The sequence below is a fragment of the Candidatus Magnetominusculus xianensis genome (assembly GCA_001541255.1).
Lineage (GTDB): Bacteria > Nitrospirota > Thermodesulfovibrionia > Thermodesulfovibrionales > Magnetobacteriaceae > Magnetominusculus > Magnetominusculus xianensis.
Genome location: LNQR01000070.1, coordinates 1 through 57,671, shown reverse-complemented (window position 1 = coordinate 57,671; position 57,671 = coordinate 1). Strand labels below are relative to the sequence as shown.

57 protein-coding genes (1 of these 57 running past the window's edge) are annotated in these 57,671 nt (G+C 45.3%); 22 read left to right on the top strand and 35 right to left on the bottom strand.

All coding sequences use genetic code 11. From position 1 onward, the window contains the following. The 9 genes from ASN18_RS10055 to ASN18_RS10015 form a co-directional block, all read left to right on the top strand. Positions 1-514, top strand: the 3' portion of a protein-coding gene (locus tag ASN18_RS10055; protein WP_085052618.1) for a MinD/ParA family protein. Its footprint begins 326 nt before the window's first position; the window shows 514 of its 840 coding nt (coding positions 327-840); the start codon falls outside the window, past its left edge; the stop codon is at positions 512-514. Positions 515-520: 6 nt separating this feature from the next. Beyond that, positions 521-1,264, top strand: a complete 744-nt coding sequence (locus ASN18_RS10050) for a FliA/WhiG family RNA polymerase sigma factor (RefSeq protein WP_085052617.1) — start codon at positions 521-523, stop codon at positions 1,262-1,264. A gap of 86 nt (positions 1,265-1,350) precedes the next feature. Further along, positions 1,351-3,240 (top strand): HEAT repeat domain-containing protein, encoded by a 1,890-nt coding sequence (locus tag ASN18_RS10045; protein ID WP_085052616.1) that lies wholly within the window; start codon positions 1,351-1,353, stop codon positions 3,238-3,240. Then, positions 3,237-4,058, top strand: coding sequence for a CheR family methyltransferase (locus ASN18_RS10040; protein ID WP_085052615.1), 822 nt, complete (start codon positions 3,237-3,239; stop codon positions 4,056-4,058). The genes ASN18_RS10045 and ASN18_RS10040 overlap by 4 nt, the downstream gene beginning before the upstream one ends. A 44-nt stretch (positions 4,059-4,102) precedes the next feature. Continuing rightward, positions 4,103-4,486 (top strand): response regulator, encoded by a 384-nt coding sequence (locus tag ASN18_RS10035; protein WP_236861657.1) that lies wholly within the window; start codon positions 4,103-4,105, stop codon positions 4,484-4,486. A gap of 19 nt (positions 4,487-4,505) precedes the next feature. Then, positions 4,506-4,871 carry a chemotaxis response regulator CheY gene (locus ASN18_RS10030; RefSeq protein WP_085052692.1) on the top strand — a complete coding sequence of 122 codons (366 nt, stop codon included), beginning with the start codon at positions 4,506-4,508 and terminating at the stop codon, positions 4,869-4,871. Between the two features lie 28 nt (positions 4,872-4,899). Further along, positions 4,900-6,141 carry a protein phosphatase CheZ gene (locus ASN18_RS10025; protein ID WP_085052613.1) on the top strand — a complete coding sequence of 414 codons (1,242 nt, stop codon included), beginning with the start codon at positions 4,900-4,902 and terminating at the stop codon, positions 6,139-6,141. 50 nt (positions 6,142-6,191) lie between these two features. Further along, positions 6,192-8,147 (top strand): chemotaxis protein CheA, encoded by a 1,956-nt coding sequence (locus ASN18_RS10020; protein WP_085052612.1) that lies wholly within the window; start codon positions 6,192-6,194, stop codon positions 8,145-8,147. A gap of 3 nt (positions 8,148-8,150) precedes the next feature. After that, positions 8,151-9,230: a protein-glutamate methylesterase/protein-glutamine glutaminase gene (locus ASN18_RS10015; RefSeq protein ID WP_085052611.1), complete on the top strand. Its 1,080-nt coding sequence runs from the start codon at positions 8,151-8,153 to the stop codon at positions 9,228-9,230. 32 nt (positions 9,231-9,262) lie between these two features. Here ASN18_RS10015 and fliS read toward each other — a convergent pair whose 3' ends face one another. The 8 genes from fliS to ASN18_RS09975 all read right to left on the bottom strand — a co-directional run bounded on the left by fliS (position 9,263) and on the right by ASN18_RS09975 (position 15,841). After that, positions 9,263-9,682 (bottom strand): flagellar export chaperone FliS, encoded by a 420-nt coding sequence (fliS, locus tag ASN18_RS10010; protein ID WP_085052610.1) that lies wholly within the window; start codon positions 9,680-9,682, stop codon positions 9,263-9,265. Between the two features lie 19 nt (positions 9,683-9,701). Beyond that, positions 9,702-11,117 carry a flagellar filament capping protein FliD gene (fliD, locus tag ASN18_RS10005; RefSeq protein ID WP_085052609.1) on the bottom strand — a complete coding sequence of 472 codons (1,416 nt, stop codon included), beginning with the start codon at positions 11,115-11,117 and terminating at the stop codon, positions 9,702-9,704. A gap of 1 nt (position 11,118) precedes the next feature. Beyond that, positions 11,119-11,523 carry a flagellar protein FlaG gene (locus ASN18_RS10000; RefSeq protein ID WP_085052608.1) on the bottom strand — a complete coding sequence of 135 codons (405 nt, stop codon included), beginning with the start codon at positions 11,521-11,523 and terminating at the stop codon, positions 11,119-11,121. Between the two features lie 103 nt (positions 11,524-11,626). After that, entirely contained in the window at positions 11,627-12,652 is a 1,026-nt protein-coding gene (locus tag ASN18_RS09995) for a flagellin N-terminal helical domain-containing protein (RefSeq protein WP_085052607.1), read from the bottom strand. 215 nt (positions 12,653-12,867) lie between these two features. After that, positions 12,868-13,878, bottom strand: coding sequence for a flagellin N-terminal helical domain-containing protein (locus tag ASN18_RS09990; protein ID WP_085052606.1), 1,011 nt, complete (start codon positions 13,876-13,878; stop codon positions 12,868-12,870). After that, entirely contained in the window at positions 13,866-14,012 is a 147-nt protein-coding gene (locus ASN18_RS09985; protein ID WP_157072931.1) for a hypothetical protein, read from the bottom strand. Before ASN18_RS09985 ends, ASN18_RS09990 begins: the two co-directional genes overlap by 13 nt. Positions 14,013-14,078: 66 nt before the next feature. Continuing rightward, positions 14,079-15,278 (bottom strand): hypothetical protein, encoded by a 1,200-nt coding sequence (locus tag ASN18_RS09980; RefSeq protein ID WP_085052604.1) that lies wholly within the window; start codon positions 15,276-15,278, stop codon positions 14,079-14,081. After that, a complete protein-coding gene (locus ASN18_RS09975; RefSeq protein WP_085052603.1) occupies positions 15,278-15,841 on the bottom strand; it encodes a hypothetical protein in 564 nt (187 codons plus the stop codon). The genes ASN18_RS09980 and ASN18_RS09975 overlap by 1 nt, the downstream gene beginning before the upstream one ends. A 113-nt stretch (positions 15,842-15,954) precedes the next feature. Between ASN18_RS09975 and ASN18_RS09970 the strand changes: the two genes are divergently transcribed. Together ASN18_RS09970 and ASN18_RS09965 are read left to right on the top strand one after the other, a co-directional pair. Then, positions 15,955-17,415: a hypothetical protein gene (locus tag ASN18_RS09970; RefSeq protein ID WP_157072930.1), complete on the top strand. Its 1,461-nt coding sequence runs from the start codon at positions 15,955-15,957 to the stop codon at positions 17,413-17,415. Between the two features lie 35 nt (positions 17,416-17,450). After that, positions 17,451-17,954: a Uma2 family endonuclease gene (locus tag ASN18_RS09965; protein ID WP_085052601.1), complete on the top strand. Its 504-nt coding sequence runs from the start codon at positions 17,451-17,453 to the stop codon at positions 17,952-17,954. 60 nt (positions 17,955-18,014) lie between these two features. On the opposite strand, the gene ASN18_RS09960 is transcribed toward ASN18_RS09965, so the two are convergent. Next, positions 18,015-19,934, bottom strand: coding sequence for a histidine kinase dimerization/phosphoacceptor domain -containing protein (locus ASN18_RS09960; RefSeq protein WP_085052600.1), 1,920 nt, complete (start codon positions 19,932-19,934; stop codon positions 18,015-18,017). Between the two features lie 144 nt (positions 19,935-20,078). On the opposite strand from ASN18_RS09960, the gene ASN18_RS09955 reads away from it, so the two are divergent. The 10 genes from ASN18_RS09955 to ASN18_RS09910 all read left to right on the top strand — a co-directional run bounded on the left by ASN18_RS09955 (position 20,079) and on the right by ASN18_RS09910 (position 29,784). Continuing rightward, the gene (locus ASN18_RS09955) at positions 20,079-20,948 is read left to right on the top strand and encodes an SAM-dependent methyltransferase (protein WP_236861655.1); all 870 of its coding nucleotides are present in this window, start codon (positions 20,079-20,081) and stop codon (positions 20,946-20,948) included. A 215-nt stretch (positions 20,949-21,163) separates the two neighbouring features. After that, the gene (locus tag ASN18_RS09950; RefSeq protein WP_085052598.1) at positions 21,164-21,592 is read left to right on the top strand and encodes an OsmC family protein; all 429 of its coding nucleotides are present in this window, start codon (positions 21,164-21,166) and stop codon (positions 21,590-21,592) included. Between the two features lie 69 nt (positions 21,593-21,661). Further along, a complete protein-coding gene (locus tag ASN18_RS09945; RefSeq protein WP_085052597.1) occupies positions 21,662-22,570 on the top strand; it encodes a PLP-dependent cysteine synthase family protein in 909 nt (302 codons plus the stop codon). A gap of 48 nt (positions 22,571-22,618) precedes the next feature. Beyond that, entirely contained in the window at positions 22,619-23,953 is a 1,335-nt protein-coding gene (locus ASN18_RS09940; RefSeq protein WP_236861654.1) for a nucleotide sugar dehydrogenase, read from the top strand. Between the two features lie 4 nt (positions 23,954-23,957). Next, positions 23,958-24,764, top strand: coding sequence for a class I SAM-dependent methyltransferase (locus ASN18_RS09935; protein ID WP_085052596.1), 807 nt, complete (start codon positions 23,958-23,960; stop codon positions 24,762-24,764). Between the two features lie 18 nt (positions 24,765-24,782). Next, a complete protein-coding gene (locus ASN18_RS09930) occupies positions 24,783-26,690 on the top strand; it encodes an ArnT family glycosyltransferase (protein WP_085052595.1) in 1,908 nt (635 codons plus the stop codon). Positions 26,691-26,877: 187 nt separating this feature from the next. Further along, a complete protein-coding gene (locus ASN18_RS09925) occupies positions 26,878-27,555 on the top strand; it encodes a type 1 glutamine amidotransferase (protein WP_085052594.1) in 678 nt (225 codons plus the stop codon). 14 nt (positions 27,556-27,569) lie between these two features. Beyond that, complete coding sequence (locus tag ASN18_RS09920) at positions 27,570-27,908, top strand: P-II family nitrogen regulator (RefSeq protein ID WP_085052593.1); 339 nt, start codon at positions 27,570-27,572, stop codon at positions 27,906-27,908. A 22-nt stretch (positions 27,909-27,930) separates the two neighbouring features. Then, positions 27,931-29,343 (top strand): type I glutamate--ammonia ligase, encoded by a 1,413-nt coding sequence (gene glnA / locus ASN18_RS09915; RefSeq protein ID WP_085052592.1) that lies wholly within the window; start codon positions 27,931-27,933, stop codon positions 29,341-29,343. Continuing rightward, the gene (locus ASN18_RS09910) at positions 29,344-29,784 is read left to right on the top strand and encodes a TIGR00725 family protein (protein ID WP_085052591.1); all 441 of its coding nucleotides are present in this window, start codon (positions 29,344-29,346) and stop codon (positions 29,782-29,784) included. A gap of 70 nt (positions 29,785-29,854) precedes the next feature. Here the strand turns inward: ASN18_RS09910 and ASN18_RS09905 are convergent, their stop codons facing one another. The 26 genes from ASN18_RS09905 to ASN18_RS09780 form a co-directional block, all read right to left on the bottom strand. Beyond that, the gene (locus tag ASN18_RS09905; protein ID WP_085052590.1) at positions 29,855-31,897 is read right to left on the bottom strand and encodes a hypothetical protein; all 2,043 of its coding nucleotides are present in this window, start codon (positions 31,895-31,897) and stop codon (positions 29,855-29,857) included. Continuing rightward, a complete protein-coding gene (locus ASN18_RS09900) occupies positions 31,891-33,993 on the bottom strand; it encodes a hypothetical protein (RefSeq protein ID WP_085052589.1) in 2,103 nt (700 codons plus the stop codon). Before ASN18_RS09900 ends, ASN18_RS09905 begins: the two co-directional genes overlap by 7 nt. Before the next feature lie 6 nt (positions 33,994-33,999). Next, on the bottom strand, positions 34,000-35,880 hold the full coding sequence (locus ASN18_RS09895) for a diguanylate cyclase (protein ID WP_085052588.1): 1,881 nt from the start codon (positions 35,878-35,880) through the stop codon (positions 34,000-34,002). Beyond that, positions 35,877-36,476, bottom strand: coding sequence for a UbiX family flavin prenyltransferase (locus tag ASN18_RS09890; protein ID WP_085052587.1), 600 nt, complete (start codon positions 36,474-36,476; stop codon positions 35,877-35,879). Before ASN18_RS09890 ends, ASN18_RS09895 begins: the two co-directional genes overlap by 4 nt. A 29-nt stretch (positions 36,477-36,505) precedes the next feature. Beyond that, positions 36,506-36,871, bottom strand: coding sequence for an FtsB family cell division protein (locus tag ASN18_RS09885; RefSeq protein WP_085052586.1), 366 nt, complete (start codon positions 36,869-36,871; stop codon positions 36,506-36,508). 69 nt (positions 36,872-36,940) lie between these two features. Continuing rightward, positions 36,941-38,227, bottom strand: coding sequence for a phosphopyruvate hydratase (eno, locus tag ASN18_RS09880; protein ID WP_085052585.1), 1,287 nt, complete (start codon positions 38,225-38,227; stop codon positions 36,941-36,943). A gap of 173 nt (positions 38,228-38,400) precedes the next feature. Beyond that, complete coding sequence (lpdA, locus tag ASN18_RS09875; protein WP_085052584.1) at positions 38,401-39,786, bottom strand: dihydrolipoyl dehydrogenase; 1,386 nt, start codon at positions 39,784-39,786, stop codon at positions 38,401-38,403. Next, positions 39,783-40,169 carry a glycine cleavage system protein GcvH gene (gene gcvH / locus ASN18_RS09870; protein WP_085052583.1) on the bottom strand — a complete coding sequence of 129 codons (387 nt, stop codon included), beginning with the start codon at positions 40,167-40,169 and terminating at the stop codon, positions 39,783-39,785. The genes lpdA and gcvH overlap by 4 nt, the downstream gene beginning before the upstream one ends. A 105-nt stretch (positions 40,170-40,274) precedes the next feature. Further along, positions 40,275-42,353 (bottom strand): glycine--tRNA ligase subunit beta, encoded by a 2,079-nt coding sequence (gene glyS / locus ASN18_RS09865; RefSeq protein WP_085052582.1) that lies wholly within the window; start codon positions 42,351-42,353, stop codon positions 40,275-40,277. Further along, the gene (locus ASN18_RS09860) at positions 42,350-43,228 is read right to left on the bottom strand and encodes a glycine--tRNA ligase subunit alpha (protein ID WP_085052581.1); all 879 of its coding nucleotides are present in this window, start codon (positions 43,226-43,228) and stop codon (positions 42,350-42,352) included. Before ASN18_RS09860 ends, glyS begins: the two co-directional genes overlap by 4 nt. Before the next feature lie 138 nt (positions 43,229-43,366). Next, on the bottom strand, positions 43,367-44,176 hold the full coding sequence (locus ASN18_RS09855; RefSeq protein WP_085052580.1) for a hypothetical protein: 810 nt from the start codon (positions 44,174-44,176) through the stop codon (positions 43,367-43,369). 3 nt (positions 44,177-44,179) lie between these two features. Further along, complete coding sequence (locus ASN18_RS09850; RefSeq protein WP_085052579.1) at positions 44,180-45,406, bottom strand: DUF3696 domain-containing protein; 1,227 nt, start codon at positions 45,404-45,406, stop codon at positions 44,180-44,182. Then, positions 45,406-46,539 (bottom strand): DUF262 domain-containing protein, encoded by a 1,134-nt coding sequence (locus ASN18_RS09845; RefSeq protein ID WP_085052578.1) that lies wholly within the window; start codon positions 46,537-46,539, stop codon positions 45,406-45,408. The genes ASN18_RS09850 and ASN18_RS09845 overlap by 1 nt, the downstream gene beginning before the upstream one ends. Positions 46,540-46,690: 151 nt before the next feature. Continuing rightward, entirely contained in the window at positions 46,691-47,008 is a 318-nt protein-coding gene (locus ASN18_RS09840) for a HepT-like ribonuclease domain-containing protein (protein ID WP_157072928.1), read from the bottom strand. Positions 47,009-47,024: 16 nt separating this feature from the next. Beyond that, positions 47,025-47,321, bottom strand: coding sequence for a nucleotidyltransferase family protein (locus tag ASN18_RS09835; protein ID WP_236861653.1), 297 nt, complete (start codon positions 47,319-47,321; stop codon positions 47,025-47,027). 156 nt (positions 47,322-47,477) lie between these two features. Next, a complete protein-coding gene (locus tag ASN18_RS17965; RefSeq protein WP_085052576.1) occupies positions 47,478-47,693 on the bottom strand; it encodes a type II toxin-antitoxin system HicA family toxin in 216 nt (71 codons plus the stop codon). Next, positions 47,690-47,893 (bottom strand): type II toxin-antitoxin system HicB family antitoxin, encoded by a 204-nt coding sequence (locus ASN18_RS09825; RefSeq protein ID WP_085052575.1) that lies wholly within the window; start codon positions 47,891-47,893, stop codon positions 47,690-47,692. The genes ASN18_RS17965 and ASN18_RS09825 overlap by 4 nt, the downstream gene beginning before the upstream one ends. Before the next feature lie 79 nt (positions 47,894-47,972). Next, positions 47,973-49,328 (bottom strand): methyl-accepting chemotaxis protein, encoded by a 1,356-nt coding sequence (locus ASN18_RS09820; RefSeq protein WP_085052574.1) that lies wholly within the window; start codon positions 49,326-49,328, stop codon positions 47,973-47,975. A gap of 63 nt (positions 49,329-49,391) precedes the next feature. Continuing rightward, complete coding sequence (locus ASN18_RS09815; protein ID WP_085052573.1) at positions 49,392-49,934, bottom strand: cache domain-containing protein; 543 nt, start codon at positions 49,932-49,934, stop codon at positions 49,392-49,394. Positions 49,935-50,273: 339 nt separating this feature from the next. Then, a complete protein-coding gene (locus tag ASN18_RS09810; RefSeq protein WP_085052572.1) occupies positions 50,274-50,795 on the bottom strand; it encodes a Uma2 family endonuclease in 522 nt (173 codons plus the stop codon). A gap of 33 nt (positions 50,796-50,828) precedes the next feature. After that, positions 50,829-51,506: an SOS response-associated peptidase gene (locus tag ASN18_RS09805; protein ID WP_085052571.1), complete on the bottom strand. Its 678-nt coding sequence runs from the start codon at positions 51,504-51,506 to the stop codon at positions 50,829-50,831. 4 nt (positions 51,507-51,510) lie between these two features. Then, on the bottom strand, positions 51,511-51,801 hold the full coding sequence (locus ASN18_RS09800) for a hypothetical protein (RefSeq protein WP_157072927.1): 291 nt from the start codon (positions 51,799-51,801) through the stop codon (positions 51,511-51,513). Positions 51,802-51,855: 54 nt separating this feature from the next. Then, entirely contained in the window at positions 51,856-52,416 is a 561-nt protein-coding gene (locus ASN18_RS09795) for a CPBP family intramembrane glutamic endopeptidase (protein ID WP_085052569.1), read from the bottom strand. 5 nt (positions 52,417-52,421) lie between these two features. Next, complete coding sequence (gene hisF, locus ASN18_RS09790; RefSeq protein WP_085052568.1) at positions 52,422-53,255, bottom strand: imidazole glycerol phosphate synthase subunit HisF; 834 nt, start codon at positions 53,253-53,255, stop codon at positions 52,422-52,424. Positions 53,256-53,257: 2 nt separating this feature from the next. Continuing rightward, entirely contained in the window at positions 53,258-53,986 is a 729-nt protein-coding gene (gene hisA, locus ASN18_RS09785; protein WP_085052567.1) for a 1-(5-phosphoribosyl)-5-[(5-phosphoribosylamino)methylideneamino]imidazole-4-carboxamide isomerase, read from the bottom strand. After that, entirely contained in the window at positions 53,977-54,690 is a 714-nt protein-coding gene (locus tag ASN18_RS09780) for an apurinic/apyrimidinic endonuclease family protein (RefSeq protein WP_085052566.1), read from the bottom strand. Before ASN18_RS09780 ends, hisA begins: the two co-directional genes overlap by 10 nt. Before the next feature lie 255 nt (positions 54,691-54,945). Between ASN18_RS09780 and ASN18_RS09775 the strand changes: the two genes are divergently transcribed. After that, positions 54,946-57,671: pentapeptide repeat-containing protein (locus tag ASN18_RS09775; RefSeq protein ID WP_085052565.1), on the top strand; the 2,726-nt coding region annotated here is incomplete at its 3' end.

The following is a 57,671-nucleotide window of genomic DNA, read 5'->3' as shown; positions in this document are numbered from 1 at the left end:
GCTGCGTCTCCTTGAGGAGTTTGAGTCCTTTGATGAAGACATAGACGTTCTGTTGATAGATACGGCGGCAGGCATATCTGACAATGTGGCCTTTTTCTGCATAGCCGCCCAGGAGATAATCATCGTCACATCGCCTGAGCCAACGGCAATGACCGACGCCTATGCCCTCATAAAAGTACTCTATACAAGGTATCAGGAGAAGGCGTTCAGTGTGCTGGTAAATTCCGTAAAGAGTGCTTCCGAGGCAAAGGAGGTATTTAAAAGGCTCTCAACAGCGGCAGACAAGTTTCTCAACATATCGTTAAACTATGTCGGATTTATACCGTTTGACGAGGCAGTCCGCATGTCCGTAAGGAATCAGCGGGCATTTATAGACGCCTACCCAAACTCAAATGCCACAAAGAAAATAATGGATTTAGCCGTCACAATACTCAGCCGAACGGAGCCTGTTGTTAAGGGCACTATACAGTTTTTCTTCAGTAACCTGCTTTCTACGTCATCATCCGAGGGATAAGCAAAAGTGGAAACAAAGAAGTATAAATCTGAAATATCAGATGAAAAGAAGGAAGAGGTAATAAAAGACTTCCTTCCTTTTATAAAATATACGGCATTCAGGCTGTCACACAGGCTGCCCCCGCAGTTAACCTCAGACGATTTAATAAGCGTTGGGGTTATCGGGCTTCTGGACTCACTGGACAACTATGACCAGACGAGGGCAAAACTAAAGACCTATGCCGAGTTCAGAATCAAGGGCGCTATGCTGGATGAAATCAGGGCATTTGACACATCCTCGAGGTCGCTGAAAGAGAAGGTCAACGAACTGAAGGACGCCTGCGTAAAGCTCGAGAAGGAACTGTGCAGACCCCCTGACGGTGAAGAGGTGGCCAAGAGCCTGAACATATCCCTTGACGATTACTTCAAGATACTCAAAGATGCCGATTCTGTTATCACGCTCAGGTTTGAGGATTTCGGCTCAGGTGCGGACAACGCTGGCGATATGAACTTAATGGACAATATCCCCGATGACACAACACGCGACCCGCTGAGACAGCTTGTTGACGCCTCTCAAAAGGAGCTGCTTGCCGCCCTGATAGCAGCGCTTCCCAAGAAGGAGAAAATGGTGCTTTCCCTGTACTACTGGGACGAACTAACGATGAAGGAAATAGGCAAGGTGTTAAGCCTGTCTGAGGGCCGAGTGTGCCAGCTTCACAGCCAGGCTATACTGAGATTAAAGGGAAAGTTGAAGGCCGGAATTGGAATATAAGTTGGACAATATGACAACAGGCATTTTATTATTAATGGAAAAAATGGTATAATAGAGGCTTGATATAAAAGCCGACGATAATAAATATGGCACGGACAAAAAAATACGATAAATTAATAAAAGATATATCGCACCCCGATGTATCACGACGGCGGCAAGCCGCAACCGCCCTTGGTGAGACAGACGAAAGGGCGCTGTATCCACTGATTAAGCTCTTGTCGGACGAAAATTCAGCCGTTATTGACGCCGCCATGCAGTCAATATTAGCAATTGGGGGGGAGGCAGCCTCATATATGCTGCTGCCGGTGCTGAGAAAGGGCGCAGTACAGAGAAACGTGGCGCTTTTAATCCTAAAGGACATTGGCGCAAGCACAGTCCCCCTGCTTTATGATTTATTATATGACAAGGACGACGATATCAGGAAATTCGCCCTCGACCTGCTTGGCGATATAGCCGTTGGCGCAGAGATAGATAAAATCCTGCCCGCACTAAAAGACCCAAACCCAAACGTCAGGGCAGCCGCGTGCCGCACGCTTGGTTTGTTGAAGGCCGAAGGCGCGATATCGTACATTGAGGAGGCGCTAAAAGACGAGGAATGGGTGGCGTTTTCCGCCCTTGAAGCGCTTGGGGAGATTGGCAGCGCGGGGGCAGTGGCGGCAATTGACAATGTCTGCAAAATCGGCACAAGCGTGCTTCAGTTCTCTGCACTAGAGACACTGGGGAAGATACACTCAGAAGACTCGAAAAAAGTATTAATCGGATGTCTGCAAGACACATTACATCGCAGCAAGGACAGTGACTATTCAGGCATGGTCAAAAAAGCGGCCTTAAAGAGCCTTGTTACTTTGGGGATAGACCCGGATATGGAATATTTGGGGCCGCAGCTCATGGAGTTATTCAAAAGCGGCGATTGGGAAGAAAAAATGACGGCTGTTGAGGGCCTTAGAATGGTGCGCGAGAAAAGGGCAGTTGAAGGGCTGCTTGACGCCGCCGGCTCTATAGATACGTCCAACATGGATGACGCAGAGTATTATGAAAAAATTAAGGCAGTTGTAACGGAGATAGCAGACTGTGACGGGTTGTTAAAAATATTGGGTGAGGGGCGGTTAAAAAGCCGCGGTGAGGCATTGCTGGTCGAGCTGCTTGGAACGCTTCACTGTAGAGAGGCGGCAGCCCGGCTCATAGAACTGCTTCGCGGCTCATACAGGGATATCAGACGGGGGGCGGCAAAGGCGCTGGTTGAAATAGCAGATGAGAGTGCTGTTGACACGCTCATAGAAGCCCTGAAGGATGATGACTGTCATGTGAAAAAACAGGTGGTCTATGCACTGAGAAAACTTGGAAATAAGAAGGCCTTTTACCCGTTATTAGAGCTTCTTGATAGTGAAAAATGCGAAGATGTAATTGATGAGTCAGTAAAGGCCCTCATAGGGATGGACTCAAGCAAGTTCTTAAATGGCCTGGACTTTTATCCCAAAAAGCTCAAGAGATATATCGCCAGATACGCCTCAAACGAAGAGGTTTTATTAAAGATAGCGTTAAGCGAGGACGAAGACCTGCGAATTGCAGCCATGAAGAGGCTCTCATCGCTGCACCCTGATGAGAACATATCCCGTATGGTAGCGGCAAGAATGGAGACAGCCCTAAGCGACCCCAATCCTGAGGTAAGAAAGACAGCCATACTGGGGCTTGCCCAAAGGGGCGAGGTCTCTGAGGCAATGCTGCAAGCATTACACGACATGGACATATGGGTGAGAATTCACACGATAAAGGCACTGGCAGCGCTGGGTGGATATAAGTACATTGACCAATTATACACGATGCTCAAAGACGAAGAGATACTCGTAGTTATGGTAACGATTGACGCCATAGCAGAGCTTAAAGGCATGAAGTCACATGATATGATAACCGAATTGCGCAGTCATGCCGACGAAACTATAAGGGCAAGGATAGAGGAGACTATTCATAGCCTATGACGGTACTAAAGGATGAGACATTTAAGAAATTCAGGGATTTCATATATGAAAAGAGCGGGATATTTATCCCTGACTCAAAAAAATATTTTATTGAAAACAGGCTGGGCAAGAGGCTTGAGGAGAAAAATCTGACCAGCTACGACGACTATTTATATCTGTTGAAACTGAGCAACGACAAAGAAGAGATGAAGGTACTCTTCGATAAGATAACGACGAATGAGACATTTTTCTTCAGAGAGATAAAACAGCTTGAGGTATTTGTAAAGTGTGAGGCGCCGAAGTTAATCGCCAAAAGAAAACCACCGGCCTTAAAGGTATGGTGTGCGGCCAGCTCAACCGGTGAGGAGCCATACACGCTGGCAATGATGTTGATGGAAAATCCACAGACAAACAGTGTTAAGTTTGAGATACTGGCCTCGGACATAAGCGACTCCGTGCTGCAAAAGGCACAGACTGCAACATACGGACAGTACGCAATGAGAAATGTGCCGGATATCTATTTAAAGAAATATTTTACACGCAACGGCACCTCTAACCATCTGCTGAGTCCAACTATCAGGTCACGGGTGAAATTCTCACAGATAAATCTATTGGATGAAAAAAGAATAAAGACCATAAGAGATATTGACGCTATATTTTGCAGAAACGTGCTAATATACTTTGATAAGAAGGCGAAGATAAAGGTGATAGAGAATCTCTATGAGGCGCTGAGACCTGGCGGCTGCCTGTTTATAGGAATGGCAGAGAGCCTTCACGATATAACGAGATTATTAAGGCCAGCAGTTATCGACAAAACTGTGGTATATCAAAAGGCCTGATTATATGACCAACGATGAGGGGGAGAAGGCGCACTGGGGGAATTATGAAAATCATGGTAGTAGACGACGACAAGACGACCAGAAAGATACTGGGTCTGTATCTGAAGGGAAAGGGACACGAGCCGGTGTTTGCAGAAAACGGCGTCGATGCAATAGAGAAACTGGCGTCGAATGAGGTTGACATAATCATGACAGACCTGAATATGCCATATATGGACGGGATAGAGTTGACAAAGACACTGAAAAACGACCCGTCGTTTCAGTCGATACCGATATTGATGTTATCTACTGAAAACGATGACGAAGAAAAGAAAAAGGCCGCAGACGCAGGCATAAACGCATATATGGTCAAACCCGTGTCATCTGAGTCGGTTGACACGATGATAAAACAAATGTTACTCATTAAAAAACAACAGGAGGGCAAATAGTATGGCGTACAACACTGCAATGAAGATACTGGTAGTGGACGATTTTGCAACAATGAGAAGGATAATAAAAAACATTCTCAAGCAGCTCGGAATGAACGAAGTAGAAGAGGCCGAAGATGGAGAGCAGGCGTTTAAAAAACTGCAAACCGGAAAGTTCGACTTCCTTATAACCGACTGGAATATGCCTAACTGCACGGGACTTGAGCTGTTAAAAATGGTGCGCTCAGACCCGAACTTAAAGGCAATGCCGGTGCTTATGGTAACGGCAGAGGCGGAGAAGGAGCAGGTAGTTGAGGCAATCAAGGCAGGCGTAAACAACTATGTAATGAAACCCTTCACCTCGGACGTACTAAAGCAAAAGCTGGACAAGATATTCAGTAAATAGCCCGTAGACGGAGGCGAGGCATATTAAGATGGGCCAGTATATAGGGTTCAACCTAGGAAAGGAAGAGTACGTAATCCCGATAGTAAGGGTGCAGGAGATAATGAAACCCTCGCAAGTTACCAGGCTGCCGCAGACGCCGGTTAACGTATCAGGGATATTAAACCTGAGAGGGAAGACCATCTCTGTGATTAATCTCAGGGACAGGCTGGGCCTTAGCTATGAAGACTCGCCAAATACGGGCAATGTAATAGTCATGAATCTTGGCAAGATAACCTTTGGGATAAAGGTAGGCGCGATAACAGGTGTAAGAAATATAGAAAGGGATATGGTTAAGACTGATATACCCTATGTAAGCGGAACGGAAAGCAGCTGCGTAAGCGGCATCGCCAAGATGAACGACGGAAAGATGGTAATCATGCTGGACTTCCCGAAACTGCTGGCCCTCGAGGACAGCTCCTTGCTGGAAGACGATATAGTAAGCAGCGAGGAGACCTTAGACGGCACCACGATAGTCACTAAAAGGGTGATGACAATCGGAGGGGAGTTCTTTGTAAAAGAGGTAAGGGAGTCGTTCGTGAAGACCGCGGCGACTAAAGGTATCGACAACAGCGCAGTTGAAAAGATAATGGCCGACGTTCAGAGGCTGTTAGGGGCATTCGCCTCGGCTGACGTCGAAGAGGCGGAGAAGGCAATTGATGAGCTGTCACGCTTTGGAAACAAGGAGATGTTCTCGAAGATTGGCAGGATGACGCGCAATCTTCACGACTCACTAGGTGAGTTTAAGAGGTTACTGGACCTTGGTCTGGGTGTTACAGGTGAGGAAGGCTCCCCAGACGCACAGGACAAACTCGAGTGGGTTATATCGAAAACAGAGGACGCCGCTTCAAAGACGATAGCTATAGCGGAGAAAAATCAGGCTAAAATATCTGCCATGCATGAGAAACTCGAAATGCTGGATGAGCAGTTCGAGATGAATGTACCTGGGGCTGGGAAGGGCACGTTTGACTTCATGAAGCTTGAGTTAAACGAGGTAAGTGAGGACTTTTTGGAGATCATGCTTGCCCAGGAGTTTCAGGACATTACGGGACAGATACTGAGAAAGGTCATAACGCTTGTCAGAGAGCTTGAGAGTCAGCTTGTAAAGCTCATATTGATGTTCGGAGTGAAGAGTGAAACCCCTGCCAAACCCGCAGCAGCGCCGCAGGCTGAGGAGGTGGTGTTTACTGCCCAGGAAGATGTAGACGCCATGCTGGCAGAGTTCGGATTTTAGAGAAAGGTAAAAAATGACCGCATACAATTTATGGAGATAGGGAGGGAATTATGTCCGATGAAATGGATGAAATAATAAACGACTTTTTGATTGAGACAACAGAAATTGTCGAAGACCTCAGCCAGAAGTTTGTGGAGTTGGAAAACGACAAGGACAATCAAGACCTGGTAAACGGCATATTTCGCTCCGTGCATACAATAAAGGGCGCTTCGGGATTTTTAGGCTTTAACCAAATGGTACAACTGACCCATATAACCGAAAGCGTATTGAAAAAAATAAAAGACGGCGATATACCATTAACCCCTGCCGTAATGGACGTTATCCTGGGGTCAATAGACATGGTAAAGGTGCTGCTTGAGCATATAAAGGCAAAAGATGGAATAGAAGAGGACCTTACTGATATACTTGCAATGCTTCAGGGTGTATATGAACAGGCAGGGGCACCGGCAGCGGCAGAACCCCCACCGACACTTCAAGCGCCCCCAGAACAGGTAGTGCCAGCAGAGGAACCCGCGCCAGATGACGCAGCAGCAGCCAGCAGCGGCCCCTCAATTGAAGAGCTTGATGCACTAATGGAGGCGCAAAGCAACCAGATGCTCAAGCCGGTAGGTGAAATCCTTGTTGAAAATGGGGCAGTCACAACTGATGAAGTCGAAGACGCCCTGAAAATACAGACTATAATTAAAGAATCCGTTGACGTGGGCGAAGTCCCAAAGGTTGGCGATATATTAACAGCAACGGACAAGGTCTCAAAAGAGGAAGTTAAAAAGGCGCTGACTAAACAACCGCAGGCTGAAAAAGAGAAACCACCGCAGTTAGAGCAGACAATCAGGGTGGATGTCGAAAGACTAGACAATGTGTTGAATCTGGTCGGAGAACTTGTGCTTGCAAGGAACAGACTGATGAAAGTCGTCTCTAACCTTGAACTAAAGTATACGGACAATGCAGACGTAGCCCCGCTTGCCGAGTTGACGGCATTTATAAATCTGATTACAACAGACCTTCAACTGGCGGTGATGAAGACAAGAATGCAGCCGGTCAGAAAGGTATTTAATAAATTCCCACGCATGGTAAGAGACCTGGCCCGGTCTTTGAAAAAAGACGTAGAGCTGAATCTATCCGGCGAGGAGACAGAACTTGACAAATCAATAATTGAGGAGATTGGAGACCCGCTGGTTCACTTAGTCAGAAACTCCGTAGACCACGGTATAGAAATGCCTGAAGTAAGAGAGGCAGAAGGCAAGCCACGAGGCGGCACGGTGCTATTGTCGGCCTATCAGGAGGGTAATAACATAGTACTCTCGATAGAGGACGACGGCAAGGGAATAGACGTGGAGATGCTCAAGGGAAAAATTGTTGAAAAGGGTTTGGGAACACCTGATGAGCTTGAGAGGTTATCGACAAAGGAAATCCTGGACTATATATTTCTGCCTGGATTCTCGACGGCGAAGGTTGTCTCGGACGTGTCGGGGCGCGGCGTAGGAATGGATGTCGTCAAGACAAATATCTCAAAATTAAACGGCACTATTACAATTGAGACAGAAAAGGGGAAAGGGTCGAAGTTCCTTCTGCGGCTGCCCCTGACACTTGCAATAATACAGGCGCTGATGGTTGGTGTCGGCACCGAGGTGTATGCAGTGCCGCTTGCATCAGTTGTTGAAACTGTACGAATAGACCAGTCCAACATAAAGACAATAAGGGGTCAGGAGACTGTAATCCTGAGAAATGAGATAGTGCCGGTACACAGACTGGCGAACAAGTTCTTTATCCCAACGGCGTCGGCAAACGGCGGTAATAAGATGTACCTTGTAGTGATTGTGATAGGAGAGAAGAAATTCGGCATGATGGTCGATAAACTATTTGGACAGGAAGAGGTCGTGATAAAATCGATAGAAGGTTTCTCAAGCAGCTCTGAAGGCATAGCCGGAGCGACAATAACAGGAGACGGCAAGGTAGTATTAATCCTTGACCCGGCTGTGATGTTCGTAGGGGACCTGCATAATTAACCTATGGATAAGATAAAGGTACTGATAGTTGACGATTCGGCATTTATGAGAAATGCCATTAAGAGCATGGTTGCCTCCGACAATGAACTACAGGTAGTAGGCGTTGCCTGCGACGGCGTAGAGGCAATAGAGAAGGTTTTAACACTGAAGCCGGACATCGTAACGATGGATATAAAGATGCCGCGAATGGACGGACTGGAGGCGCTTGAACAGATAATGAAGAGGTGCCCTGTTGCGGTAATAATGATAAGTTCGTTAACTGTAGAGGGGGCAAATACGACACTTAAGGCATTAGAGCTTGGCGCTGTTGATTTTATTCCAAAGAATCTCTCTGAACTATCTATAAACATAATGAACATAAAGCAGATACTTACGGACAAGTTAAAACAAATTGGCGGCAAAAAAAAGAAATTGACAGACAGCCAGTTCATATCCTCAATTCAACAGATACAGACACCTCCAACTACTGTGAATCAGGCAAGGCCAGTGAAAAATATAGCGAAAAATATGTCGTCAAAGAAGATTGAGATTGTTGCGATAGGGACATCAACCGGCGGCCCGAAGGCGCTTCAGACGGTGATACCCTTGCTGCCGAAGGATTTCCCTGTGCCAGTTGTTATCTCACAGCATATGCCAGCGACATTTACCGGCCCGTTTGCAGAGCGCCTGAATCAGTTGAGCCAAATGCAGGTAAAAGAGGCCAAACAAGGCGAGAAGATAGAAAACGGCATAGTATATATAGCCCCCGGCACCGGCCACATGAGCCTGGTAAAAAAGGGAGCCGACAGGATAGTAAACATAACAGATAAAGCCGGATATATATATAAACCCTCGGTGGATGTGATGATGTTATCTGTTGCAGAGGTAAACCCTGGGGCGTGTCTTGGCGTTATCCTCACAGGCATGGGCAATGACGGCCTTCAGGGGATGAAGGCAATACATGACTCCGGCGGCAGGACATTAGCCCAGAACGAACACTCATGCGTGGTGTATGGGATGCCGAAGGCCGTAGTGGACGCGGGGATCGCAGACAAAATCGCACCGCTTATAGATATTGCCGCCGAGATAGTAAAATCTATTTAATATAGCCATCAACAATAGCGGTCTCTTGCTTTTCAGTGAATACTTGCATGTTGGCGCAGCGTAGCCGGGGATTGCGGCACGATTGCCTTGACCTCAACCCACGCGCTTTTAAGCGTCCGCAGAAGCTCCTGTATGTGATATATCTTATCGACTGAATCGGTAGAGTTTATCCTTGTAAGCTCAAGGAGCATATATGTATAGAGGTCATGCAAATTAACAGCTACCTCGCCGCCTACCTCCATATCAAGCGAACTCATCAGCTCTTCTACTATAGCCCTTGTCTTGTTGAGATATTGGATTTTCATCGGTCTGTTCTTTTTCTCTATGCTAAAAACTGCCTTCGACAAAAACCCTATAGCCCCGTCGTAGAGCTTTATCACGAGGTCAAGCGGAGACAAATTATTTATATCTGTGCTTATATAAGCATTTTTTGCATATGCCGGGTTTGTCACTACTACCCTCCTGTTATGGTTATGTCGTTAAATTTGTAGTCGTTCCGGTGGTACTGCCGCTTGAAGTCGAACGTATGCTGGAGCCTTGAGTCTGTAACTGTGCAATAGTAGCTTCAAGGCGTGCAAACTTCTTCTGATATGCAGCCTTCTTTTGGTCAAGCTGCCGCTGCATGTCTGCCTCTTGCACTTGAATACGCGAGATATTTGTTTTCAGATTACCCGTAACATTAGCTATCGTGTTGCTAATAAGACTCCCAAGCATCCCATATGCCGAGGCGCTGTTGAACTGATAGGAAAAGGCATCGAGGAGTTTGTTAAATCCAGTCCGGTTATAGCTTAGGGCCTTGTCCATTGCTGCGGTATCAATTTGCAGTGTACCATCTTTCAGGTGGTTTACCCCATACTGGGCAAGCATGGAAGTAGCGTTATTAAAATATTTCGTTGTCATTGTTCTTAAGGCGTTTCTAATCATGGTTACTGTTGAGTTGGTGTTTAGGGGTTCCCCTTTTGCCGACACTTTATCCAATTGGGTTAATACATCATTGTATGCCTTGACAAAGGCGGTCATGCCGGTGGAGCTCGATGGTGAATTCTGCCCTATGTTCAACATTACACGTGTAGGGGAAGTAGCGCTCTGTAAATTCAGAGTTACACCTTTAAGAACATTTGCTACCGTGTTTGAATGGCTTGTAATTGTAAGGCCGTCAACGGTAAATGATGCGTCTGAGCCTGTCTGAAGGAGTGTCATTGTGCTGGTATTAGAGCCAGCATAACTAAGATCGCTTAACTCCTCCCCGACTGGGCCGTCACTTGAACCGGTTACTTGCAGCCCGTTTATTGCGCCACCGTTTTTAGTGCTTATAATAAGTCTATAGCCTGTGCCATCGTTAATTATCGAAGCACTAACATCGGTGGCGCTCTTGTTTATAGCATCTCTTATGCCCGTGAGGGTGTTGTTAGTACGATCAATAGCTATATCTGTGGTATGACCGGCGTTACCAACGGTTAGTGTCCCAGTTTTGAACGTTACACCGGTATCGGTTGCGTATGCATACGAAATAACCTTCTCCTCCTGTGCCAACTGGTTTACCTTTATTTCATAGCTTCCAGGTGAAGCCTTGGTAGAGGCTGTGGCTGTCATGACGTTTTGATTTGAAGATGTGGCTGTAAGTGTGCTGATATTTGTTGACGTAAGTCCGGCAACAGCCGTCTTAAGCGCTGCAAGGCTTGATGAAATCTGCCCAAAGGCGCTTATTTCATTACTGTAACTGGCCGCCTTCTTGACGAGATTGTTATAGGGCAGCTGGTCTATCATCATAATAGCATTGATTATAGTATCGGTATTCAGCCCTGAATAAGGTCCCGTCGAAAGCGCTACAGGCGTCATGCTTGCCGATGACGAAGCTGCTGCGGACGTAGTCGTTGTATCAGCCATATCAAGCCTCCTTGTGGTACAGGTTATTCCCTATATTTGATTGTAAAAGGCTCTTTGCATTTTCGTCAAGTACCTTCACCATCTTTAAATAATCTTCAGCAGGTATCTGCCGAACCACCTTACCGGCAGAGTCGGTAACCTTTATTACTACGTTTTTGTCATCGTCAATGGCAAAGAAAGCCTTTCCGTCTGCCGATTGCGTTTCCACGTTCTTTGTATCAGCCTTGTTACCGGCAGTCTCCTGCCTTGGCTCTACAGACTGTTGCTGCGACATGGTGCTGGCTTGAGCTGTTGTCTCTGGCTGAGCACCCCCGTTGTTGTCATATTGAGTATTGTCAGGCTGCTTTCCAGCAACTGATGCCAACGCTACATTGCCTGCGTATGTACTCACAGCATTCATATCCATATTTCATTTCCTCCTTTCAAACACTCACACGCCCCTTGCTGACAATCTTTCTTAAACAAGTATATGGGGAGGCAGACAGCCTCCCCCTTATTCTCTTATTTAATTATTTCAGCAATGCAAGCACATTTTGTGGTTGAGTGTTTGCCTGAGACAATACCGATATACCTGACTGCTGTAATATCATAGACCTTGTCAGGTTCGCTGTCTCTGCCGCAAAGTCGGCGTCCATAATCCTTGAGTTAGCAGCTGTCGTCGTCTCTACTACGTTTGAAAGATTTACAACAGCGGCGTTAAACGCGTTCGCCTTCGCACCCATTGCAGACCTTGCGCTTGTAACGGTGGCCAATGCCCCGTCTATAATTGCTATAGCATTCGAGGCCCTCGATGCATAACCGGTAGTTGTGGTTGAGTCATTTATCAGTAGTGAGGCCTGTCCGGTATATGTAATTTGTGCTTTTGCAGTATAGCTATAAGCGTATGGCGCACCTGCACCAGACTGCCATGCACCGTCTCCGACGCCCTGCACACCGACGGATGTTGCCGTGTGGATATCCTTTAGATAAAGGAGCGCTCCATCTTTGCCGGTAGCTGTAAAGATATTCCCGCCCAGGAGATCCGTGTTCATCGAACCTATGCTAACGGTAATCTGCGAGTTACTGGCATTATAGCTGACTGCAAGACCAGCGGTGAATGTGCCGTCAAGGAGATTCTTGTTGTTGAACGATGTCTGAACGGAGATTCTACCAATGTCCTCAACAAGTGAGTTTACTTCCATCTGCATAGCCCCTACATCGCTAGCGCCGTACTGCCCGCTGGTAGCCTGCACCGTTAGTTCTCTCATTCTCTGTAAATTAGATGTCATCTGGCTCAACGAGCCTTCAGCCGTCTGCACCATCGACAAACCATCGTTAGCGTTCCTTATAGCAACATTCAGACCCCTTGTCTGAGAAGTCATTCTTGTCGCTATTGCCAAGCCTGCCGCATCGTCTGCCGCTGAATTGATTCTCAGACCTGAGGATAACCTCTCCATAGCCTGCTGCAAAGGACCCTGTGTCAGCATAAGATTCCTCTGCGCGTTGATTGACTGCATGTTTGTGTTGATTACCATTGCCATGTCTTCTACCTCCATGTAATATTACTCATTTTAGTCTAAAATAGCTTCCCGCTATTTTTCACTCGTACTACCTGCTCCTACTACCTTCCTGCCTACCTTCCTGCTGTGGTAAACCACCCCTTCATGGGGTGCTTACCCCTTTCTCTCCGGCTCTCCGGCTCTCCGGTCATTTACTCCATCCGAACCTTATATACTTATCGGACGTTACACGATAAACTTTAATGCTTCTTTTATTTTAACAGTGCAAGCGCGTTTTGAGGCGTGGTGTTTGCCTGCGACAGCACTGAGATACCAGACTGTTGTAATATCATGGACTTTGTCATGTTTGCTGTTTCTGCCGCGAAGTCAGCATCCATAATTCTTGAACGAGCGGCCATCGTAGTCTCCACTACGTTAGCCAGGTTAAATATTACGGCGTTAAGCTGGTTGGCCTTCGCACCCATTCCTGCCCTCTCGCTTGTAACCTTTGCCAGCGCCCCGTCTATTATCGCTATGGCGTTTGAGGCACGCGAAGCAAAGCCAGAAACAGTGGTAGAGTCATTAATCAGCAGCGACGACCGACCGCTATATGTAATAGCTGATCTTGATGTATAGCTATACGCATATGGCGCCCCTGCTCCAGTTACCCATGTGCCGTCTCCAACGCCCTGAACCCCGGTTGATGAGGCCGTGTGCAGGTCCCTCAAATAAAGGAACTCACCGTTTTTGCCTGTTGATGTAAATATTTCACCGCCTAATGAGTCTGTGTTTGCAGAAGCAAGATTGATGTGTATCTGCGAGTCTGTGGCATTATAACTTACTGCAAGGCTCGACTGAAATGTGCCAGCAAGAAGCTGCTTGTTGTTGAATGTCGTCTGTTCAGCGATTCGTCCGATGTCCTCAACTAGGGCGTTTATTTCCATCTGCATAGACCCTATGTCGCTTGCGCCATACTGCCCGCTCATGGCCTGAACAGAGAGTTCTCTCATTCTCTGCAAGTCGCTGGTGATCTGCCCTAATGAACCCTCAGCCGTCTGCACCATAGACAAACCATCGTTTGCATCTCTTATCGCTACATTAAGACCCCTTGTCTGCGAATCCATTCTTGTAGCAATGGCAAGGCCAGCCGCGTCGTCCGCTGCACTGTTGATTCTAAAGCCGGATGACAACCTCTGCATCGCCTGGCTCAAAGGCTGTTGAGTCATCATAAGATTTCTCTGCGCATTTATCGACATAATATTTGTGTTAATTACGAAAGCCACGGATACCTCCCGTTATATTTTATTTTTCTAATTGTCTTTGCCGCTAATATCGCAGCCAACCCTAATACTCCCGATTTGTCAATCTTCATATTCAACCCCTTATTCAGCCGGGGAGCCTTTTTTCCATCTATCATCACTTCCATCATACTAAAGACTTTATCGGATAAATATAATAAAACTTTAGTCAATTACATATTTTGTTACTTCCTGTTGCCACTTCCCTGAGATATTTTTTTCCGGTCACGTATTATCCCTTTCACTATGTCAGGGAAAGACATCTTTGCTTGTTTATTCTTATAGCAGCCTGAGAGGGCTGTCTTTAGTGATTCCTTGTTGTTCACAAAGGCTACGTCGCGCTGAAAATCCTTCTTTTCATATACTGGATTATACACGATTGAGAGCTTGCCGTACTCAGAGGCAAACCCCAGCGTAGTCAGATAGGCCGGCGAAATGAGAACATCACAGAGCATTATCAGGTCGCCCTTTGAGTCCGGCTCCATGATAAATGACCTGCCCTTTATCTTCTTTATATCAGTCATAAAGAAATCGTTTATTATATCGTCCTCAGAAAGCTCCCTGATGACAAATTTCCTCTTCATAAAGAATACAGTCTTCGGCATTGTCAGTTCGTTTATTACCTCAAGGGCCTCTTTGACACAAAACCTGAGCCGTGGATGGTTTATAAGCAGTATGACAAGCTCCTCTTTCGGCAGATTTATGCTGGGATTGAGCAGTGAGTCCATGTATTTGTCCTCTATCGTATCTATATAATACGCCTCTTGCTCATAATCCAAAATGAATGCCTTTGATAAATCAAAACCGTACTCCTTCAGATATTCCTTTTCCCATTCATATTTTATCACGATGTAATCAATCACCCGCAGGAAGATTGGCGGCGTCTGAATGGCCGGAAACATCTGGATGCCAACGACAGGGACGCCCTGTTCCTTCGCGTAAAAACACATGGTGGAGTAGAATATGTCGCAGTCCGCAAGGGGCGGCACCTCAGTTGAAGGAATCGGCAGCATAACAGCATCATATGAGGTAATGTCCATCCCGGGATATGTAAATGTGGCCACATGACCCCTGAAATCATCAAAGGCCGTCACCTTGTAGAGTTTAATGTCAGTACCGGGGATGTACATATCATATGTGAGCTTGATAAATGTGTTTACAAGCGAGGCTATATGGTCAATATGTATTGGATTAGGGGAAATAAGATTATTCCTGACTGCCGTAATCCCCTTGTTCAGTTCAACAGAGAAATCGTATACCGAGCGGCTGTAGGTAAGCACATCGACTACTATCCCCTTCATTGCCATCGCACGTGCCATGTAGAGAAGCCTGCCGTTTGTCCCTTTTAGTTCGTTCTCTCCTACGGGGATAAGTACTTTTGCCATTAGTTGGACTTCAGGTCTATGGCGCGCATAATATCGTATGCCTTATCGACATATACGCCGGTTGTTATCTTTTTTAATCTTTCGGCGGTGTCCCGAATAATCTCCATTATTGGTGCATGGTTTTGCGTGTTTGAGTAGGCAAGGGGCAGATACACGTCGTAGACCTCTTTCAGCGCCTCTGAATTTAAAAAATCATACTCATACAATTCTCTGTCCGGAAGGTCTATCGCTATCAGGTAGCTCAGGATTGTTGTCAGCATATCTCCATAGCGATGGGTTACCTTTGAGAGCATGATGTCAAGAAAGAGTAAATCCACGTGGAATCTCTTTAGTTTAAGCCCCAGTCTGATATAATAGCCTGCCCGCGAGATGTCAGCCTCTTCGATAGCAAACCTGGCACACAATGCCAGTATCTTCAGATAGGACTTGTTGTCCTCTGTCTTTTCCTCTTCGGGCACCTGTGAGAGCGCCTTTTTTACCGACAGTCTGGCATCTATCCCATTTTGTAACTTAAGATACGATACAGCCGTCTCTAAGTTCGATTCATAGTCTCTCTGGCTCATCTTTAGGAACTCCTCATGACACTTTAGGGCACTTTTAAAAGCTCACAGTTTTATTATATAGTATACCATATGAACTGCTTATATCAACAGATATTTTTACCGGAAAAACCATTGTGAATACCACAGAAATCCAGCGCATACCTATAAAATTTCTCAAAGGCCGAAAGCATGTCTTCATAGATTGGCAATTCGTCGAGGCAGGATACGGGATGCCGTTTTGGAAATACTATCAGGACACATACGGCACACGCCCCTGGTTCAGCCCCTACGGGGTTTCTCTTACTGTTGGGCAGCCGGAGATTCTCAGCCGTCCTATAGTGGAACATGACCCGCTTGGGATTATCGGGGCATACAGTACGCTGAGATATGAGGACGGCCTCTACCGCCTCTGGTATGTCACATACGACTTTGACAAAGACGGGCAGGAAAACGATAAAATCTGTTACGCAGAGTCACGAGATTTCAAGGACTGGCACCGTCCGGATTTAGGGCTGATTACATACAAAGGCTCACGCCGCAACAACATAGTCTATGGGGCAGGCCCTAAGTCTAAGGGCGGAGACATCGGCGCCCACGGCGCTACAGTCTTTTTTGACCCTTCAGCGCCGCCTGAGTCACGCTACAAGATGGTCTATCTTGGACCGGCAAAAAAAGACGCCGGACTGATGAACTGGCTCTACGGGGCAGACTCCCCTGACGGCATTCACTGGAAGGCCATGTCAATACCGGTAGGAAAATTCTCCAGTGACACACAGAGCGTTGCCCTCTATGACGAGACTAAATATGTCATGTACGTGCGCCAATGGACGCCGCAGACCGCAGCAGGCTTTGGCGGCAGGCGTGTTGTTGGAAGGACTGAGTCGAAGACGTTTAAGAAATTCCCTGCGCCAACTCCGGTACTCACACCTGAGCCGTCATGGGAGCCTTCGCTGGATATATACACAAACGCCTATAACCGCTGGCCCGGGGCGGACTCTGCACATATCATGCTGCCTGCCCTCTATCATAGAAACACAGACACCGTAACCCTGCACCTTGCCGTTAGCAGAGACTCACATCACTGGTCGCTGCCAAAACCTGCGCCCATACTTGCTGAAAACTCATCATACGAGAAGGTGACAACATACGCAGGCTGCGGCATTGTCCCATATGGGGAGGGGAAATGGGCGTTTCCCGTGTTTTTTTCACGAAGAAGCCACAACGAATACATCTCTGAGCGCCCGGCTATTCACGCAGCGGTTATCAGAGAAGACGGCTTTATGGCGGTTGAGGCCACACTCAGGGGGGAGTTCTACACATACCCGTGCATATTTGAAGGTGGGCGGCTGTTGTTAAATTCCTTTTCGTACCCCGGCGGGGAGATAAGGGTTGAGATAATCGAACTAAAACCAAAGTTTGAGATTCAGCCCTTTAAAGGATTCTCCATTGACGACTGTGACACACTAAGGGGAAATTCCCTGTGGAGGCCGGTAACGTGGAAGGGAACTGAGGATATATCTGCGCTTGCTGGTAAGATTGTCCGCATAAGATTCCTGCTGATAAGGTCAAGGATATTTGCCTTCAGGTTTGAATAATAGACAACACTATGTAACAATGGTATAATACTATTATGCAAATCGATTTAGACTTAACAGAAATCATCAATGGAGAGGAAGTTATGGGTCCAAGTCCGTTTGGGAAGCATCAGGATATAGCAGCAAATTTATTTGATATTCTTCGCCAGCATATCAAAAAGAACGATTTAGGTAAAGTCTATTTTTCTCCACTTGACGTAATATTCGAGGAAGGGTTCAATAGACTTCAACCTGACATATTATTCATTAAAAAAGAGAATATGAGTATCTTTCAGGACTGGATAAGAGGCGTACCCGATATGGTTTGTGAGATAGTGTCAACTGGTAGTTATGAAATGGATATTGAAGTTAAGAAGGCAATTTATGAAAAATATAAGGTGCCCGAATACTGGATAATAATTCCCGAATTACAAACCATCGATATATTAACCATAGATAATAACAACTATAAGTTACATTCAATGGCTGGCATGAATGGTACAGTTACGTCTAAAATCATAGAAGGCCTGCAAGTCAATGTTAAGGACATCTTCGAGTAGTTTTAGAATTTTCGATAAAAACTAATAAATTATCCGTGAGTGTCTGAATATGGTGTCTGGTTATACGTCGTCGGAAGAATCTTCTCTAACACCCGGCAGTCTTTGCTTTTGCTTAACCTCTGAGAAATTAATTTTAAACCTTGTACCTTTTTCCCTGTCTAAGTTCACAGTGCCGCGCAGCTGGTTTTCCACTATGGAGACCACAAGCTGATGACCAAGCGTCTCGTTGTCTCTGAGGTTAACAGATTCCGGTAATCCCGCACCATCGTCCCATATCTCAATATCATACTGGTCGTCATGGCAGGAGACGACTATGCCAATCTCACCGCTTCTGCCGTCTTTAAAGGCATACTTCAGGGAATTTGACAGCAGTTCGTTTAACACAAGACCACACGATACTGCCATGTCCACGCCGATTGTAAGGGGTGGGATATCTATTGTAAGTCTTACACGTGAGGGATTCACGCCGTAGGAGCGAAAAAGCCCAACAGCAAGCTTTCCCACATAGTCGGCAAAATCTATATCTGCCAGGGTTTCAGACTGGTGCAGCCTCTCGTGGACAAGGGACATAGCAAGGATACGATTTTTAGTCTCATTAAATATCTCTGCATCAGCAGGGTTTTTTATAAGCCCAGACTGGATATTAAGAAGGCTTATTATGATTTGCATGTTGTTTTTTACCCTGTGGTGAATCTCCCTGATCAGGACTACCTTTTCTCTGAGTGAGGCATTAATCTGGTCTGCCATTTTCTTGCGGGCGGTGATGTCTCTGGCGATACCGGTATAAAAAGTCCCAGCCTTTGTCTTCCATGAAGATAGTGAGATATCGAAGGAGAACTCAGTACCATCCTTTCTGACGCCCTCGAACTCGACCCGTTTACCGGCCATGTAGGACTCGCCAAGCAGTTGAAATGTTTTAAACGCCCTTGCATATGCCCCGGCAAGGCGTTCTGGTATAAGTATCGAAATAGGTTTATTTATTACCTCATCGGCAGCATATCCGAACAATGACTCTGCCCCGCTGTTAAAAGCGACAATAATGCCCTGAGAGTCTGTGGAGATAATCCCGTCCATGACAGATTGAATCAGGGAGCGGAACTTCGTCTCTGACTCAGTGATTACCTCCTCTGCTGTCTTACGTTCATTTATCTCTTCTAGCAGACGCGCATTTGTTTCTTTAAGCTCGAAGGTGCGCGCCTCTACTACGGCCTCCTGCGTGTCTTTGGCATCTTTCAGGGCCAGCCACTGGCGCCTCAGGCGCTTTGTGAAAAACAGCATCATCGATGACATGGAGATGAAGATAAAAACGTGCAGGATGATGAAATTTTTCCTCTGATCATTGGTGTATTTGGCAATTGAAAACACTGGGACGGCTACTGAGATACCGCCTCTGATATCGCCCTCTTTGTATCCCTGTTTGGCATGGCACTTCAGGCAGGTCTTTTTCACTTTCAACGGTGCCATATAGACAAACACATCGCCTGTCCCCGCTGGCTTGATTTCCTCAGCCGAACCTTTGGTCTCGAACTGCTTAAGGGCAAACTCCTCCCAGGCATTTGGCGCATTTTCTGGCCTTATGGGTTTAAGGCTCGTCATATGAAACTCCACACTGTTTACGCTTCTGGCTATTTCCGATATCTGGCGTGTCATATATGAGGGGTTAATCATGGTAAGTTTTCTACCGTCGACAGTGGTGATGTCTCTGTCCGGGATGTCGAGATAAGGATTGGGCTGAGACGATTCTGTAACAGGGACATAGACGCCGCCGTGAGTTGCATTCCAGAGACGCGTGGTCTCAATCATTTTAAACATCGACCTGCCAGACTCCAGCGCCATATTAAACGCCTGTTCCTCCAGCAAATACAGATGCCACTTCAGCGAAGCCATCGCAATAAGCGCCCAAAACACAATCGGCAGCACCCAGTAATAATGGGACTGTATGTAACCCCTGTGCAACCCCCTGCTGTCATCTTTAGCCATAGCCCGTCTCTTTTTTTTATACCATAATTCATAGTATTTGTAAAGTTGGCAGCCGTATCATCAAAATAATGGGGTTGTTTTCATGACGCCTCAGGCCAAAGGCCGATTGACACGTGACACACAGATATGTTTCAATGCTTACGAATGAGAAAGTGGTATAAATATTCTCTAAACGCTGGTGAGCGTGGAAATATATTCGCAGGCTTAGATGAACAATACCTCGAACATGCAGTGTCAATGGGTGGATATGATACTGACAAGGCGTATAACAGCAAATCTGATTTTTTTAATAAATATTTCTTTGGATACCACCTTGGGAGGCTCCAGCACTATGATGAGTTTATAAGAAGCCACCTGAGAAAAGACGAACATATTCTCTCTACCGCCTCTGGCCGCTGTGCAAATGAACTATATCTGATGGAGCATGGAGGATACAACATAACATGTTCAGATTTAGACATATCTGATGAGATGTACCGTGAGACGCTCAAACTATTCCCGCAGTATAAGTTTAATAAATTAAATATCCTCGCAGCGCCCGCACCTCAGACATATGACGCAGTGCTGAACCTGAGCATGATATACCTTTTAGATGATGACAAACTAAGAACATTTTTTAAGCACGTATCACAAAGTCTGAGGCCGGGCGGGAAATTAATCCTCGACTCTTCAGGCTCAACAGACAATTATCTGTCGTATTTGATTCATGAATGTTTACTAAAATATGAAATCGTCTATTTATTGCGTGCAAAAAGATTGCTCACTACAGCAAGACTTGAAGGCGTTGTTACCAAGCACCACGGCTTCAGACGTACAGACCGTGAGATAATTGCAGCAGCGGGAGAATTTGGCCTGAAATTGCAGGATAAAAATAACTATGCCTTTTTAGTAGACTTTAAAAGAAGTTATCTCCTGAATAAGTTAATTGCGGCAAGCAGACCGGCAGAAGCTATATTTACTATTTTAGGGAAATATATTCCATATATCAGAATGTTTTGTTTTTACAAAACATAGCACACCGGTCAGGGCAGAGCCATCGGCGGCGTCTTTTGAAGCATCCTACAAAAAGTGGCAGGAAGTGAGAGATTAATACCAAAATGGAGTTTGCATATTTATTTAATGAAATGTTAGCATTAGGGTTATAAGCGTTGATTTAGCACTGTTAAAGAAAATTAGCACCGGTTGGCCGATTGACATAATGGGAAAGACCGGCAAGAGGAGAGACACACATGGATATTGTAATCACCTTCCCTGGCGGCAAGAGAGTCAATGCCGAATTTACCCCGGTTGGCGACGCGGCTCCGGAGGTTATAGCCACTGATCAGCCAGTCAAATATGGCGGAGATGGTTCGGCCCCTACGCCATTTAACTATTTCCTTGCGTCAATAGGCACATGCGCTGGGATTTTCGTACTTAGTTTTTGCCAGAAGAACTCCATCCCTACAGAAGGGATAACGCTTGAACAGACCCACGAATATATTACCGATGGGCCTGGTAAGTCAAAATTGGCAAAGATAATCATAGATATAAAGGTACCACCGGACTTTCCTGAGAAATACTATGATGCTATCGTAAGGGTTGCCGACCAGTGTGCCGTGAAAAAAACAATCATGGAGCAGCCGCAGTTTGAGGTAAAGACAGTTGTTGCAAGGACTTAGCGTGTCACTTATGTCAACAAGGCATGAGTCATTGCACCACAGAAATAAATACATAAGGAGTGACAACAGATGGGAGTACTGGATGCAATAGGCAACACCCCGATAGTAAGCCTGGACAACTTAAACACAAACCCAAAGGTCAAGATATACGCAAAACTTGAGGGAAATAACCCCGGGGGCTCGGTAAAGGACAGAATAGCATATTACATGATAAAAGATGCCGAGGCCGCCGGTACGTTGACAAAAGATAAGGTTATACTTGAGCCGACAAGCGGCAACACCGGCATAGGGCTGGCCATGGTAGCAGCCGCTAAGGGCTACAAGGTTAAGCTGGTCATGCCGGAGTGTGTAAGCATGGAAAGGCGCAAGACGCTTGAGGCATTTGGCGCTGAGCTTATTCTAAGCCCGGGCAAAGAGGGCACGGACGGGGCAATCAGACTTGCCCATAAGCTCTATGATGAAAACAGTAAGGACTACTTTATGCCTGATCAGTTCAACAATCCATCCAACATGAAGGCCCACTACGAGGGCACGGGCGTAGAAGTCTATAATCAGACAAAGGGCGAGATAAGCGTATTTATGGCCGGCATGGGCACATCCGGCACACTGATGGGCACAAGCAAGAGGCTCAAGGAATACGACAAGTCAATTCAGATAGTCGGCGTGGAGCCGATTCTTGGTCACAAGATTCAGGGCCTCAAAAACATGAACGAGTCCATCGTGCCCGGTCTGTTTGACCCGTCGCGTCTGGATGAAAAAATAAACGTAAACGACGACGAGGCATACTCAACCTCAAGAGATATGGCAGTAAAAGAGGGGCTTTTCGTAGGCATGAGCAGTGGGGCGGCTGTGTTTGCAGCCCTGAAAAAGGCGAAGGAGATGAAAGACGGCATCCTCGTAGTAGTGCTGCCAGACAGGGGAGACAGGTACCTGAGCACGGCGCTGTTTAAGTCAATTTGTGCAGACTGTCCGCCGTAAACGCAGTATTTAAAAATGTTTCCTGCAAGATGAAAAGGGGGATATCTTTTGGCTAATCCTGTTGAGTTGACCATTTTAATAGAGAAGATTAAGGCAAAAACAGCCGTTGTCGGTGTTATCGGGCTTGGGTATGTAGGCCTTCCACTTGCAGTTGAGTTTTGCAAAGCGGGGTTTCGCTGCATCGGGTTTGATATAGATGAGAAAAAGGTTAATCTTCTTAAAGAGGGCAAAAGCTATATTAAACACATCGACGAGGCCAGGATTAAGACAAGTCTGCCGTTATTTACTCCAACTTCGGATTTCTCCAGACTTACCGAGGCCGATTGTATCATTATCTGTGTACCCACCCCGCTTGGCCGCCACCATGAACCCGACTTGTCCTATGTGCTAAACACTACAAGGACAATTGCACAATACATCTCAAAGGGGAAACTCGTAGTCCTTGAGTCAACCACATATCCTGGCACTACCGACGAGGAAATGAAACCAATACTTGAGGCCGGTGGATCCGGTGGATTAAGGGCTGGTGAGGATTTTTATCTCGCATTTTCCCCCGAACGTGAAGACCCGAACAATAAAGACTTCTCGACATCGACAATCCCTAAGGTTGTCGGCGGGCTTACGCCTCAGTGTCTGCTGGCAGCTCAGACGCTCTATGATTACATTGTTGTCAGGACAATCCCCGTATCCTCTACCAAAGTGGCCGAGGCCACAAAACTCCTTGAGAACATCTACCGTGCTGTAAACATAGCCCTCGTAAATGAGTTAAAGGTACTCTTTGATAAAATGGGAATCGACATTTGGGAGGTAATCGAGGCGGCTAAGACAAAGCCCTTCGGGTATCAGCCGTTTTATCCAGGCCCAGGTCTCGGTGGGCACTGCATCCCCATTGACCCGTTTTACCTTGAATGGAAGGCACGGGAGTACGAGGTATCGACTAAGTTTATCAATCTTGCCGGAGAGGTTAATACCTCCATGCCCCAGTATGTCATTCAAAAAACCATAGACGCACTCAGCGAAAACGGCAAAAGTATCAAGGGCGCTAAGGTCCTTATTCTGGGCATGTCATACAAAAAAGACCTCGATGACACACGTGAGTCCCCATCGCTTAAACTATTCGATATCCTGCAAAAAAAAGGCGCGGTTGTCGATTACAACGACCCATATCTCCCTGAAATGCCAAAGACAAGGAAATACTCTTTCAAAAAGACATCCGTAGCGCTCACAGCAGAAAACCTGAGCAGCTACGACTGCGTACTGATTTCCACCGACCACTCGGCCTATGACCCCGTGTTCATCGCCTCTAATTCCCGCTTGGTTGTCGATACGAGGAATCTGATAAAGGACTCACATAAATATAAAGGTAAAATAATCAAGGCATAGATATATGTTTGGCGCACAAATCAAAGAGTTCATTATCGACAACACCACCGAAGGATTAAGACCCTTTATCGGGCAGATGGACTTTGAACCAGCGGCAAAATGCTGGTGCGGCGGGCAGCCTGAGCCGTGGACGCCTGAGTTTGCGCTATACCTCCGGTGTCCGTCCTGCGGGTGTAAGCCGGTGAGATTCAGACCAACCACTGAGAGCCTGCAACGGTTTTACTCATCGACGTACTGGTATGAATACCAGCAAGTTCACAAGTGCCCTACCGTTGAGGAGCGCTTTGAAGGGGATATGCTTGACAGGGTGCCGCTTTATCTTAATTGGCTCAGAGGGCTTCACCCGCCTCCCTGTAAGGTACTTGAGATAGGCTCTGGAAATGGTCGTCTGCTCTTTGAGCTGAAACAGGCAGGATATGACTGCACCGGTGTAGAGATGGATAAAAATCTTGCCGCCCTTGTGACAAATAAAACAGGCGTCACAGTTGTCCACGGCTCTTTCCCCCCAGGCAATGACCCAATATATGATTTAATCGTCATCATAGATGTACTTGAACATGCACCTGATCAAATCAATTTTGTCCAAAATGTAAAGTCAAGACTGTCCTCATCCGGCAAGGTGCTGGTGCATTGCCCCGTTCTGGATACGCTTGAGGCATCAATCCAGTTCAGACACATGTTTAATCCTCTTTCACATCTGTGGATACATACCAGCGAATCTTTCAGCAAACTCTGGCTGGAGGCCGGTCTAAGGTCAGCTAAAGTAGGGGAGTTATTTAATATGCCAGTCTATGCAGTCAATAAACTGTAATCAGCACAGGTTTTAGCAATGTACGTCCCGCTTATATGTTTTATCTTTACGTTTTTGATCTTTTATAAAGGGCTTTACAAAAATGCCAGTTATCTCTGCAGCCGCAAGTCATTTACGGCGGCCTCTGTTGTGTGGGGATTTTTGCTGGTCATCTCAACTGAAGTCCTGAGTCTTTTAAGGGCATTATCATATTGGCCCATATTAACGTTTTGGGGGATTGCCGCTGTTGCAGCGTGCCTCATATATTGCGTTCTCATAGTTAAGTCAAAGCCCATAGTATTTAAAACGCCGCTGCCATTAAGCCGCTTTGAGCTTATCCTCCTGTCCTATATCGCCTTTATTTTTGTGGCAACTGCGGTAATCTCCTTCAGCAGCGCACCTAATAACTGGGATTCCATGACATATCACCTGTCAAGGGTAATGCACTGGATTCAAAATCGGGGCGTTGCTCATTACCCAACCAATGTGACGTTTCAGTTGTATATCAATCCGGGGGCAGAGTTCGCGCTGGTTCATTTTATAATACTTGGCGGCGGCGACCAATTTGTCAATTTTATACAGTGGTTGAGCATGGCAGGGAGTGTGATTGGCGTGTCATTGATTGCTGGCAGGCTTGGGGCAGACAGAAGGGGGCAAATAATTGCCGCAGCCCTTACAGCATCAATTCCCATGGGGATTTTACAGTCCACCAGTACACAGAACGACTATGCGTCGGCCTTTTGGCTTGTGTGTTTTGTTTACTATGCCCTTGTCTTAATGAATACACCTACGAAGACGACGGCCATTTTTGCTGGAATTGCGCTTGGGATTGCAGTTTTGGTGAAATCGACGGCGTATCTTTATGCCTTTCCGGTTTTCTTGTGGTGCGCCTCACTGCTGATAAAAAAATCCCGTCTAAAAGCACTGCTTTATGTTTTAGTTATGCTAATATTTGCGCTTGTACTCAACATAGGTCACTATGCGAGGAACTTATCATTGTATGGTCATCCCATAGCGCCGGAGGTATACAGAGATAAGACCACAATAAGGGGAACTCTGCCGCTGCCGCTTTTGATTTCCAATGCGGTAAAAAACGCAGCCCTGCACATGGGTACACCATCAGAGGGCATTAACAAGACAATAGTACGGGCGTTTCATTGCGCGCATGAACTTATGCGTGTTGACATCAGCGACATCCGTGCGACATCTCACCGGCTGCCGTTTGATATCCAGTTTACATTTCACGAAGACAGCGCGGGGAATTTTATTCACTTTGGGCTGATTATAATATGTGCGGCAGTGTTTTTCATTCAGCGCGAAAGCGCCCCGGATATGGCATTTTATGCGGTCTCTTTGTCAGTTGGATTCATATTAATGTGCCTGTTTATAAAGTGGCAGCCGTGGAACAGCCGTTATCATCTTGCGTTATTTGTGCTATGGGTGCCGTTTGTTGCAGCTATGCTCAGTTGTGCGGTCAATCGCACGATAATAAATGCACTCATTGCCCTCGTCCTATTGTTGTCAGTGCCGTGGGTCTTTCTCAACAACCGCCGCCCGCTTATTGGCAATACAAGCATATTCGCTACAGACAGAACTTCACAATATTTTATTAGCCGCCCGGAACTCAAAGGGCCATACACGGGCGCTGCTGAAATAATCCAATCGCGGGGATGTACAAACATTGGACTATCGCTGCCCAATGACGACACATGGGAATATCCCTTATGGGTACTGCTGAACGAGCCGAAGGCTAAAGCACGAATTGAACACGTCAACGTAAGAAACGCTTCTGCCATTTATGCTGTGACATATCCATTTAATAACTTCGTCCCATGCGCCGTAATATCACTGAGGCCGGAGGAGCGTGAGGGGTTTAAACTAAGAAATATTGATTATACAATGGAATGGGAGAGCGGCCCGGTCATGGTGTTGTTTAAACTGTACTGAACTACACTTAATCGTACAGCCTGTAGACTCATATGCTGGAAGGCTGACTTATACCTTTCAGAATGAGATTATGATGAAAATAATTCGTTCTAATATTGATTTGTGTAACTTTTGCACTGTTGATTTGCTATAATAGCAAGGGAGGCGGCAACTGAAGCTAAACCATATGTAAAAAGGGAGTAATCCGATGTCTGTTTTGATAATAAAGAATATAGAAGCAGAGGGACCTGGAACGATAGAGGACTATCTTAAGGAAAACTCCATTGCATACACTATTGTCAACATTGCCCATGAGCTAGCGCCGAACACAGATGGATTTGATACGCTTATCATCATGGGCGGCCCGATGAGCGTAAACGACGAAGATGATTATCTCCGGGTAGAAGAGCAGATAGTGCGGCAGTTCATAGGCACGGGGCGAAAAGTCCTCGGCATATGTCTTGGGGCGCAAATGATAGCAAAGGCGCTGGGGGCCAGCGTGTATAAAGGGCCTGCCCCTGAGATTGGATGGTACACCATAGCCGCTTCTGAGGCAGGGATAGCCGATACGGCATTTTCAAGGCTTGCAGTGAAGGATACATCAGATTTAATTATATTTCACTGGCACGGGGAGACCTTCGATTTGCCGGAAGGTGCGGTGAGGCTTGCCTCTAATGCCCTTTATCCCAATCAGGCATTTAGGTACGGGAAGGCCGTCTATGCCTTTCAGTTTCACATGGAGGTAAACAGGGAAATGGTGTACAGTTGGATGAAGACAGAAAACATGGACATGGCAAAACTAAAGGCAGAGACTGAAGAGATATATCCATCATATTCGGGACGTGCCATCGCGTTTTATAAAGAATTTTTCGATCGAGAACTATAAAGGAGGACTATAAGATGAAAAAAATCGAAGCCATAATAAAACCATTCAAGCTCGACGAGGTCAAAGACGCTATAAACGCAATAGGCGTACAGGGCATGACTGTGGTAGAGGTAAAGGGATTCGGCAGACAAAAGGGACACACAGAGCTGTACAGGGGCGCAGAGTACGTCATTGACTTTATCCCCAAGATAAAAATAGAACTGGTGGTCGCTGACAACATGGTTGAAAAGGTAATCAACACAATAGAAAAGACGGCAAAGACGGGCAAGATAGGAGACGGGAAGATATTTGTATATAACATCGAAGACGCACTGAGAATAAGAACAGGCGAAAGAGGCGAAATAGCCCTTTAATCAAAATTCAGGAGGTTCACAAATGACACCAAAAGAAGTACTCGAGTTTGCGAAGAAAAATGACGCGGTGATGGTAAATCTGATGTTTGTAGATTTCCCCGGCATGTGGCAGAGCTTCGCTGTACCCATTGGGCAGCTTAACGAAAAGTCGTTTGAAGAGGGGTTCGGGTTCGATGGCTCCTCCATAAGAGGATGGCAGGCGATTAACGCATCTGATATGCTCATGCTGCCAGACCCATCGACGGCCATGATGGACCCATTCAGGCAGTACCCGACATTAGATCTCATTTGTAACATATTTGACCCTATAACCAAGGCGTCCTACACGCGCGACCCGCGTTATATAGCGCAGAAGGCACAGAAGTATCTGCAATCCACCGGCATTGCCGACACTGCATACTTCGGGCCGGAGGCGGAGTTCTTTATCTTTGACGACATACGCTATGACCAGACGACAAACAGTGGGTACTACTTTATTGATTCCAAAGAAGGCATCTGGAACTCAGGCAGGGACGAAAAACCCAATCTTGGCTATAAGCCTCGCTACAAGGAGGGATATTTCCCCATATCACCAAATGACTCAATGGAAGACCTGAGATCAGAGATGGTCATGATGCTGCAAAAATGCGGCATCGAGGTAGAGGCACAGCACCACGAAGTGGCAACCGCCGGGCAGGCAGAGATAGACATGAGGTTCTCACCGCTTGTAAAGATGGCAGACTGGCTGATGATTTTTAAGTACGTGGTAAAAAATGTGGCATACAAAAACGGAAAGACCGTAACGTTCATGCCTAAGCCTCTGTTTCAGGACAACGGCTCAGGGATGCACGTACACCAGAGCCTGTGGAAGGCAGATAAGCCCCTGTTTCCAGGAAATGGGTACGCCGGGCTGAGCGAAATGGCCCTGCACTATATCGGTGGAATCCTGAAGCACTCAAAGGCGATTGCGGCAATCACAAACCCTACAACAAATTCATACAAGAGACTGGTACCAGGGTTTGAAGCCCCTGTGAATCTGGCATACTCGGCGCGCAACCGTTCCGCATCGATAAGAATACCAATGTACTCGGCATCGCCAAAGGCCAAGCGCATTGAGGTGAGATATCCTGACCCATCGTGCAATCCATATCTGGCGTTTACGGCAATGTTGATGGCCGGAATAGACGGTATAGAAAATAGGATAGAGCCGGGCGAGCCGCTTGATAAGGACTTATACGACCTCGAGCCGGAGGAGTTGGCCACTGTACCACAGATGCCGGGAAGCCTCGATGAGGCATTAAACAATATCGAGGCCGACCACGAGTTCCTGTTAAAGGGTGATGTATTTACGGAGGATGTACTGAAGACATGGATAGCCTACAAGTGGGAGAAAGAAGTAGACGCCATGAGGCTCAGGCCGCACCCGTATGAGTTCTACCTGTACTATGATGTTTAAGTGGTAATAGTAGGAGTAATTGGGGGAAGGGACGTAAGTCCATGGCACCTCAGAGAGGCTGAAGAGACCGGCAGGCTGATTGCAGTTAATGGCGGCCTGCTGGTTTGTGGTGGTCTCAGCGGCGTGATGGAGGCAGCCTGTAAGGGCGCGAAGGAGGCCGGGGGCCTTACTGTGGGGATATTACCACAGGGGCAGAAAACCCATGCTAACCCATACGTCAGCATACCAATAGCAACAGGGATGGGCATGGCCAGAAACGCCATAATAGCGCAAACCGCAGACGTACTGATAGCCATAGGCGGTTCATACGGCACCCTCTCAGAGATAGCCTACGGCCTACAGTTTAATAAACCAGTAATAGGGCTTGGGACGTGGGATGTCGAGGGCGTAATAACGGCAAAGACCGCAGTTGAGGCCGTTGACAAGGCATTTATTACCTAGATCGCAGCACTGGCAGCGAAATACTCACAGCAGTTATTAAACGTTTCATCTGATACCTCCTGAGATTTAATCAACTTAACGTGCGCTTATTGTAACAAATTGGAAGCAGCAATGGCAGAAGATAATAAGTGAACTCAAGCGTATAGCTATACCTTAAGTCTGGATGTGTTGAGAGCGCCACACCAACGGCATGGACAAAGACAGCGCTTCCCAGAGTAAACAGTATAAATGCCCCAGTGTTTGACCATCCTGAACGAAACAGGCAAATAGCGCTGGCAGCGAAGGCTATGACAAAGGCCGCAGGCCAGAACAAGTTCCTGAATATTACACGATGAAGCTTTGTGTAAATAAGCAAATGAAACCACTGAAGTCCGGTCTCGATGTATTCGCCGGCATAGGCCGTAAGGGCGCCATGTTTAGCCGTCTCCAGCGTGAAATAAGGCAGCGGCTTTGGAGCTAAATACCTTATTATGGCACTCTGAGCGCTATCTTGTCCGGGGATGTATAAAGACGAATAGCTGCCGTTTATGCTGTTATAAATATCGGTGTCGCCGCGCATATTGTCAAAATAAATCAATAAGAATAGAAAGGACTTTTTCATAAACTCAATAGGGTGTTTTTTCACAGCGTCAATAAACAGAGTTTTCAGGACTTTTTTCACTTCTTTTTTAGGTGGGTTTCCAAGCGCCTCTGAAATCGGCCCAATAATACCGCCGTGACTGCCAGCGCGAGCGAAAATTGCGCTTATTGTGTCATTATATTTTTTTTTGTCCCATGTAGAGCTAAGAAAGGCCCTCTCCTCAATTGAGGCCGCTGCCCGAATCTTTCTAATTGCGGCGTTGAGCTCCACCGGATATTTATCGTCTTCCTCTAAAAAGATCGAATTGGCTACTACAAGAACTTCCCCTGAGAAGTTGTTTATCTCAAATGACCTCAGTGTTATATAATTATAACTGCAAAGCAGAAGCAGCATAGAAAGAAATGGAACGGCAAAGGCGGCAATATTCTTTCGGCAGCGCCCGTTTATCCAGATATACACGACAACTGAAACAAAGACCGCAAAAACAAACAACCCAGCCGGTCTGACATAAACAGTATATGCAAGCGCCGCCCCTGAAAGCGCGAACCATGCAGCTCCCCGCCGCTTTAAGGCAATTATTAAAAATGCAAAGGCAAACACAATAACACTGACATACAGGCTCTCCGAAAGGACTGAAATATCAGCAGCCATCTGAGCGTGGCTCGTAATAAAGGCGGCCATCCCTATTGCGGCAAGAGGGGCCATATTCCTGTATGAGATAAATATCCCATAAATGAAAGTCAAGGCAGCCAAGACCGATAACAGGTTTTGCACGAATATGACAGAGTTGATTTGTTTAGAGCATAACAACACCGCGGCTATAAAAATCGGATACCCAGGCGTTCTTAAAGTCAGCTCAGGCCATGTACCAGATACTATCTGCATGGCAATGTCAAAGTAACCGTAAGAGTCCGGTCTTATCAATACCACAGGATAATAAAGAAAATACGGCAGCCGCGTTAACATAAACGGCACTACAATTATCATAAAAGACGTACCGGCAACGACCATGTCAACTGCCTTTTTATACCTGCAAACAATAGACTTAATCACGCTTGTCACGTACTCATAACCCATCGCTGCCGTTATCGATGTGAACAACACAGCAAGATAAAAAGTCCAGAGAACCTTAGAGCGCGCTATGCGGCCCGCGCAGAGTAGTTCATATTTTCTGCCGTTTTTAGCGGGGTCAGAGTTGTCAGAAGTCGAAAACAAGAGTTCGTCATTAGAGACATAATACCTGCCGCCTCCAACGTAAGCAATACTGTCTGTGGCAGTGTTTCCACGCTTTAGCGGGATTCCATTTTCCAACAGCACTGCCCGCGATGGCGATGTGAAGGAGATGTTGGCAAACTTGGCAAACCATGCATTACCAGCCTCATGCCTGAAGTTTTCAATAGGGATTTTACTCCAGTGTATGATAATGATTTCCCTGTCATGGAGGATCATTAACAACGACAACATCCAAAACACAAGGCATAATACCGCAAAAGCGGCGGTTACAATAACCTTGATATGTCCTCTGTTCAGCATGACTCCCCTGATTTCATTGAAGCCATGCACACAGGAAACAGCAATGGCGACAGGGCCAGCGTCTGATAATAGATAAACTCAAGCGTGTAACTAAAACGGGGTTCATTATACGCGGCCATTGACACAATAAGGGCATGGCCGATGGCGGCTGTGCCCATCGCAAATAATATAAATGCCCCTTTATGCGCTAAGTTCATCGCACTGAGGGCAAATACAATAAAGAAAATTGCAGGCCAAAGCCCGTTTCTAAATAAGCCTCGCTGTAGTTTTGTATACACATGGTAGTGGAATTTCTGCAAAAACACAGGGACAAACTCCGCCGCGTGCCCTTCCATGCTTACCATTACGCCGTTCCTTTGCACGGCATAGGACTGCCTCAACACGGTAAACGTGTTAAGTGGCATGGGGTTGTAATATTCACGAAAAACTGACATGATTTCATTTAAATCGCTGCCATTGAGGTGGCTCTTTTCTACAAATAATTTATTATAGGACTCGTTTAACTGCATATAAATATCTGTATCTGTATTGATATTCAAAAAATATACGGCAACGCCAAGTATGGTTTTTTTTATATATATAAGCGGGTGTTTCATTATCGTGTCGCGCAGGATTTCCCTGTAAACTGCCCTCAGCTCGTCAAGTGGTGGATTCCCTGCGACCCTCTTTATCATGTCAGGGACGCCGTAGTCGCTTCCAACGCTGGCGCCGTTAAAGACCACTTCATTAACCCTGTATGGGTCCCACGAGGTGCGAATCGCGTCTTTGTCCTTTTCTGATAAGAGCGCCTGCACCTGCCTTATTACTGAGTTCAGTTCCTTTGAGTACTTTTCGTCCTCTTCAAGCAGTGTTATATTGCCCAGAATAGCAGTCATCTCCCCATAGTTGCTGATAGATAAAGTATTAAGCATGAAATAATTATATAATGAAATAAGAGCTATAAGAAAGGCAAAAGGAACCGCATAGGCTGTTATACTTTTCCATGAGTATTTATTCCTGAATAAATAAAGAACAGTGATACAATACGTTACCGCAAAAAATATCCCCGCAGGGCGCGTATATACGGCATATCCCATGAAAAAAGAACACAACGCAAAATAGACGGCCTTTCTAAGATTAACCGCGAGAATGAAAAAGGCAAATGACAAAATAACGCAATTCGTATACAGGCTCTCTGAAAGAAGTGCAATATCGGAGTCAACATGAAAATGGCTTGATATAAATGCCCCCATCCCCGCCGCTGCAAACACGCTAAGGCCTCGGTATGTCTTAAATATCGCAAATACGAACATCATGGCACTTAATAGCGACAGGAGCGTTTGAGCCAGCGCAATAGAAAACAACTTGTTTGAAATCAATAGTACGGCCTTCATAAAGAACGGGTAGCCGGGCGTCCTCAGTGAGAAAACCGGAAATAAACCCTTGTCTAACTGCCTTACAATCTCATAGTACCCGCTGAAGTCTGACTTCATAGTCACAACCGGATAGTACAGAAAAAACGGCAGCCTCGTTATTAAAAACGGCACCACAACCAGACATATGGAAACACCCGCAATAGATATATTAACAAGGCGCCGGTGTCTGCTGATAATGCCCAAAACCACACCGGTTATATCATAGTTCTTAACGAGATTGTTCAACAGGAAGACAATCGACAGCGCAGTCAGGAGAAATATCCCGGTCTTCAGGGCGGAGGGCAGCGGTGTACGGCATACCAATTCATATTGCCTGCCGTTAGTCGTTGGGTCTGTGTTGTCGGACGTAGAAAAGAGTATCCTATGGCCAAGCACATTGTATCTGCCCATTCCTACGGCGACGATTATCTGTTGTGAGGCGTTTTGATGCCTTAGCGGGACACCGTCTTCCAGCAGCACAGTCCTTGACGGGCTTGTAAGCCAGTCCCCATTTATAGGTGCATACCATGCGTTAACATTCTTGTGCGTGAAGACATTAAGCCTTTGGTGTTTCCATGACAGGATTACAATTTCCTCATCATGTAGAAAAAGCAGACCTGATAAGACCCCCAACAACATAGTCAAAACGATCCATGTTATTCGCTTGCCCGGGACACCGGTCTCCTGAGATATGCCTTTCATTACGACTTAGGTATCTTCTTTGTAAAGATATGCCCTGTTTCTGCCGTCATTTTTGGCCTTATAAAGGGCAGTGTCAGAATATTTTACGCATGTCCAGAATTTGTCAGAGTTTTTTGGGAACTCACTAACACCGATGCTGACGGTTTTATTCAAGGCACCAGAGGGGATTTCAATGGACTCATTCTGGAAATTACTGCATATCTTCTGCGCAACTTCAATAGAATTCCCTTCTGCTGCATCTACAAGGAGTACCAATATTTCTTCGCCGCCATAGCGAATGACAATGTCTGATTCCCTGACCGATGCCTTGATAATCGAGGCCGCTTTTTGAAGTACCTTGTCTCCAATATCATGACCATAGGTATCATTTACATGCTTAAAGTGATCTATGTCTATCAATAAAATTCCAACAAGGGTTTTTCTCCTTATTGCGGCACGGCAGAGGCTGTTATTTATCTCATCAAGGAAGCGGCGGTTATAAAGGCCTGTAAGCTGGTCAACAAGGGACTGCTCCCTGAGAAGCTCCATAAAGGTCTTTCCCTCAATCACCGGTTCACACTCCAGAAGATATGCCTTTATAAACGGAATAAGTGTCATGGTAAACTCATCGCGCCCTTTGCCGTAAACTATCTGCAGTACATCGCCGACACGCCCTCCAATATAAATAGGAATGCAATAGTAGTCCAGGCTGCAGGCCTGAGAGCATATGAAATTCTGGCATAAGAGTGGAAATTCCTGTGAGTTCACAACACTGCCAGTACGTATCGCCCTGCACTGCCCTGCATCTGTTAAAATTGACTCATCACACCAGGATACCTTGCTGCTTTCACCATTTATCCCCAAACGAGCGCTGTTTTCCATGTCAGCCCTCGATATAACATTTGTAATGGTATTTTTGTCTAATTTCGCTTCATAGATAGAAAAATTTTCGATTCCCATTTCAATCAGCATTTGTTCAATTCTCATAAATATATCATTCTTTACTGCATCTTTTTCTATAGTCCTCTTAAAATTATATATTTTCACGAGCATATCTACTGTCCTTGTCGTGTCTTTGAGTGCGTTGGCAGTCTTTGTAATCTGATATCCAATCAATATAGACACCTTGTTATCTATGGAAGAGAGGGTTTTAGAGAGGTTATCTGTCATAATGTTAAACCCCTTTGCTACATCACCGGCCTCATCTGCAAGGGCAACTTCGACCTTTTTACTGAAATCCCCTTCTGAGGCGTGTTCAAACCCATATCTTAATCTAAGAAAAAGCTCCGTGTAAGGCTTGAAAAATATATAGATTATGTAGAGTGTGCCTAGTGAAAAAAACAACGACACTGCTACCATATAGGACATAACAGATACACCTGAACGCCTCTGTTTGGTAAGGTCAATGACAACGGTTACCGCCCCGAGCACTTCGCCTTCTGTTGCCTTATGACACTGGAGACATCTTACGCGCTCATTGGATACAGCCTTATAAGGGATCACTATAACATATTCAAGATTCAGGAGGTCCTCCTTTACCGCCGATTTGATATTACCGGAGTCAAGGACTTGCTCTTCGAGCAGCGTAGGTGTCTTTCCATTGATTTCGCTTTGTCCAAATTGTTGTATTACAGACTTACCCCTGAGAACCCTTATGTCCTTGATACCATGGGCATATTTCAAGCGGTCAAGAAAAATATCCCTCTTATCATATACGCCGAGAATCATAAATGACGTAATGGCATCCCTGATTATCTCGGCTACCGACAACCCCCTTTCCTTTGATGCATCCATGCCAAAGTTCCTGAAACTGGCTATCACAATGGCCTGAATGATTATAGACAGGAGGACAAAAGACAGAATTATCCTTATCAATAATTTTGTCTTTATAGACCTGATCTGTTTCATAGGGGAATCGCTGACGTTACATCGGTGCTGCCCCAGCGTTTGAAAAGGTTATGTTCGATATTGAGCTGGTCGAGTATCTTTCCAACTATGAAATCTACGGCATCATCGATGGTCTCCGGTCTGTGATAGAATGCCGGCACTGGGGGAGCGACAACCACACCGAGACGGGCCAGCTTTAGCATGTTCTCCAGGTGTATAGCGCTGAATGGCATCTCACGAGGACAGATAATCAGCTTTCTTCCTTCTTTTATCGTAACATCTGCCGCCCTTGCCGTCAGGTTAGAGGCATAGCCGTTAGCTATAGCAGAGAGTGTCTTCATCGAACATGGAACTACTGCCATTGCGTCCGTTCTGAATGAGCCGCTTGCAATGGGGCTCTCAAGGTCACCCTCATCATGGTAATACAGGCGGCTGCTTTTGAAGTAATCCCTGACTGGAGCAGCGCCCCATGCGTGACCTGTTTCATGTGCAATGATGGAGAAGGCCGATTGTGAGATAACCAGATGCACCTCCGAGGTCTTTAACAGCTCAGTAACTGCTCTGATACCCAGAATGGCACCGCTAGCGCCTGTGATTGCAGCCACAATCCTCTTCATAACTGCAACCGGTTCACTGAGCTAAACGGCTACTTGCCGTACATAAAGACATATTCGTCTGGTTTGGTGAGGCCAAGTCCCTCTCTTGCCTGTTTTTCGATTTGAAATGGGTCAGCTTTTATCTCAAGTATCTCTTCTTTGAGCGCGGCGATTTCTTTTTCTATTTTGGCTATGTTTTGCTCATGTATATTCTCTTCTTTTTTTAAGTTTACATATTTAATAAAACCAGCCTCATCGAAAACCAGATTTAAGCCGATTATTGTCAGGACAATAGCAAACATGATAAGGGTTATGCGTATTCGGCGCTTACGCTCAGAGACTATCTGCCCGCGCAGACTCTTCCTTGTCCCTTTTGGGGCTTTGCGGGCTGTATCCTGCTGTTCTTCTGCTGCCATTGCCTATTATATATCGGGCGGCGGGGGAAAATACTTGAGCCCCCCAGCCGCTCGAATCACATTTCCCCTCTATTTGTTGAGATTATAGTATGTGCCGAGACCTTTGTAAATAGCGCTGCTGCCAAGCTCTTCTTCGATTCTCAGCAGGCGGTTGTATTTTGCAATACGGTCGCTTCTGGAGGTCGAGCCTGTCTTTATCTGCCCGGCGTTCAGGGCAACGGCTATATCGGCGATTGTGGTGTCTTCGGTCTCACCGGAGCGGTGGGAGATAACGGCAGTGTACATTGCCCTCTTTGCCATCTCAACCGCGTCAAGCGTCTCAGTCAGCGTACCAATCTGGTTTACCTTTACAAGTATCGAGTTGGCTATACCTTTTTGAATGCCCTCTTTCAGGATTGCAGGGTTAGTAACAAAGAGGTCGTCACCTACAAGCTGTACCTTTGTCTTGAGTTTGTCTGTAAGCAGTTTCCAGCCGTCCCAGTCGTTTTCGCTCATGCCGTCTTCGATTGAGATTATTGGGTATTTGTCTGCAAGATAGGCATAGTAGTCAGCGAGTTCTGCAGGGGTGTATTTCTTTCCCTCACCTGCAAAATCATATTTTCCGTCTTTAAACAATTCGCTTGACGCCACGTCAAGGGCGATGAGCATATCCTTGCCTGCCTTGTAGCCTGCTGCCCCTATGGCCTCCATTATCTCTATGATAGCGTCTTCGTTGGAATTCAGATTGGGGGCAAATCCACCTTCGTCGCCTACCGCAGTAGAAAGTCCCTTTTTATGCAGAATCTTCTTCAGGTTGTGAAATACCTCAGCCGACATCCTAAGTGCCTCAGCAAATGATGTAGCCCCAACGGGCATTATCATAAACTCCTGGACGTCTACGTTGTTATCGGCATGTGCGCCGCCGTTGATGATATTGAGCATCGGCACGGGAAGCTCTTTTGCGTTTACACCGCCGATGTACTTGTAAAGCGGCAGGTCTGTCTCTTCGGCTGCGGCCTTTGCTACTGCCATCGATACACCCAATATGGCATTAGCGCCAAGCCTCGATTTGTTGTGTGTGCCGTCGAGGTCTATCATTATCTTATCTATCTCTGCCTGATGGGTTGCCTCTGCGCCAAGCACCTTCTTTGCTATCTCTGTGTTTACGTTTTTTACTGCCTTTAGAACGCCCTTACCCATGTATTTCTTTTTATCGCCGTCTCTGAGTTCTACGGCCTCTCTCTCACCGGTTGAAGCGCCGCTTGGGACTGCCGCCCTTCCCATGTAACCACTCTCGAGTACTACGTCTACCTCTACGGTGGGGTTTCCCCTTGAGTCCATTATCTGCCTGGCGTGAACCTTTACGATTTCTGACATATGCTCTCCTCCTTTTTTAATGTTATGTCTCTAAAATTTTATAACTTCCGGCTCAACGACCGGTATCATTATTAAGGGTCTTATTACTTGAAGAATGAGGGCTCTGCCCTCAAACTCCCGGCAGGGAACTTGTCCCCTGCACCCCATCTATGGGGCTCTTCGCCCCTTTCTCATTATGGCTTCGGTACGTGAACTGCTCGTCCCATGACGTCCTCTGCCGCCTCCATCAGGCCCTCTGCAAGGGTCGGATGGGCATGAACGGTCTCAGCCAGCGCCTCTGCCGTTAGTCCTGCCTTCATTGCCACTGCCGCCTCGTGGATTATGTCTGCGGCATTGTGTCCGATTATGTGAACCCCCAGTATCTTATTCGTATCACTGTCGGCAATTACCTTAAACATCCCGGAGATTTCACCCATGGCGTGGGCCTTGCCGAGGGCGCGGTACTGAAAACGCCCAACCTTGTACTTGGCGCCGCGCTCTGCAAGCTGATGCTCTCTCAGCCCCACAGAGGCTATCTCAGGGTGCGTGAATATCCCAGCCGGTATAACAGTGTAATCCATCTTCTCTTTATGTCCCATAATATTACTAACCGCACACAGGCCCTGCTTTGAGGCCACATGCGCCAGCAGCATCCCGCCTGTTACGTCTCCAATTGCGTAGATGTCCTTGTTTGAGGTCTCCATTGAGTCATTAACGATGATTGCCCCGCGCTTGTCCATCTCCACACCTGCGTGTTCAAGGCCGACACCGTTAGTGTTAAACGCCCTGCCTATTGTTACAAGCATTTTTGAGGCGGATAACTCCTTGCCGCCAGATAGATAGGCCTTAACAGACGTATCGTCTGTCGTGACCTTTTCCACTTTTACGCCCAAGTGGAGTTTTATCTTCTTTTTCTTGAGTTCCCGCTCTATGACCTGTGAAATCTCAGGGTCTTCTGTGGTCAGCGCCCGGGGCATTAGTTCAATCAGGGTGACCTCTGTGCCGAACTCACGATATATGCAGCCAAACTCACATCCCATGACGCCTGCGCCGATTATCAGCATCGAGTCCGGGATTTCCTGCATGTCAAGGGCCTCGGTACTCGATATAATACGCCTTCCGTCGAAGGGAAACGTAGGGATAGAGGCCGGGCGCGACCCTGTGGCTATGATAAACTTATCTGCCGTTAAGGTCTCCTCGGGGCCGTTTTTTGGGATTAGCCTTATCTCTTTCTCAGAGATAAAACTCCCCCTGCCCTCTTTGAGCGTAACGCCCCAGCTCTTAAACAACCCCCTTATGCCCTTTACCTGAGTTGCGATGACTGAGTTCTTACGGTCAACTATCTTCTTAGCGTTAGGTTTTATCTCCCCCGAAAAGTCGATTCCGAATGAGGCAAGGTCTTTTGCTGTGGCATATGCCTCAGCCGACGCCACAAGGGTCTTAGTTGGAATACAGCCCTCATTAAGACACGTCCCCCCGACCTCCTTTTCCTCGACTACCGTGACCTCAGCCCCCATCTGCGCCGCTCTCAGGGCTGCGACATAGCCGCCCGGGCCGGAGCCAAGTATTAGTATTTTCATCCTGCTTCCTCTTCAATAAACTTGTCGTAGTCAGAGGCGTCCATGAGATCGTCGAGTTCCGAGTCATCGGAGATTTCAATTACCGCTATCCAGCCCTTGCCATAGGGGTCTTCGTTGATTATCTCCGGCGAGTCCTCTAAATCCTCGTTTACGCTTAGTATTGTGCCGCTTAACGGGGCTATCACTGAGGATGTTGCCTTTGTCGATTCGATTTCTGACATCTCGGTGTTGGCCTCAACCTCAGCGTCAACCTCGGGGATGTCTATGTATACTATATCTCCAAGCGCATCCTGTGCATAATCCGTTATTCCTATGGTTGCCTTCTTTCCGGATATGCTTACCCATGTGTGTTCTTTATGATAGCGAAGCTCATCTGGATTCATTGTTACCTCCGGGCTTTTTTATTACCTGTCAAACACAGGCTATCAGTCCACTCGTTTCTTATCATAGATGTTTTTATTTTGTCAAGCACAGTGCGCCTTCTCCTTTTACCTCTCCTGTAACTTCGATACATCAGCCAACTTAACAGACATACGGCGAATTTCATTTAAAAGCGCCAGCTTATTTGACTTCTGCAGCTCGTCCTTATCCATAACCAGCACCTTGTCAAAAAATCTGTTTATTGGCCCTATCAGCGTACTCATCTTTTCATATGCCTTCTTGTAATCCCCTTTTGAGACTGCATCAGCAATATCATATTTAATATCAGTAAGGAATATCAACAGTTCTTTTTCCTCATTCGTAATAAACAGCTCAGGGTTTGGCTCTGCTATAATACCCCCAGGGACTATGTTTTGTATTCTTTTAAATGCAAATAAAAATTCGTTACAGCCGTCACTACTTTTTAAATCACGCAGCATGTCAAGGCGATTGATTAGCAATACTGGCGGTATCTCCATAAAGCCGTCAAGCGCTGCCTGCACCTCGTCGTTTGCATAACCCCGCGATAAAAACATGGCCTCAAGCCGTGCCCGAAAAAACACCTCTATCTGGGCGGCAAGCACAGCGTCTTTTTGTAAAATAGTTATCGTCCGGTCAATTAGTTTTTTTATAGTAACGGCTGTAAATTTATTCTCTATTAAAATCGAGATAAGCCCTATGGCCTGACGACGGAGGGCAAAGGGGTCTTCTGAACCGGTAGGGACCAGCCCAACGCTGAAAAATGACACAATATTATCCAGCTTGTCCGCAAGGCTCAACGCCGTACCCACCTCAGTTACGGGAATCTCAGCGCCTGATTGTGTAGGCATGTACTGTTCGTTGAGGGCAGCAGCGATTTCTTTATCATAACCATCCTTAATGGCATAGTGCTTGCCCATGACGCCCTGCAGCTCTGTAAACTCCCGAACAACGCCGGTTGCAAGCGAGGTCTTTGAGAGACTGGCCGCTGGGACGAACTTGTTTAATTCGGCTGGGTTTGGTTCATAGAGTTCTTTAGAGATGTAATCAATTATCAGTTCAAGCCTCTTTGATTTGTCATAAAGGCTGCCAAGTTTATCGTGAAAGGTAATCCCCTTAAGGTCGTTAATACGCTCATGCAGCGTCAACTCAAGGTCGTGTCTGTAGTAGAATTTTGCGTCCTCAAGGCGTGCCTTTATGACGCGTTCAGCGCCCGCACGGACGGTTGCCGCATTTTCTTTGAGAGTGTTGCTCACCACTATGAACTGATTAATTAAACGACCGTCACGCTCAAGGGCAAAATATTTTTGATGACCGCGCATTACGCTGATTAACAGCTCTGAGGGAAGCTGAAGAAACTCATCAGGGAAAGATGCTGTTACGCAGACAGGATATTCGACCAAGTATGTTACAGTCTCAAGCAGACCCTCATCAGTAACGGCGGAGGCGCCAAATTCTGCCGCTATTGCTGCCGCCTGTGCTCTAATCTCTTCTTTTCTTTCATGTTGGTCGAGTATGACAAGGTTTGCTCTCAGGGCTGATATATAATTATTAATGTCATGCAGCGTGACAGCGCCTTCACTAAGGAAGCGATGACCGTATGTAACATTAGAGCTTTCAACTCCGCCGTATTTCAGGCTGACAGGTTCACTGCCGCACAGGGCGGTTATCCAGCAGATAGGGCGTGCGAATTTAACATCGAGATCAGCCCATCGCATCATCTTTGGAAAGCGTATCGAGGCAATGATTTTCTCAAACACCACGCCGATTATGTCCTTAACGGCAAGACCTGGCTCCTCAATTCGGGCAACGATATACTGCCCCTTGCCCCTTTTCTGAGTTGTCAGCTGCCCTACATCGATTGCATGTGTAGCGGCAAATCCAAGGGCGGCCTTTGTGGGATTGCCATTGGCGTCATAGGCGGCTGAGACAGGCGGCCCGAAGACCTCTTTTACCTTTTTCTCCTGATATGGCTTGACGCTGTGGGCAATGACAGCAATTCTCCTTGGTGTGGCATATACCCTGAGCTCAGAAAATTCAATCGCGGCATCTTTTAATTGTTTAACGGCCAGTTCTTCAATAGCGGCAACGCCGTCTGAGAGAAACCCTGCCGGTATCTCCTCAGTGCCAATCTCAAGCAATAGTGATATAGTTAAATTATCGTTCATGGGCGAGTGTCCGAGGGCGAATCAGGCCCATTATTTAAAATATTTGATGAATAAGCCTCAGCGCAGAGCCTGGCAAGCCCCCGCACTCGTGCAATATATCCGGTTCGTTCATTCACAGAAATAGCCCCGCGCGCGTCTAAGAGATTAAACACATGAGAACATTTCAAGCAATACTCATAGGCCGGAAGCGTCAACCCCGACTTCACAAGGGCGCCGGATTGGGCATGAAAGTCATCGAAATGCCGTCTGAGCATAGCCGCATCTGACAGTTCAAAGTTAAACTTAGAGCACTCCACCTCGTCCTGCCTGTGTATGTCGCCGTATAGGAAATCCTCGTTCCAGCGCAGGTTATAGACATTGTCCACGCCTTGCAGGTACATTGCAATGCGCTCAAGCCCGTATGTAAGCTCCAGCGATATGGGTTTTAAATCAATCCCGCCGACCTGCTGAAAATATGTAAACTGAGTAACTTCCATGCCGTCAAGCCAGACCTCCCAGCCCAGTCCCCATGCGCCAAGCGTAGGGGAGTCCCAGTCGTCCTCGACAAAACGTATATCGTGGCGTTTGGGGTCAATGCCAATTGCCCGGAGGCTTTCGAGATAGACCTCCTGCGAATTCGTGGGCGATGGCTTCAGGATTACCTGATATTGGTAATAGTGTTGCAGGCGGTTGGGGTTTTCGCCGTAGCGCCCGTCAGTGGGTCTGCGTGATGGCTGGACGTATGCGGTCTTCCAGTGGGCTGGCCCTAAAACCCTAAAGAACGTTGCCGGATGAAACGTCCCAGCCCCTACCTCCACATCGTAGGGCTGTAAGAGGACACATCCTTTAGACGCCCAAAACTCATTGAGTTTCATTATCAAAGTTTGAAAGTACATTTCTCCACCTTATTATAGGCCGCCTGTTATTTGCTGAGATTGCTGATATAACACTCACGCATAGGAATCTTAAAGAATGTGCAGGTGTTTTGTCAACGAATATTTAGATTTGTATGCACTGCCCCAACGGCGCCAATCCTATTTTTTCTGGTCAAAAAAGTTCTTGACAGATTGAGGAATGTCCGTTGAATTTAGAGCAACATGATAACCATGGTATGTAATTTTGTCCTCGTCAGTGTTTTCATACCTAAACACAATATACTTCATATTCTTTTTATCATAAGTATATAATGTTTTTCCCGAATCTCCAATAGCGGTATTAAGCAATTCCTGAGCCTCGTCCTTTGAACATTCCAGTGAACTGGCGTCTGGCCAATTACCACGACCATTTTCACCATGTTTCGGATTAAGATTAAACATTCGCTTTGGTTTACGATTTTCAACGAACCATTGTATTAGTGATGTAAAGTTTTGCAGGTTAGGAAAGTAATAAGCATTTCTTCCATCAATACTAACTGAAATATTTTTGTCCATGATCTTGCAAGCATGGTGATTCAGCAGGGCATAATTGTTGTTCTTGTCTGTAGCCTGTCGTTTGCTGATCTCGCAAAAAGTATGGTCTTTAATGGGCTGTCCAAATATTTTATATTCTTTATCTGATGATTGTTGGATAGTCTCTCTCCAGTTTTCCCAATCGCGTAATAGTCTTTTAAGGCGTGTAATAGGGGCATAAGGAAAATCATCCATGTTATAGTGTTTAATAAAATTAAGACGGTTTTCCTCATCAAAGTATCCTATATAATTTTCAATTATTATTTCTTCTAATTTAACAGACAGCTCATTTACATATTGGTTAAGTGATAACTCATCCTGAAATACATTAGGTTGCATCCATTGATTAGAGGGTGTAGTTTCGGCAAGTAATAAAAAAAGGTTAGTTCCGGCCAACGTTTAAAATCCCATTAATGCAGTCATATCCTTATCCATTTGGTCAAAAAAACCTTTTGGTGGTCTTCGGATTTTACCCCCTGGCAGCACCGGCAGATGAGTAACCTGCGTGGCATGAGTGCTGATGTTTCTATCGAAGTAATATACCCTTGAGTCATCGGGGTTAATGATTTCTTTTTTTGTCGCCACTAAGAGGCCGTTAATGATATGGTCGCTATGGGTCTCGATGATAAACTGTACTCCGGTCTTTGCGGATTTACAAATCAACTCCATGAGTTTGGCCTGCCCAGCGGGATGAATATGCGACTCAGGGTTTTCAATCAGTAAAAGGCCGTCTTTTGGCGTATGAAGGGCAGCCACAATAATCGGAAGCACATAAGAAACACCAAATCCGACATTCATTGCCTTAAACTTATCGGTTTGGGCTGCTCCCTCACCTCGGCTAAAGCTGTACTCCACTTTATAACTGTCCTCTGAAACCTCGTCAATATAAATATTATTTATGTCCGGACATATTTCCTGCAGCCACTCTATCACCTGAAATATAAGCCCGGGATCAGCGTCCTTATCTTTCGTAAGGGATTTATCAGAAACCTGCTCTTTTTTATTATAATAAAGATAATGGGCCACTAACTCGCATCGGCCTTCTTTCCTTGACATCTGATTAAAAATCTCTACTAAAGCGGTATCTTTTTCATAAAACATAACAGGTCCAATGCGAAACGCACTAATATATTGAAAGCTATTATTAAATATACTTGAATCAGTGTTAAAAGATAGATCAGTGAAATGGTCTATTTTATGTTTGAGAAATGTAGTGAAGTCTTTGCCGGGTCGCGTTGTAAGGTTTAATTTATTTAGAAGTAATCCGGCACGTGTTGGACGTTCTGACACATGTGTTAACTCTTTCCATGAGCTTCCTTCTGCACCTGCGTCGAATATAAATTTAACAACATCTTTATTCTTTTGTTTGATCTCAAATTCTATGCCATCAGTTTCTGCCAACATGAAGACGGCGTCTTTTGCCGTACCGATTCGACATAGGTCACCGGTTAAATCAAGCCCTTTTGACAGAAGATTCTTTATATGTGATTGTCTTAAAAGCAGAATGGATTGCATTGCTGATGACTTTCCCATTCCATTAAAGCCCGTCAGGATATTTATATTGGATAGCTCTAATTCCGTATCTTTATGGGACTTGAAGTTTTTTATATGAAGTGAAGTGATCATTATGTAATTATCTCGTTCAGCATGTTCTTAATGAGTTTGAATCTGTATATAACGTTTGATTTTTTGGCTGTTGCCGACGTTATTGGTTTAGAAATATCCTCTTTATTGAAATAATCAATAAGTTTTATTCGAAAAACATCACTTTTGTTAAGCAGTTGTGCTTGCTGCTCATCGGTAAGCCATGCAAAGTTAACACTGATCGTATCAAAAAGTGCTTTTGCGATTTGATTGCGTTTAGCATCTGATTTGCGCCTTATTCTAAAGGCGTCGTTGCCGAAGATTTTATACGAAAGCTCCATTGACTTTCTAAAGGCTTCTTTGATTTTAGCACGCTCATCCTCAGTTGTTTTTGCCAATGCCTCCATTCCATCATTAAGGAAACTATCTAATTCACCTTTATAGTTAGCATCATAATCCAAAAGATAAAAGGCAACGAAGCGGTTAGCAAAATCCCTGTCTTCCATACGTTTTGAAGGGATTCGATAATCTGTAGCTTGCTTAAATTCTTCTAAATTTGCTAATTCCTCAATAAACCTTGATGGAATCCCCTGATTCAATGCGTGTCTGATCTCCTGCGGGGTCAGGACTAAGCCTCCGGTATTAACACGCTTAAAAATAAGGAATTTAACATAGGAAGGGGACTGCCTTTCTATTACATAAAAGTTAATCTTTGTACCACTTATTTTTCGTTTGTCTGCCTTGGATAACTCTACATATGTTTTACCTTCATATGACTTTAAAAATTCAAGCCCGGAAAGTTTGAGTTCATTTTTAATAATAAAATCATTAAATGTACAAAACCTCTGCAATCCATCAACTATCACCCATTTGTTCGTAAGTCTATCTATGCTAAAATAGAAAGAGGGCAACGGTAGTCCCAGCAATAGAGACTCTATTAGTTGACTTTTTTGCTGTGGGCCCCATAAATCCATAGAGCGTTGAAATTCAGGCGTCAAATCGATTTCACCCTCGAATAGCATTTCAATAAGATAGCCAAGGTTTGTTGTTTGCTGGTCTACCCTAATCTTATCGGGATCAAAAGACGTTTCAGGATAACCTGTATCTTCAGGTTCGACTTCACTGGTCACTTCTCCATTCGTTAATTTCTCGGTATGAGCTGTTCCTGCTGGCATAAATTAATGTAACAGAATAAAGCCATTTCGGTCAATTGTCCAAATAAGGTTTGATAAAATACCTGACAGAAGTGTAACGCTAAAAAATATACTCTGCGGGCATCATTATTTTGTCCAGCGCTATGAAAATGCAAACAGCAAGTGTCAGAGGTCAGCCAGGGTCTTGTTTCTCAATAACTATCTTTTCGAATTCCATGATCAGGGATGGGACATCCACTTCAACCGTCTGCCAAACTACATCGAGATTAATATCGAAATAGGCATGAATGAGCCTGTTTCTCATATTGATTATACTCTCCCACGGGATATGAGGATACTTATCACGGCAATCCTTTGAAATTCTTGTTGCAGCCTCACCAATAATCTCAATTTCTTTGACAAGAAAAAGTGTCAGCATACGATTATCATCCAGAGATATTCTCGTCTTGCCTTGTAAAAATGAAATGGCTTCCTTAGCTGCATCAAGCATATGATGCAGCCGAATATTATCTTCCCGGCTGCACATACTGTACCTCTGCTGATTCGACCACTTCTTTGCGAAAATAGCGGCTTAAATCTTCCGGTGTCCTCAAGTCCACTTTGTGCCCGATGATAACGCTCAACTCTATCTCCATGCCTGATAGGGCTATAAGGCCTGGTATATGTTCGGGGTCAAACTCAACAAGGAGGTCGATATCGCTCTTCGACGTAAAAGTGCCATGCTGGTATGACCCAAACAATGACAGCTTCAGAATATGATGCCGCTTACAAAATTCAGCAATCTCACTCTTTGGTAAAGTCAAATGCCCCCTTTTCCAAATCCAACAGCCGTGATATAAAGCACTTAGTTGCAGCCTGTGCCTTACCTTAATTATAAACACAATATTGGGTAAAGTTGCAATATTCAATTAAGGAAAAGAAACCTGTCACCTTAGATTTGCCCATAAATGCTATAGCATTTATATATTATTCAGAAATTCCATAATATTAACTTTTGCATCATTTAAAGCTCCTCTTAAGGTAAAACGGTCTATTTCATTATGGTATGGAAATACTATTATTCTTCCATCAGAATGTTTCATCTTAACATGGCTGCCTTTCTTATGAACTTCAACAAAACCAAGTCGCCGCAATGCCGATAGCACTTGTTGACCTGATAATAATGGGAGCCTCATAAAACCAAGTCATAGATTTTATGATTTTCATCCTCAATAAATTCGTCAAGGTCAGGCTCTACAAACAATTTGATAGCCTCTTTGATATTATTCAAGGCTTCATCAGCCGTTTTTCCTTGTGACCAGCAACTTCTCAGTGACGGGCAATGGGCAACAAAATAACCATCCTCACCTTTTTCTAAAATAACTTTAATGTTCATCTCTATAGCTCCTAATAATCTGTAATGTTCAGTGTTTCTCTGTAAAAAGCAGTCTCAGCCACTACTAATCGTCCCTCTATTATGATTTTGTCCGTAACCTAAACTGACCAGTAACTGTTCCAAGTGCCGTAGAGAGTCCCTCTAAATTATTTGACGCAGAACCAAGTTCTTCTGCCATGTTATCGGTCATATTTGATATCTCAACAATCTGTCCTATATCGTTCATCATTGTCTCGGAAATCAAAGTCATACGCTCTACAGAGGTAAGAATCTGACTCACCTTGCCACTGAGAGTGTTTACACTATCGACTATATTATTTAGTGATGTACCAGACTCTTTCGACAGATTCACTCCAACCTCAATGCGTGACAGGCTCTCCCTCATCGAATCCACTGCCCTTTCCGTCTCTGACTGAATCGACCCAATCATGCCGCTAATTTCGGTAGTAGCCTTAGCGGTCTTTTCTGCCAGCTTCCTGACCTCGTCTGCTACGACGGCAAATCCCCTGCCCTGTTCTCCTGCCCTTGCCGCCTCTATCGCAGCATTCAGAGCTAATAAATTTGTCTGGTCGGCTATATCATTTATAACGGCGATTATCTCTCCTATTTGTTTCGACCTATCGCCCAGCGTCTCCATAACCTTTGATGACTCCATCACGGTAGCCTCAATGCCCTGGACTTCTATGACTGTGTCATTTACTATTTTTTTACCGTTTGTGGCTACCCGTAGTGCATCGGAGGCTGAATCAGCTATTTCTCCTGCGCTTGCGCCGATTTGCCCTGCGGTTGCAGATAGTTCATTTGTTGAATCCATGATGCCGGACGTTCTGTTGGATTGTTCCGTTATTTGGCGTTTAAGGGCATTAGAGGATTCATTTAACTTCTTACTGGCAAGCGATACGTTTTGCGATGCCCCCTGCACATTTACAATAGCCGCATTAAGTTTATTCACCATATTATCCATAGAGTCCATAAGCAGCCCGACTTCGTCGTTATTGGCGGCAGTGATTTCAACTGCAAGGTCTCCTCCGGCCATTTTTTCTGTAGCCTTCAGGGCCTCGTTCAGAGGTCTTACAAATGTCTTCACTATTGAAACATATAGGAGTATGACTATTATAATTATTGATACAATGGTAAACAGCACATGATAAATCACCGCCTTGTGTTTGTCTAAAACCATTTTCGTCACATCTTTTATTACCAGAATGTCCCCGATAATGTCACCAGAGTAGTCCTTAAAGGAAAATCGATTAAAAAAAATCGATTTTCCCTCTAAAGCAATGATGTGATTTTCTTTCTTAAAATCAAGCTTCATAACCAGGTCTCTCAGAGCAGGATTTGAATAAAGAAAAAACGTGAGACCGTCTTTTTCTAAATCTTTTCCTTTGTCTTCAAATCGCTGTGACTCTGTAAAAATCGAGCTTTTTACGGCCACTGCATAATCTGTCGCTGTGGTCTGTTGTGCCGCCTCAAGAATCGAATCTATGTCCCCGCCGAACTAGACACTTCCAATGTGGCTGCCACCTTCTGTTACAGGATAGACGATTCTAAGACCAAGCCCTTCACGGCCCGCCTCAAGCCCGGAAACTGGTTTCTTTGTTGTGTTGACGGCTGTAACTGTTTTCCTGAAACTGGATAAGTCATCGCCATATTTTTCAGGTTTGTGAACACGAAAAAAACTCGTGGCAGGGGGGGTATGAAATTGAAATTGCTTGACTCCGTACTCTGGTTTGAGTTTGTTCTTAAAATAATCCACAGTTAAACTATTAAGCGCTATCCTGTTACCACTGGCAAATGCTGTTTGAATTTCACGGTTTAACAATAATATCTCAAGAGACATGGACAAATCCTGTTTCCTGGACTGTAACTCACTGCTATATACTTTCTCGAATATAACAACAGATTCCCTGGCGTCATTAATAATCTTTATCTCCCCTTGCCTGTAGCCATCAACAGTGAGAACTATTCCGAATAAAGACATAACGATAACAATCACTAAGAGTATTTTTGTCTTGAAACTGGTGAATTTCTTATTATTCATATCAGCCTATTATGCCCCATAATTAAGATAGCATTACTCCTTTTGTGATTGAAGTCATAGAATGCCATTATATAGGTATTTAAGTCAAGTGTAATGGCAGGGTGTGTAATGGCAGGGTGTGTCAAGCCAAAATAGAAATGTCCTATTTTTACCAAAGTAAAAATGTCCTCGCATGTTAGGGTAAAGGCGTATGTTATTCTATGATGTTGATATTTGGATAAGGATGCAACAACCCGCAATGTACTAGGGTAAACGATTGGGGACACACCACCAATTATTATTGATATGTGTCACTAATACCCCCCTATATCTCGGCAGTTTGATTTTTATATAGAATGCTTAATCTTCAAATACTTCCTTGATATTAACCTGCAGCCCCTCGATAACCTTAGACGTAACCGCGCCCTCACCTTCGGCATAGGAATAGAGCTTATACTTGCCTTTCTCAATGGTAAAGACTTCGAATATTTTAAGCTCCGGTATGATTATCCAATATTCCGGTACGCAGTATTTCTCGTATATCTCTTTTTTTATATTGGTATCCCATCGGAATGACCCTTGTGAAACTATCTCACAGAGCATATCCGGTACACCTCGTATCCAATCCTGAATGATGGCTGTGTTATTTTTCCTGATAAACAATATGTCAGGCTGAAGCCGGTTTAAGCCTTCCTCAAGGATTACGTCAAGCGGAGAGTAAAGCACATTACCTAAATCATTTTTCTTGACATGAGACAGGACTACCCACAGTATTCTTTGGCTGATTATCTGATGTTTACTAAAAGGGCTGGGCGACACAACTTCCTCCCCGTTTATTATCTCTGTTAAATCTAAATCTCGTTCAATTGTAAGCGCTTCCATGATTATATTCTACCCTTGAGACTACGAGTTTGTCTATAGTGTTAGATTAAGAGGTGAGTTGTTCCTGGGTGAATTAACTATTGTTGATACATCGATGGCTTCTAAAAGAGGCTTATCGTCAGGATATGGCATCAGGAGGGCAAGCAGGGCATTCTTATTGCCTGTATCCCAAGTCCCATGTTCCAGCCACAAGCCGTAATCTGCTTTGTCTATGATGACCGGCATTCTGTCGTGTATCGTCCTCACCAGCTTGTTTGCCGTCGTGGTTATTATCGTGCATGTTCGAAGGACACTGCCATCAGCGGCTGCCCGCGTACTATACAACCCGGCAAAACCCAACGGCGTATTCCTTGATTTCTGGCGTATAAATACCGGGACCTTTCCCGCACTGCCCCGCCTCCATTCGTAAAATCCATCGGCTGCAACAAGGCACCTGTGAGTTCTGAATGCCGCACTAAATGCCCGATTTACGGCAACGGTCTCAGCCCGGGCGTTTATCGCCTTAGTCGCACTCGTTATGTCCCTTGCCCAGTGCGGAATAAATCCCCATCTGCATAGCACAAGTCTGCGTCTGTCGTCTTTGATTATGACCGCCACATCCTGCGACGGGGCTATGTTGTATGATGGGGCTATGTCCAGGCCATCGGCCTCTGCGTCAAACTCCTGCAGGATCGCCTGTGTTGCGCTTGTTCTGACAAAACGCCCGCACACGGCCTTATGGCTTGAACACTACAGAGGTTATCTTGTCTATGCGTATTACTGCGTCGTAGTAGTCCTTGCCGGTGAGCTTGGACAGATGTGCTACCTGGTCACCTACTGTGGTTAGTGTGCCTTCAAGTGCCTCGCCGGAGTCTGTCTTTATCATTACCCGTTTGCCTGTGCGCTCAAACAGTATCTCCTTCATAGTGGCCGATGGCTTGACCTCATATTTGCCGTCGGCAGCGCTGATGACGCCGCTGATGCCTATTACCAATGCCACAATTGCCGCGATTACTAATCTTCTCACTGTTTTGTCCTCCCCAATAATGTGTTTGGTGCTGCAGTTGCAGCGCATATATTATTATGGCGAACTACCCCCGTCTTTGTAAATATACCGCAGATAAATCAGCGCGCCGAGGTCATAGGCAAAATGTGCTGTGACCGGCACGGTAACACCGTTGAAATAGATACAAAGCTCGGCAAGATAAAAACTCATCGCCGTTGCAAATATGAAATATGCCGGTGTCAGGAAATGGAGTAGTCCAAATATCAGGCTTGACCACACAATCCCTATTTTGGCCTGAAGTACGCCTCTGAACATCAGCTCCTCCCCCAACCCGGCAAGGAGTGATATGACTACAAGGTCAACCGCCTTTGTCCCGGCAAACAACTGCCGCACATCACGCAATATCACATCCCTGAATGAGCTTAAAAAGGCCGGTGGCTTCAAGCAAAAAGAGACAAATAATGCTAGCGGCACCAGGGAAAAAACTAACCCAAACAGGAAATCACGAAGGATTGTTTCATGTGAGGAGATAAAAACGATATTTTCAAAAAAATTGCCCGCCCCTATGGACAGGGCAATCAGCCCACCTTCTGTCAGCAGGGCAAGGGTCAACAGGTTTCTCCTTGACAGCTGCATTTTATTTATAAACGCATTGTAACGCCCTTTGCGTGAAGGAACTCCTTTGCTTCCCTGATGGTGTGCTGCCTGAAGTGGAAGATTGAGGCTGCCAGCACCGCATCGGCCTTTCCACCGGCAAGCGCATCATAGAGATGCCCAAGCTCCCCGGCACCGCCTGAGGCTATGACCGGTATATTGACGGCCTCTGACACTGCGCGCGTTAGTTCTATGTCATAGCCGATTTTTGTGCCGTCTCTGTCCATGCTTGTCAGGAGTATCTCACCGGCGCCAATCTCTTCCATATACCGCGCCCACCTCACAGCGTCTATCCCCTTTGCCCGCCTGCCGCCGTGTGTGTAGACCTCCCAAGCCGTGTCCAGGTGCGATGTAATATCAAGATATGACAGGGATTCACTGCCCTTCAGCCAGGGCGGGGTGTCACCAGGCTCACCAGTACTGCGTTTAGCGTCTATGGCAACCACTATGCACTGGCTTCCGAAGCGTGCCGATGCCTGTGCGATGAACTCAGGGTTGTTTACTGCTGTGGTGTTTATTGATACCTTGTCGCAGCCCGCGTTCAGCAGGTCACGAATGTCGTCTAACGAGCCTATACCGCCGCCTACTGTCAGGGGGATAAAGACATCTGTGGCGGTCTTTTCTACTACGTCAAGCATTATTTTACGCTTCTCGTGAGAGGCAGTTATGTCAAGATAGGTCAGTTCGTCAGCGCCCTGTTCGTCATAAAAAACGGCGTTTTCAACCGGGTCTCCGGCGTCTCGAATATTTACGAAATTAATCCCCTTTACAACCCTTCCGTCTCTAACGTCAAGACACGGTATGATTCTCTTTGCAAGCACTGTTAGTTTCCCCCCCGTCTGACCAGCTCTATGGCCTCGCTTAGTGCGATGGCGCCCGAATAGACCGCCTTGCCGGTTATTATACCGTATAGGCCCTTTATTGTCATCAGATTAGCAATGTCCTTTAACGAAGCAACGCCGCCAGAGGCCGTAACGGGGATTTTCACGAGATTGGCTATCTCTGCCGTTGCCTCTACGTTTGGGCCCATGAGCATACCGTCCTTTGTTATATCTGTGTAGATAATCCCCGACGCCCCTGAGTCTTCCACGTCTTTGGCCAGGGCCGCTGCCGTTGTCTCTGTTATTTCCTCCCATCCTTTGATTGCTACACGGCCTTTTTTGGCGTCTATGCCTACTATAATCTTACCCGGGAATTTCTGACACGCCTCACGCAGCAGCGCGGGGTCTTTGATTGCGATTGTGCCAAGGATTATCTTGTCTATGCCGATTGAATCCAGCAGTTGTATCCTCTCTAAATCCCTGATACCGCCGCCGACTTCAAGCTGTATGTCGATTGCCTTTCGTATGTTCTTAATGCTCTGAAGATTTTTCTGCTCGCCGGTAAATGCGCCGTCAAGGTCTACAATGTGTATAAGCTCTGCCCCCTCGCGCACCCATTTTCTGGCAGTTTCTACAGGGTCTTCTGAGTACTTTGTTACAGCATCTTTTCTGCCTTGCAGGAGCCTTACGCATGAACCATCCTTCAAATCTATAGCCGGTATTACGAGCATCTCTCCTCCATCATTATGGGTTCAATAAGTTTTAGGGTAGTCATTATTTGGTCATTTTCTACTATCTCACAGATTATGCCGCTGTCCTTTTTTCTTTTTAAAAACTGCCTCAGAGATTGCAGCTCCCGGCACCCGGCATCAAGCCCCCAGTGGTCGTTTGAGCCGTCTGCACGCTTACCGTTACACTTGTGTATGTGTACGAAATCGATCTTTTTGATAATCTCGTCCTCAAGACCGTTTACAAAGTCCAGAGAATCCAACCCCGCAGCCTCAACATGCCCGATGTCAAGCGTAATGGAGTTAGAGTAACGCCCCCAGAACCATTTAATGTCCGGCGTGTTGTGCGCGTTTTCTATCGACACCCTGCACATGCCGGAGAGTTCTTCCAGTGCCCTTACGTAGCAGCGCTCAAAAATCCCCTCAAGTCTTCCCCCCCACGGTGTCCCCTCGTCATGAATAACGAGTGCATCGGCGGACATTGCGGCAAGGCGGCATAAGAAATCAAGCGTCTTTGCCCGTTCAACCTCCCTTGTCTCAGACAAATAATATCCAACCGGATGTATGACATATCGCAGCCCAATTTCCTTGCAACGCGCCACAAGCCGCGACACATCTTCGATCGTGCCTCCCCATTCCCTGAACACTGAGATTTGCACAATCCCGCAGTTCGATAATGCCGCATCGATGTCACCGTTGGATAACACACCATATCCCAAAGGCATAGCGTCAGTAGTTTAACAGAGGATACAGATAAAGGCAAGCGCGAAAAATATAGTAGTTGTAGACAAAATCTGACAATCAGTGGTATTGTCAACTATTAGGGAAATTGGCAGACTTATTCATAAAGGGGCGAAGCCCCGTAGAGGGGGTGCAGGGGACAAGTTCCCTGCCGGGAGTTTGAGGGCAGAGCCCTCATTCTTTAATTATGAGACCCTTAATATAACGACAGGAGATCAACTATGCAATTGACACGACCGGTCAGCGTGTGGAATAAGCCGCTAAAAGTGGATTTCAGGGGCTTTTTCAAAGCTATTTCTGCGGCTGTAATAAAAGGAGCTTCCCTAAAATTTGATGACATGGCTGAAAAGTTATTGGATGCAGCAAATACCGCGGGGTTGAAAAATGACCCTGCTCAGATAGCATGGATTCTGATTCAAGTGTCTCTGAAAAATGCCATATTGAAACTTGTAATAGAAAACAAAGACCTCATAAGATCGCCGAATATTACAGAAAACGATATAGATGCTTTATGCAGTAAATTGGACATGTCATTTGAGGAAAACGATATAACTATAAAGAAGGATTTTTTTAGACATCCTAAATCTTTGGATATAATCGATTACATCAAGTCACCTCTTATCGATTGGTTTAAACGCATTGGGTTGCATGATTATGAAGCCAAAGGACTTTACAATCGTTTGGGTGGTAAGTTTGCGCTTGAGCTGAACGAGGAATGGGCTAATAAACCTGATAGATACGAATGTATAAAGAAGTCCTTCATATCGACACCGTTTGATGAAGCGGTAGAGGATGAACTTGGATGGACTCGATATAAGACGTATTTACAAAGTTTAAGTAATGAAAGGCTTTTTGCCGAGGTTTTTAGTATCAGTGATGCATATATACCTCTACGTGCCTATTACAAAGAGATTATAGATTCGAACACAAAGGATGAAAAGAAGAATCATAAAAGAATCGTATGCAATCTGCAAAGTACTCTTATCGAATGGATAGAAAAAGATGGTAGAAAAGACGGTAAAGATGACAAGATACGAATTATCTCAGGCGGTCCAGGGAGTGGTAAATCTACCTCTGTCAAGATACTTGCTGCAAAGATTATCGATAAGTTCGATATACCACTGTTGTTTATACCTTTACATCTATTTGAAATGGAAGATGATCTTGAAAAAGCGATCGATAAATATATAAATAAAGAAGGATTCTTGAAAGTGAATCCAATCGATAAAAAGTCTGGATTTAAAAAGGTGATTATGATATTCGATGGTCTGGATGAATTGGTAATGCAGGGGCAAGCGGCAGTCAAGGTTTCCAATTCCTTCATTCGTGAGCTTCAGAAACAGCTTAATATAATTAACAATATAGTAGGAATAAATTTCATGGCAATCGTAACTGGCAGAGAGTTAGTCATACAGTCTAACGAAAGCGAAATTAGAACACCCCATCAGATACTGCATTTACTGCCTTATTATTTATCTGAGAATGAAATTGCCGAATATGATTATAGTGACGAATTTAAACTGATAAAAGAAGATCAGAGGCAAGCATGGTGGGAATTATATGGAAAATTGAGTGGTAAAGGATACGTTGAATTGCCTGAAATGCTAGATAGCTCAAGATTAAAAGAGATAACTGCGATACCACTTCTAAATTATTTAGTAGCATTGAGTTATGGGCTTAATAATATAATATTCACAAAAGATACGAATACAAATACTATCTATTATGACCTAATAGAATCTATTTATAATAAGGAATGGGATAACTATAAACATCCTTATATTGGCGCTATAGAATTTAGACATTTTTTAGGATTGCTCAAGTATATAGCAATATCGGCATGGTATTGCGGAGATATGAAAACGACAACTATCGATAAAATAAAAGAAATTTGTGACCCAAAACTTCTGGAAGGTTTTCTGAGAAAATTTGAGGAAGCTGAGGAGCCTGGTATAACGAGGCTTATGACAGCATTTTATTTTAGAGAAGCGAACAGATATGGGACAGATAAAACATTTGAATTTACGCATAAGAGTTTCAGTGAATATTTAACAGCCAAGAGAATTGTAGAATTTATCGAAAATCTGTGTGAAGAAAGAAAAAGAAGGTACGATTCTTTAGGTAAAGGCTGGGATGATATAGAGTCGCTGCAAAAGTGGGTACAGTTCTTCAGTCGGGCACCTTTGGATATTTATATTTTTAATTTTATTAAAGGTGAGCTTGCTTTGTATGATAGTAAAACACTCGAAATGTGGCAGAATGAATTAATTTATCTATTAGGAGTTGCATTAAAAAATGGATTTTTTGTAAAGGATTTTAATTCAGCAAATAATACAATAGACTTAATTAGTCAGTTACGAAATGCCGAAGAAGCATTATTGGTTATAATGAATAGTTGTGCCATAATGACAAAAAAAATATCGAAGGTTGATTGGCCAAGCAAATTTAGTCTTGGTGGATTACTCTCCCGACTCCAGCCAAGAAAATATTCGCATGAATTTATATTGAGCAAAAAATGCTTGAGCTATCTTGATATATCTGGTTGTATTTTACAATCGATTGGGTTAAGTTTTGCCGATTTAAGACACTCGAATTTGATTGGCTCGGATTTTTATATGTCGGATTTTTCTGGAGCCAGTCTTTCTGGAGCCAGTCTTTCTGGAGCCAGTCTTTCTGGAGCCAATTTTTCTTTAGCCAATCTTGAAGAAGCCAGTCTTTCTGGAGCCAATTTTTCTTTAGCCAATCTTGAAAGAGCCAATCTTGAAGAAGCTAATCTTTTTGGAGCCAATCTTAAAAGAACCAATCTTTTTGGAGCCAATCTTAAAAGAACCAATCTTTCTGGAGCCAATTTTTCTTTAGCCAATCTTGAAAGAGCCAATCTTTTTGGAGCCAATCTTGAAAGAGCCAGTCTTTCTGGAGCCAATTTTTCTTTAGCCAATCTTGAAGA

What these genes read in the sequence shown, in the direction of transcription:
- ASN18_RS10045 (WP_085052616.1), top strand. Translation starts at nt 1,351, where the DNA reads ATGGCACGGACAAAAAAATACGATAAATTAATAAAAGATATATCGCAC.
- ASN18_RS10040 (WP_085052615.1), top strand. Translation starts at nt 3,237, where the DNA reads ATGACGGTACTAAAGGATGAGACATTTAAGAAATTCAGGGATTTCATA.
- ASN18_RS10035 (WP_236861657.1), top strand. Translation starts at nt 4,103, where the DNA reads ATGAAAATCATGGTAGTAGACGACGACAAGACGACCAGAAAGATACTG.
- ASN18_RS10030 (WP_085052692.1), top strand. Translation starts at nt 4,506, where the DNA reads ATGAAGATACTGGTAGTGGACGATTTTGCAACAATGAGAAGGATAATA.
- ASN18_RS10025 (WP_085052613.1), top strand. Translation starts at nt 4,900, where the DNA reads ATGGGCCAGTATATAGGGTTCAACCTAGGAAAGGAAGAGTACGTAATC.
- ASN18_RS10020 (WP_085052612.1), top strand. Translation starts at nt 6,192, where the DNA reads ATGTCCGATGAAATGGATGAAATAATAAACGACTTTTTGATTGAGACA.
- ASN18_RS10015 (WP_085052611.1), top strand. Translation starts at nt 8,151, where the DNA reads ATGGATAAGATAAAGGTACTGATAGTTGACGATTCGGCATTTATGAGA.
- fliD (WP_085052609.1), bottom strand. Translation starts at nt 11,117, where the DNA reads ATGGCTGATACAACGACTACGTCCGCAGCAGCTTCGTCATCGGCAAGC.
- ASN18_RS10000 (WP_085052608.1), bottom strand. Translation starts at nt 11,523, where the DNA reads ATGGATATGAATGCTGTGAGTACATACGCAGGCAATGTAGCGTTGGCA.
- ASN18_RS09995 (WP_085052607.1), bottom strand. Translation starts at nt 12,652, where the DNA reads ATGGAGGTAGAAGACATGGCAATGGTAATCAACACAAACATGCAGTCA.
- ASN18_RS09985 (WP_157072931.1), bottom strand. Translation starts at nt 14,012, where the DNA reads ATGATAGATGGAAAAAAGGCTCCCCGGCTGAATAAGGGGTTGAATATG.
- ASN18_RS09980 (WP_085052604.1), bottom strand. Translation starts at nt 15,278, where the DNA reads ATGGCAAAAGTACTTATCCCCGTAGGAGAGAACGAACTAAAAGGGACA.
- ASN18_RS09975 (WP_085052603.1), bottom strand. Translation starts at nt 15,841, where the DNA reads ATGAGCCAGAGAGACTATGAATCGAACTTAGAGACGGCTGTATCGTAT.
- ASN18_RS09965 (WP_085052601.1), top strand. Translation starts at nt 17,451, where the DNA reads ATGCAAATCGATTTAGACTTAACAGAAATCATCAATGGAGAGGAAGTT.
- ASN18_RS09960 (WP_085052600.1), bottom strand. Translation starts at nt 19,934, where the DNA reads ATGGCTAAAGATGACAGCAGGGGGTTGCACAGGGGTTACATACAGTCC.
- ASN18_RS09955 (WP_236861655.1), top strand. Translation starts at nt 20,079, where the DNA reads ATGAGAAAGTGGTATAAATATTCTCTAAACGCTGGTGAGCGTGGAAAT.
- ASN18_RS09950 (WP_085052598.1), top strand. Translation starts at nt 21,164, where the DNA reads ATGGATATTGTAATCACCTTCCCTGGCGGCAAGAGAGTCAATGCCGAA.
- ASN18_RS09945 (WP_085052597.1), top strand. Translation starts at nt 21,662, where the DNA reads ATGGGAGTACTGGATGCAATAGGCAACACCCCGATAGTAAGCCTGGAC.
- ASN18_RS09935 (WP_085052596.1), top strand. Translation starts at nt 23,958, where the DNA reads ATGTTTGGCGCACAAATCAAAGAGTTCATTATCGACAACACCACCGAA.
- ASN18_RS09930 (WP_085052595.1), top strand. Translation starts at nt 24,783, where the DNA reads ATGTACGTCCCGCTTATATGTTTTATCTTTACGTTTTTGATCTTTTAT.
- ASN18_RS09925 (WP_085052594.1), top strand. Translation starts at nt 26,878, where the DNA reads ATGTCTGTTTTGATAATAAAGAATATAGAAGCAGAGGGACCTGGAACG.
- ASN18_RS09920 (WP_085052593.1), top strand. Translation starts at nt 27,570, where the DNA reads ATGAAAAAAATCGAAGCCATAATAAAACCATTCAAGCTCGACGAGGTC.
- glnA (WP_085052592.1), top strand. Translation starts at nt 27,931, where the DNA reads ATGACACCAAAAGAAGTACTCGAGTTTGCGAAGAAAAATGACGCGGTG.
- ASN18_RS09905 (WP_085052590.1), bottom strand. Translation starts at nt 31,897, where the DNA reads ATGCTGAACAGAGGACATATCAAGGTTATTGTAACCGCCGCTTTTGCG.
- ASN18_RS09900 (WP_085052589.1), bottom strand. Translation starts at nt 33,993, where the DNA reads ATGAAAGGCATATCTCAGGAGACCGGTGTCCCGGGCAAGCGAATAACA.
- ASN18_RS09895 (WP_085052588.1), bottom strand. Translation starts at nt 35,880, where the DNA reads ATGAAACAGATCAGGTCTATAAAGACAAAATTATTGATAAGGATAATT.
- ASN18_RS09890 (WP_085052587.1), bottom strand. Translation starts at nt 36,476, where the DNA reads ATGAAGAGGATTGTGGCTGCAATCACAGGCGCTAGCGGTGCCATTCTG.
- ASN18_RS09885 (WP_085052586.1), bottom strand. Translation starts at nt 36,871, where the DNA reads ATGGCAGCAGAAGAACAGCAGGATACAGCCCGCAAAGCCCCAAAAGGG.
- eno (WP_085052585.1), bottom strand. Translation starts at nt 38,227, where the DNA reads ATGTCAGAAATCGTAAAGGTTCACGCCAGGCAGATAATGGACTCAAGG.
- lpdA (WP_085052584.1), bottom strand. Translation starts at nt 39,786, where the DNA reads ATGAAAATACTAATACTTGGCTCCGGCCCGGGCGGCTATGTCGCAGCC.
- gcvH (WP_085052583.1), bottom strand. Translation starts at nt 40,169, where the DNA reads ATGAATCCAGATGAGCTTCGCTATCATAAAGAACACACATGGGTAAGC.
- glyS (WP_085052582.1), bottom strand. Translation starts at nt 42,353, where the DNA reads ATGAACGATAATTTAACTATATCACTATTGCTTGAGATTGGCACTGAG.
- ASN18_RS09860 (WP_085052581.1), bottom strand. Translation starts at nt 43,228, where the DNA reads ATGTACTTTCAAACTTTGATAATGAAACTCAATGAGTTTTGGGCGTCT.
- ASN18_RS09850 (WP_085052579.1), bottom strand. Translation starts at nt 45,406, where the DNA reads ATGATCACTTCACTTCATATAAAAAACTTCAAGTCCCATAAAGATACG.
- ASN18_RS09845 (WP_085052578.1), bottom strand. Translation starts at nt 46,539, where the DNA reads ATGCCAGCAGGAACAGCTCATACCGAGAAATTAACGAATGGAGAAGTG.
- ASN18_RS09840 (WP_157072928.1), bottom strand. Translation starts at nt 47,008, where the DNA reads ATGCTTGATGCAGCTAAGGAAGCCATTTCATTTTTACAAGGCAAGACG.
- ASN18_RS17965 (WP_085052576.1), bottom strand. Translation starts at nt 47,693, where the DNA reads ATGAGGCTCCCATTATTATCAGGTCAACAAGTGCTATCGGCATTGCGG.
- ASN18_RS09825 (WP_085052575.1), bottom strand. Translation starts at nt 47,893, where the DNA reads ATGAACATTAAAGTTATTTTAGAAAAAGGTGAGGATGGTTATTTTGTT.
- ASN18_RS09815 (WP_085052573.1), bottom strand. Translation starts at nt 49,934, where the DNA reads ATGAATAATAAGAAATTCACCAGTTTCAAGACAAAAATACTCTTAGTG.
- ASN18_RS09810 (WP_085052572.1), bottom strand. Translation starts at nt 50,795, where the DNA reads ATGGAAGCGCTTACAATTGAACGAGATTTAGATTTAACAGAGATAATA.
- ASN18_RS09795 (WP_085052569.1), bottom strand. Translation starts at nt 52,416, where the DNA reads ATGCAGCTGTCAAGGAGAAACCTGTTGACCCTTGCCCTGCTGACAGAA.
- hisA (WP_085052567.1), bottom strand. Translation starts at nt 53,986, where the DNA reads ATGCTCGTAATACCGGCTATAGATTTGAAGGATGGTTCATGCGTAAGG.